Raw genomic sequence first — 57,324 nt, 5'->3', positions numbered from 1 at the left:
ATTCCAAGTTCGAATATCAACTGGTTGAACACCGTACTTTTGGAAGAAACTGTAAAACGTCTCTCCGTCTTGTGGCATATATCCAACCCATTGATAATCATCTTCATTTGGCAAATCAGGGTAATAGTAATACTCCTTAGGCGGAAGTAACCCTGATTCTTTAAATGCCTTAGAAGCCAAGATTTCAGCATGAACAGGCTTCACATAGTGCGACTGTGGAAACTGTTCTTCCGGAGTTGGTTCTGCTGGTTGAGAAAGTGAACTACCTGTTTCGGCTGTTCCATTTGTTCCAGTGGCTGAACTTGATCCGCTTGTTCCTTCTTGGCTTGATTGTGTGCTTGTTGCTTGGTTTGCTGTTGCACTTCCCGTTTGGGTTGCGCTTGTTGACCCGTTGGCAACGTTTCCTCCTGCGACTGTTTGGTCGTTTGCTTGGTTTTCTGAGCCATCAGCCATGACTTCTCCTTTCCTTAAATAAAACGCCCAACGTTTCCACCTAGTCCTAGGCGTTCCAAAAGTTGGTTATATTCTCGTTCATAACGATCACCATAACGTTCATCACCAGAGTAATGAGCATATGTTGTTTGAAGCGCACCAACTTTTTCACTGGAAACACCATCGACAGATGAATTGCGTGATTGGGCAATCATCGTTAATAAATGGCAAGCGTACAGACGAGACGCACGTTCTTTGTACACAGTAGGAACTTCATCAATGTCTACTTGTGCGCTTGCGTCAGCAATAACTGCATCAGTTTGGTTACTATCGATTTCGTTTTCTACAAAGAAATCGTCACCAATCATCAGCTTAATTGACTTAGTGTCTGCATATGTCATGATCTTATCCCAATACTGATGCCTGCAACAAAGTGTTCTTCTGTGCCAATGTTGGAACAGCAAGAGCAGTTGCCTTAATTCCGTTAATAATTGGATCAGAGCTTTCATGCCATGAAGTCAAGGCGATGTTCCCAACCTTTGAAAGGTCAACACCAGACTGTGAACCAAGTGCAGCTTCTTCTTCAGTAATTCCGAATGCTGTTTCACCAACAATTCCATCACCAAATAATGCCAAACGTCCATCTGAAATCATGTTTTTGGTTACACCATTGTCTTGGTACTTCTGTGAGTAAACTACCAATTCTGGCAAATCGTTGTTAGCCAAGAAATTGTTCAATTCTGATGACATTACTGACTTCAAGCCGAACTGTGAATTCAATCCGTTTACTCGCTTAACAGTGTTAGGGTTCGTGCGGATAGCATTGAACGCCTTCTTTGACAAGATTCCACGAGTCACGTCAAAGTTTGCATTGTCAACCCAGTCTTCAAGCACTTCAATTGGGTCAACGTTTGGATCAGCAAAGTTAACCGCGGACAATTGAGATGAATCAGGCAAACCATAATCGAACTTTTGTTCAGCAGTTGCTCCCGTCATTGCCGTTGGCATAGTGAACGTCTTTTCAGTCAAAGCACGAACACGCATCAATTCCAACGCAGCGTTAGTTGAGTTAACCAAATTAGTTGCGTCATTAAACACGTTGTTCTTCAAATAAGCCAATTCATCAGCAGAACGTGGCATTGACAACTTGCGCATTTCAGAACCCTTCAGCAACATCTTTCGCTTCAAGATGTAAGCTTCAACTGATGTTCGTTCTGCAGAACGTGAACCAATTTCACTTTCCGTATCTTCGCCATGAATGTGAGCAATTTCTGGGATGTTTGTTTGACCATTAATTACCCAAATATCGTCTGTTTCAAACTTGTGGGCTGGGAACAATTCCATCAATGGGAATTGCTTCAATCCTACTTCGCCTGCATAATTGACCAACTCATGTGTTGGGAATAAATCCAATACTGTTGTAGCCATTACTTATTACCTCCTTGATCTGATTGAGAAGTTGCTGCTGATGTTGGTGTTGCTTGCGTTGACGTGTCAACGTTAAAGTCTTCCACGAACTTAAATCCAGCATCGGCTAACTGCTTCTTGTATTCTGCTGTCAATCCGTTCACTCGGTTGCCGTATACGACCCCTCCGAACATGACAGAAACAGGGGCATTGTCACCAGCGGATACTTCACGACCGGTGAATACAATACCCTTTGCTTGACTTCCGACAACATAAACATCTCCTGGCTGTACTGTCTTATTAACAGACACAGTCATCAACAATGGTCGAACTGTTGAACTTGCCAAGAAATTTGGCTCTTTATAACTTTGCGAATTTGACTTCATCGTCAATCTCCTCCTTAACTTCGCTTGAACATGCTACTTTTATTTTTTGCAGCATCGTTCAGTTCCTTTTGGCGCTTTGCCAAACGTGTTGCTTCACTTTCACTTCCAGCGCCTCCGTTACCAACGTTGTGCCCAAGTGAATTTCCTTGGCGTGACTTCTTGAATAGGTTTTCAGCCGCACGATTGACTGCTTCAGAATAAGCTTCGATGTTCGCATTGGTCGTGTCAGCTTCGTCAGTGACAAGTAAGTCAAGAATATGGTCGTCTACTTCGACCCCCTTCTCTGTGATTTGCTTGCGAGCCTCTGCGGTCATCTCGTTACGAGCCATCTTCATCTTCAAAGCCCGGTTTTCTTCTTCCAGCTTCTTATTTAACTCGTTAGCCTTCTCTTCGGCTGACATCCCCTTCAAGCGTTTAGCCTCGTTTTCTTCTTCCTTCTGCTTCTCTTTGTAAGCATTAAGAGCTTCTTCGATGGCTTTCTTTTGATTACTCTTGGCAGCTCGATCAAGACGTGAGTTAAGTTCTGCCTTTGTCAGCGTTACTTTATCGTCTTGGGTGTTGTTCTGATTTTCATCTTCAACACCTTGTTCGCCTTGATTCTGGTTGTCTTGTCCACCTTGGATGTTCTGTTGGTCTTCCTGTTGGGTACCGTTTGCTTCGGTCATAAAAGTCTCCTCCCTATTTTTGAGCGTTTTGGTTCGCTTTTTTATTTAACACTTGCGCACTTATATACCGCTGGGCATGGTTTGCGGTTGTTTATCACACTTTTTCAAACAACTTTTTGAAATCTTTGTCTGTGTATCCGTGAAATCCATCCACGTCCTTTACGATCCACGAACCTGCGTTGAATGTTTGCCCGCTTGGTAGAATAACCACCAAATCTTTGTTTACTTCAACGTCATAGTTGAGTGGGTCTTTGATTGGGGGCAAAAACGTTTGAATATCATTTCCAACCACATCTTTAAACCAATCAGGTTGTTTCGCCCCAATCTTGAACGCTTCAATTTCACGCTCTTTTGGCTTGTACAGCGTTTTCACTTCTTCAACGTCCAAAGACACGTCTTCTGTCTTTTTAGTCGTTTTAGAGCTCCTAGCTACCATTTATTACCTCCATTTATTCGTCATCTGGGTCATCATCTGTAATTTCGCCATACTCGTTTACTAGCCGAACCTCACACCGACAGTTGTAGTGGCTCGGTACTCTTGAGGTCGCTTCATCAACCGTAAAGATACGTCCGATATTCTCAACGCAAAACTTGCATGGATCAATTTCGTTAATGATGGTTGCCTGTTTTATTTTGAGTACTTTGGCAATTTCTTTTTTGTATAGCGAGTGAGCCAAAGCGGTCATTGTCCGATACGTTCGAATGTTGTCGCTGTCTAATCTTGATAGCCAACCTGTTGGATTGTTTTCATTCTTAACTTTGTAATCCTTTGTTACTTTGTCATCTTTCGATACAATAGCCGGCTGTACATTTCCGCTATTCAAAAAAACAGCCATATCGTCACGATTAACGCCTGTTCTAATCTTTCCCTTTACTGCGTTAGCAATACCATTTGAAGCATTAACAGTGGCGTTGTAGTTAATTTCAGATACCGTGTTTCCGTTTGCATCTACTGTTTTGGAAAAATCAGGCGCAATACCTGCTATGAGCTTATTGCTTTCAAATTGACCACCTTTGTTAATTAGATGGGAAATAGCCATCTCACGGTCTGCTTTACCGCTTTTCTGCATGATTCTATTTGAATCTTTCATGTGTCCAAGCAAAACCAAAAAAACAGCGACTGTGATAGCAGCGCTGTTGCTTGATTTATAACTATTCAACGACGTATCAAGGCCTAACTGAACCTCATGACTGCCCATCATGTCTTTATCAGCCTCAATATCCTCATACAGCCGATTAATAACCTCTGCTTGCTTCTTTCCGGGTAGTTTATCCAGAAAGTAAACAGGAATCGTACCGCTTGAATTCCCTAGGTCGTCTTCTAGCAAGTCCGACAGCGCAATTCTTAGTTTGTCGAGTGTTGATTTGCTTAGCTTGTTGAGCGATTTCGACAGTTCAATGTCGTTATTCAGCACATCTTGGATATATTGTTGCTCGCTCTTCTTATCATCTGCACTAATCACATCAATTCCTCCGAACAAAAAAGCGACTACTTTTTGATCGTGGTCGCTTTCAAATTAGCTTTAATCATTATCATTGCGCTTCATGATTGGCTTGATTTCGGTATCAGTACCTTTCATGGTTTTTCGGTCTAACTCAATCTTTGTCATTTCTCCTTGCGCGTCCTTAACAATCTGAATGTTGGAAAGGATTGTTTCAAGTGATATACCACCCGCAGCACGCACGTTCATCATGTTGACTAGTGACTGTGAGATGTCTAGCAGGTCGATTGGTTCCGTGTAATTTGGCTTGATATCGACGTTGTCTACCATGTCTTCAATACCGTTAATATTGAACAAGCACCGATAAATTTCAATCATCGCCTTTTGGAAACTGCTTGCCTTTGTATTGGCCAACTGGCGCATACCTTGCAGACGTTGTTTAAGAGCTGTTCCACTGGCAGCGTTCGTAAACTCTCGATCGTTCAGGTTTACAACGCTACTAATGTCATACATGGTCTGTACTAGCCGATTTATCAAGTGTTCCTGTGTCTCATCTGCGTTAGGCTTCTCAACAAACCCGATATCACTTGTGCGACCATCCCCATCAGTTCGACCTTCAAAAATTCGTTTGTCACGCAGGTCAGCGGAATCTTCATCCTTCGGGTCGCTCATTTTGAAGTTGATAATCTTCATGAAAGCATCGCCGAAGTAATCAACGTCGTTTTTCTTTTCTGACATCGCACTGTCGATTGCGTCAATAATTGTCATAACGTCTTCGTACAGTCCCATTCGCTCACGGTCAACAAGAAACTCAACCATTGGCAAACGCCCATAATCAAGCACGCTGTCGCCAAACTCAATATAAGAGTCGTTAATATCAGAACCAATCTTGAAGTCAATTATTTGTTTGACTGAAGCATTTACTTCGTTTAGACCGGTCTTAGCATTTTTGGAAACATCAACTTCATACGAGTACAAGTTGGCCGTGTCATATAGGTCAGCACCGGTTCCGTTTGTCTTGCCGGTGTACAGAACAGCAAACACGGGTATCTTTTGCAGACCGTCATTGTAAATGATGAAACCGTCACGTGGATCAATTTCAGTCAATCGTGTTTGTCCTATTTCGTCTTGGAAGACAAATGCCATAGCACGACCAAAAATATCAACGTATTTGGACTCTTCAGAGTAAAACTTGTCAATTTGATTCAAACGATTAAAGTGCTTCAACACTGTGTTAGCATCTTCAATCTCTTTTTCCCTTCCACCATCATCATCATTGACGGTCACAGAAATATCAGGAGCTACTCCAGCGAAGTAACCGGAGAAAGCCTTAACCAGTTGTTTTGGATAGTTGATGATTAAACGATTATCAGGCTTGAAATCAGCCTTACCTCGTTGGCCAACAATGGCTGTATGTTGACCCTTGTAATATTTGAAGAGACGGTCATACTTGTTCTTCATTTCGTTCTTGTGGTAGCTAATGATTTGGTTTAAGTCGCTATACTTCAACCCTTGCCATGAGCTATCATCTCCAAACGCTTTAACATAAAACACACCGTTCTCGTCTACCCTTGCAGTCGATGAGAAAGTTTTGCCATCGTTTAGGAACATCACGCCATCATTTATGCTGTCCGTTTTCTTCGCCATATTGCTTCCTCCTAACTAAAGAGCATTTGAGTCACACTCTTTATATTCTTGTTGTTCATGATGTCCTTAATCACATATCTGATTGCATCAAGCGAATCATCGTGATCCTTGACAACTTTGCCAGTCTTGTCGTCCCAAACGTAACCGTGAATGTTGTCCTCGAAGATTGACACACTGTTACCGCTTTGATCACGACTGGTTAACACGTCACGAACGCACAAGAATTCACGTCGTTTAATCAGCGAAGCCATAATCTCGATGCCTTCATCAACTTTCTTGTCTGCATACTGGGCATTCAGTCCAGCATCAGAGAAAGCATCAATGTGTTCCGTTCTGGCCGTGTCACAGATGAACGGTATATTTCTACCAAACAATCGTTCGACTTCTTCGCCAACTTCTATCCAGTAACTAATCGGCTTCAATTGCTTGCTGTGTTCGTACACAAGATAGTAGCGACCGTCTACACCAACACCAATAACAACAATCGAACCATAGTGCTTATATCCCCAATCGACACCAGCTATATAACGCTTCATCTGGGGCAAATCTGCACGTTCAATGTAGTTTTCATCGTCATACCAGTCAACGTAAACAGCTCCTTCTGCAGAAGTCCACAGCCCTAATATGGCGCGGTCATATAATGCACCACTTCCATAACTTGCCTTTAATTGCTTGATGTAATCTTCAGAAAGAAACTTGCGATTGTCGTCAAGTTTGAAATTAATCACCCTGATACGAACATCTTCATCCCCGGCCTTGTCGATATACTTCTGCTTAAGCCAGTGACTAGGACTGTCTGGGTTCGTATCGCAGATGATTCGACCATTAGCCTTAGAAACACGCTGATTGATTTCGTTAAACACGTTCTCAACCGCAAGGCTCGCTTCGTTGACATAAGCACCATATGCCGTTAGACCTCGAATACTACCAACTCCTCGTTCAGTACCCGTATAAGCAAGAACGACCTTAACCCCAAACAATCTAAAAGAACCGTTCTTGTCGAAGTTAATCGGCAAATGCAAACGGTTCTCGATAGGGTTTAACACGTTGTTAGCAATCGTTTTCGATGAAACACCGCCAAGAATATAAATAGGTTCGTCAATGCGTTCCCTCTTTGCCTGATCAGATACACGCAACAGTTCCATCAGGAAGATATCATTATCAACGACCGTCTTACCAGTACGGACAGCACCAGAAAGAATCATGATTTTAAAGTCTTCATTTGTGTAAGCCTTGATAGCCTCAATCTGCTTATCAGTATAGATATTCGCAAGGTTACCCTTCATCATCATTCTCCTTAGCATCTCCGCTAATCTTATCCATCAATTCAGCAACAGCAGTAACAACCTTATCATCACTATCAGCCATCAACTTAGCACGACCTTCAGCAATATCAGCTTCGGCACGTTCTTTACGAAGCTTATTCGTTTCATGAATGATTGTTCCATCATCACGCAAATACTCCAGCAACTTGTCACGGGCTTTATTGCGGTCATGTAGCTCAACCATTGGACCATCTTTTCCAACTGTAACTTTTTTAACTGCCCAGCTATCAACCGAGTCACTGTCTTTCAGTGCAACCCATGACTTGTGGCGGGTATATTGTTTACCACTCTCTTCATCAATCGACTCAAATTCATTTGAACCCCAATCAGCGAAATCACGAACGTCAGCCTTTGCTTCCTTAGCCATATCATCAATCAAATCAAAAACGCCTATGCCGAGCTCTGCTAATCGAGCCTGACGTAGACGTTTGATTTCGGTTTGAATGTTAGCATTTGTTAGCAATCTAGAAGCATTTACTTTTGCCGTATCGTAGTCAACATCATAGGCATTTATATATGCTTGTGTTTGATTGGCAAGTCTCACAACCTCACTAGCAAAGGCTTTTTGCTTGTCAGTAAGGTCGCTATCTTCCAACTCTTGAATAGCTGGATGTAGCTCTTTTTTGGTTGCAACCTTTTGCGACTTGGTTGCAACTTTTTTATTAGAGGTTGCAACCTTGGTTTCATCTGACCAATAACGAGACTTCCAAGACTTAACTGTACTTAAGCTAACATCATACTTCTCAGCAATCTCCTTGTACTTCATACCAGCTAAGTAGTCTTGCTTAGCTTCATCACGTTTTGTCATGTCATTGTAGCTCCTCCTTTCACTTTGATTTATGTACTAAAAAAGACAGCCTAAGCTGTCTACCCTACAATTAACAATTAGCTGTCCATTTCTTCCGGATCCCAGTCAGTAATTCTAACATCTACCGCCTGATTTGTACGACTACTAATCTTTACCTTGCAATAATATGGTTTTACAGACAAGAACATCTCTTTCCATTTTTCTTCAGCATGTAAATCCTCATTCATACTAAATTTATATGTTTCGTCTGTTTTCAGGTATTGTGTTGCTGATTTTGAAATTAACAAAGTTCCTTTACTACTTGAGTAGTTGGCATTTAAAATTTTAGCTTCAATCTTAAATTCGTCAGCTAATTCAATGGTTCTATCTTCAAAGGTGTCCCTGTCTTTTGCATCTAATTCAATATTATCAACTCCATCTGAACTAATTGAAATAGAACTAACACCATCATTGTTAATAGACTTTGACATCTTATCAAACGTTGGTTGAAGCTGTTCTGGTACGCCTTCCAAATATTGGGGAATTTGTATGGTAACTGTATTATTATCCCCGCTGATTATTGGAGCAACTATTGTTCCTGTATTTTCAGTAATTTCTTGTTTCACTTCTTTACCCTCATCACTAGCTTTTTTTCTAGCTTTCAGAACATCGTAAGATCCTTTTATTGTATTCCACAAAACATTGCTATTATTTACAACTTCAGCCAGTACAGGAATTCCGACAGAAGTGTAGAAAGCCTGAAAATCTGTTATTAAAGAACCATCTTTAAATCCTTTAATAGAAACACTCAAATTTTCTTTATCGTTAGGTGTTAATCTTTCACGATTATTTAAGGCTAAATAAGTTTTATTAACTATACTTTTTGCATCATTTAATGCACTAATAACTCCGTCAATGTCGTATCCATCTGATGATGACATTGATTTACCAGCTACTCTTATTGAAAACGATTCAACATATTCTTTAGGCATACATCTCTCCCGTATATTTTTAAGTACAAATATACAGGATTATTGTTCGAACATGCGTTCCAAATAAAAAGTATCGGTAATGAATTATTTTTTCAACCATTTATAAACAAAATAAAACCAGATAAAAATAGGAATTGATATGATGAAAAAAGCCAATGAATATTGTGTAATGATTTCATTCATCCACCTCATATGCTTTCCGTAGTTAATCGCACCGTTTCGAAATCCATCCCGCATGTTAGCGTGTCGATAATCGTGTTTCTCTGGCCGTTCATCAGTCACAGTCGCAAACTGTTTATTAACAGCGGTCGCCTGTTCTTTATGACGTTTCATTCTGGTCTCTTTATCTTCATAAACCATTAGAACGTTGCTCCAAACCAGGCAATCTTAATGCCTAAAGTAATAATACCGATTGCTCCAGTAAATAAACCTACTGCTGTCATGTACAGCGCGCCTACGCACATCCATTCGAACGTGCGCTCTATATTCTTCATGATTTTATTTTTCATAGTTAACTCCAAAATAAAAACCACCGTTAGAATGAACTAACTAGTGGTTTATTATTTATTATTCAACTTTATTTATTAACGAACGGTAGCAACATGTACCAGCTTAACGATACCAACTACTAGTAGCATAATTCCGAAGAACTCCCACAAGAACAGCCCACCAAATAATGGACTAAACACCAACGTTACTCCGGCAAGCAAACTGATTAAGGCAGAAATGAATGTCCATACTCGGTTACTTCCCCAGCGATTGATGATTGTCATTTGAACAATACCTTCAATAGCCCATGTCAAACCAGTTAATATTCCTACTACAACAAGAAGTGATAAGGTCGCCGTTTCGATATCAAGGAAGATAAACAGACCAGCTACCATGTAAAGAATTGACATGATAATACCGATGATACGGTTTGACTTTCCTTGGTCAGTATCACGAAGAGAAACTAGTAACTTCGATACCCCAATTGCCAAAAAAGCAAATCCAATCATACCCGCTACAAAACTGGCACTCTTTTCAGGCCACACAGTAATAAAAGCGCCCATGATTGTAGAAATCAAGCCATCAATCCCAATTGTGCGTCGAACTCGTGATGTAAAAGCATCCATTTCAAATATCTCCTAAACAATAATTTTTATTCACAATTATTATATATCAAATAATAAATCATTGTTATTTAATATCAAAAATGACCATTGCATGATTTGCAACAGTCATTATGTACAGCAGCCACCTTCCGCCAGGAGATGACTACTACTCGCTACCAATTTCTTGGGTCTCGGCGAGCTATGGTTCTGGCTGGAGTCGAACCAACAACAGCGTCAGCATAATTGCTGATGTGCTCTACCAGTTGAGCTACAGAACCATCTGCCAACCATTCCAGGCTGACTATTTAAAGGAGCGTAGGTGTTTCCGCACCCCGCAAAAATTCTTTTACAAAATTTCTATACTACAAATATACCACCATTTTTAAGGCAAAATGCGAACTCAAAACGAACTCTTTTTAGGGGGTCAAGTTTTCCACAGGCTGAAAAAGAACGCTTTCAGTAAAATCTTTTTTAATGGCCTTCAAGTCCTTCTGACACTGCCTAACTGACTTATATAGTCGTCTAGCATCACTGATCCACGTATGACGTTCTCGGCCATAGCGTAGTTTTAATAATTTAACGTGGTATTCATCTAGTGAGAACTCATAATTTCTAACTGTTTCTATCTTGTGCCGGAGGCATCGAACAATTTCGTCATCTTCAACCTTGGCGATATTAGCGATAGTCGAGTCTAAAGTCGTATTAACGTTTTTAACTCTACCACCCCCAACGTTTTCATCTTGAAAGCTACTTGCATATTTCAAGTCACGTATTCGCCATGCTAAATCGTGCTGCCACTTGCCAGAGTAATAGCATTTAAAATATTGTTCCGCTGTATCCGCCAAATCTGTCACCCCCTACATGTTTAATTTAACTGCCCTTATTTCTACCCGTGGCCGTTCTTTATCAATTTCAAAGGACTCATAATATCCAGTTACATAATTCAGGCTGTCATTGGGCAAGAATGCTTTTCCTCGCACGTTCGCCTTCTGCATACCGTCTAGAATGAATTTCTTCATAAACGCCCAGTTATCTGAATCAGTGCGCTTATCAGGTACATACCACCGCAATTCCAACATACATGGCCACTCGAATCGTACACCGTTTACCATGGCCTGCTGTACTACTAACTGGCAATAATTGGTAGCCTGCTTCTTCATCTTTGAGCCAATGTAACGATTCTTTCGTTCAGCCTGAATGTATTTATTGAGCGTATATGATTTAAGAACGTTTAGATTGAACTCAATCATGGCCATTAAATTTAAAATCACGAAGACACTTAAACATCAAATAGATAAACGCCCATACTACGCTTCCTGCTAATACCGTTAGTACTGCTGCAAATAGCACCAACAAATAAATTCCAATCGTACTAATCATCTACATCACCCGTTTCATATCTACTGATTCCTAATACGACATAGCCATCTTTTTGTTCGTAATCAGTCATAAAGATGATTTCCCTTAAAATCGTTTCTGCTCGATGAATCGAACTAGTTTCAATCGTTGACCGTGACGAATAAGCTTTCCTTTTATAACTTTTGTTTTCTCTGTCATATCTTGAGAGAGCCAACAAATCTCCAACTTGATAGTCTCGGTCATTCTTACGAATTTCAAATGTTTTCACGCCGGTATCAACTAAATCGAAATATTTTTCGTCTAATTTAAGTTCATGTACTTTCATCATTTGCTCCAAACTGACACAAAACGTCCATACAGTGCTGTCATCAGATAGAATGCCATTGTCAACAACATTGGCAGTGAGCTAGCGGAATACCCAGCAGATAGAGCAATAACTGGTAGTATCATTAATCGCCCTCCTCTTCATAAATAAATTCAATCTCACATTTGTCTAAATCGTTACCAAAAATCTGATCGCCCTCTTTTGGGTTCATCGCTTTCTCAACGAATTCGTCAAAAAGTTGTTTGTTTTTAAAATCTGACCTATAAAGCGCATCGTTTTCAACCGAAATTCCACCTGTGAATGGGTCATATACCATATAACCAATCGAAACTGCCTTTATTTTTTTCATCAGTCAAATACCTCAATCAATTTCGGATTAGCAATTAATTTGAGTGCTTCAGTTGGGGAAATCGTTAATTCATATCCTTTTACAGATATTTCTTCATCAGGCGCAATCTCGATGTGATAACTAACCGTTATAGGAGCGTCTCCAAATATATTGGCTACATTGTTGAAATAACATTCATTCTCGAATAATATTTCACGTTGCTTGCTAGTCATTTTCATCACTCCACCTCTTCATAACCTAATACATATGCTTCGGCAATATCTTCAAAATCTACTTCTACTAAATCGTTGTCATTTAACTCATCGTACAAAGCACTTTGAACAGCTTTTCCAAGTCCGATTTCTTCCAAGATTTCAAGCAGTTCCGCTTCTCGCTTCGTTAATTTTGGTTGTGATTCAAATGTTACTTTTGCCATTTATTTCACCTCTTCCTTATCGTACATGTCGGGATTGTAACCCCATTCCCTAATTTCTGATTCTGTGAAAGGGTATTTTTTAAATATCCCAATTGGTAATGGCACGCTATCTTTAAGAACAAGATAACGTTCATTACCGTATTCATCCCTTTTCTTGTTCCTCCAGAAATGCTTCTTCTCTTTCTCAACAAATTGGTCATGCGCACAGTCACGAGTAGTTGGATTAGCAATCGCAAAAATCTCTTTCCATTCGTCGATAAAATCAAGTTCGCCAAATAGTTCATCCTGCATTTGAATCAATAAATTAGGATTCATCAAACCCATATTGTATTTTTCTTTTAACTCATCAAAACAATCAACAATCTTCTGATATTCTTCTTCAGTGAATTTTTTAGTCATGTGTTCTTCCTCTTTATTTTTTTAATAAATGCAGAAACTTGATTTCCTAATTCGCTATCAGGGTCTAATTTTCTAAACATTATTCCTATACCAATTCCTCTTTCACCAGTAATTCAAGTAGTAAATCTTGGCTATTTTTTCGTCCACAGGCACGCCCTGCAAATGGTAGTGCTTCATGAACTTCTTAATACCCCACTCGGTTGTGTGCTGCTGATTGATGTGATGGTCGTGGCATAGCGCCATACCTAGCCAGCCAAGATGGTTCATATCTTTGCGACTCATGGCGTAACCAATCGCCTTGCAGTGTGCAAACTCAATACCCCTGCTATTTCCGCATATAACGCATTTTTTGTTAATCAGGCACGAATACTCGAAACGTCTTCCAAAGTCGCTCTCGAGCTCTTTTATCGGCATTCTGGACAGTGCCACGTTGTGTGCCAGGCTAAAGTCTAATAACATGCTAATGAACTCGTTGGCGTCCGTTCGATTTCCTAACCGAGTCGACAGGCTGATATAGTCCAAATCGTTATCCAGACAATACTGAGCTTTGAAGTAGTTTTCTACCGCCTTGTTATCGCCTGCCCAGAAGCCACCAATGTCAGATTTAGCAATGTCGGCCATAATCGCATAGGCGAACTTGCGTTGCTGGGCTGTAATTGAACGCTCATCACGAAACACAACCCCTACCGAGTCAGTGTAGAAGTCGGTATCAACATCATCATCTAATTGAATTGTGAGTATATTGCCCCGCCTGCTAAGAACCTTACCTGGTGCTTCCATTCAGCCACCTCACAGCCTCTCAATCGTCAACTTGTAAATCTGGCCACCAACTTCAACGTGCTGATTAGCTGTAATTCCTGATCGTTCCGTGTATTCAAACGCTTCAACGGCCTTTGTTTCCACTCGTTCTTTATCAATTTTTATCACAGTTGAACCCCCAGCAAATAATCGGTTGTTACCCGGTACTTGTACGCCATTCGCTTTAGGATGAATAAACTAGGCTTAACGATTCCTTTTTCAATCCGTCCTAAATCTTTCTCATCAATTCCAATAATCTCGCTGGCATCTGCCAACTTTAATTTGGCACGCAAGCGTGCTTTTCTGTATGTCGTTGTCATTTTAAAAATTCCTATAAATGTGTATTCCGTCCATCTAGCATCGACATCAAATCTTCTTGTGGCTCTTGCTGTTGAACTTGTTCTTGCTGTTGAACATCGGCATTAGTAGTTATCTTTGGCTCTCGTTTGCCTTTGGTTGCTTTTTTAGGCCTTTTACCATCTCGGTAACCAAACTCACTAGCCTTGTCCGAATATTTATCAAATTTCTTAACTAGAGTTGAGCTTGAGAAGTTGGAGATAATGTCTTCCGTCCAGTTATCAACGATGTAATTCATTACGTCTTGAAATTCCTGAACTGAAATGTTCTTCATAACTAGCTGACCAAAGATTCCAGAATTTGTTAAAGTTCGATTCATCAAGTTGTTAAAGATATCCATCATTTCTTTTGCTGGATTTACAGATTCCACACCATTTCCCCCTTGGGGGATTAAGGGGGTATCTATCTCTATATCTTTCTCTAACTCTTTCTCTATCTCTGGTGTTCGTTTGTCGTACATTTGTACACCGTTAAACTTCTTTTGAGCTATCTTCTTCCTGTAAGCCTTGATCCTATCGGCTTCGGTAGATGATTTACCGATCATCGTTTGAATATCGAGCATATAAATTTCGCCAGATTCAAATACTTCAATTAATCCAAATTTCTTGAACAATTCAATAGCCCGTTCTACATCTCCAACACTGTGTCCAGTTACAACTGATAGCATTTCAGCATTGAATGGGATTCCATCGTTGAACATCAAGCGACCATCATATTTCAAACTCTTTAGATACATCTTTAGCAAGATGTTAGAAAACTTATAGCCGTCATTTGGAATACTCTCAAGCATTTTGATTTCATCAGAATCAAAGAACGATTCTTTCAATCTGATGTAGTAGTATTTCTTGTTGTCTGACACGTTAGTCTCCCTCCTGCATCAATACCTATACCAATTAGAACGGAAGGTCTGAATCACTAATCTCAATTCCACCATTATTAACTGGTGCTGATGATTGCTGTGCAGGTTGTGACGTTCCATTTTCTGCTCGTCGCTTATCAGCTTCCGCCTTTGATTCAAGCAGTGAGAAGTTATCGACTACTACTTCAGTCACATATACTCGCTGGCCTTGATTGTTTTCATAATTGCGTGTTTGCAACCGTCCTTCAATTGCAACCTGAGCCCCTTTGCCAGTAAAGTTTGCAAAGTTTTCGGCCGGCTTACGCCAGATAACAGCGTTGATGAAGTCTGCCTCACGTTCGCCATCATTATTCTTAAATGGTCGATTGACGGCCAACGTGAACGAGCCAACTGCAGTCCCTGATTGTGTGTAGCGAAGTTCTACATCTTTAGTCATTCGTCCAATCAATACCACTCGGTTAATCATGCTGATTCCTCATCTTTCTTATCTTCTTGTGCTACCTTTTCTTTGGCCTTATCAAGCAAGTTGTGAACCAGTGATTCAGCTCGTGGATATTCTTCTACAGTCAAATCTGATAACTTACCTAAATTCTTATTCGTCCATCCAATCAAGTTTGTACCTGTAAGCTTCTCGGCATTTTGAATCGTAATCTGTAAGATGTTGACTTGCTCTGCTGAAATCTTCTCAGGTTCAACGTCTGGTAAGTCCTCTCCTGCATAGATGTAAAGACCTAGACCAAACATAGCTAAGTTTTTTACGAGACACCGCATAACTGCTTTATTCTCATCTGTGGAAGTTGGCTTCATCAGCGACTTGTTCCGCATGTCCATAACGGGCAACCACATTCCAAGAGTTCGTCCTTGAATTGTGACAGAGGTCTTAACTGAATATCCTCGTTGGGGATTGCCAAATAAATATCCACCATCTTCGGCTTCTTTGACTTCATAAGTCGTATCAGGATAATTCTTCATAACTTCTGATATAGCCCATGGCCACGACAAATATTTGAAATTACCCTTTTTATCAACATGATCACTAACATCAATTTCACTGAGTGTTTTAAAAACTGACTTTTCTGTCATCATTTACTCCCTTCCTTTTCTAGGTGCTACTACTGTTTTATCTTGCTCAACGACCTGTAAATTATTGTCTTTTTCCATTTCTGGGAACAATTTGATTAGTTGTTTGTAAGTTGGTACTTTTAGACCTAACCACCCTTTCTCGTGATAGATGTAGTCAATGTTGGCTTTGTTGTTGACAAGAATTTTGTCTTTGTAATCTCGGTTGTAATAACCAGATAAATATTCGCCTGCATTTAGTCGATTTTTGCGTTCTTTTTTCCAAGCGGTCACAATCTTATCCATACGTTCAATAACATTTGTATAGATATAGTTGAATTGCTCTGCTGAAACTTCTCGTTGTGTATCAGGACTCATAAGACGGTTATAGGTATAAATCTCGCCATCTTCGGTCAGTGACGTTAAATCATGTACTTCTGGCATATAATCGCTCCCTACTTGTTAGAAATAAATCGTTTCGATTGAAAAACTAGTTAATTCATCAGAGTCCAAGAACTCGCCTAAATCAGCATCTAGTACATATTGGAATGGATACCCAGTTTTCTTGATCTTCTTCAAGAATGGCCCTAAGTTTGACTCTTCAATTTCAGCAAGGCTTAGTTCGCCGTGATGCCAAACGTTGAGATGAGTCTCTGACTGCTTATTGCTCGTCCATTCATCATATTCATGTAAGTGTTGGTCGAGACCGTCTGCAACCATGTTTCCCGTTGTTACCATGCTTAGTCCTCCTTCTCTATCTGAACTCGTCCAAACTAATTTCAAGAGCATCCGCTATTTTGACCATATAGCTGAAACTTGGTTGCTGATTCTTGTTTCGCTTGATAGAGTAAATGCTCTGATACGGCAAGCCTGTTTCTTTGGCTAGCCAATATGCTGTCTTATTTTTCTTGTTCAATTGCTTTTCAATTTTTTCCCACATAAAATGTCCTTTCCCTATTGCTTTTATTGTTAAATTTGATATTATTATTTATGCGAACACCTGTTCGATTATTCGCAAATTTGTTTTATCCAATTCCAAATAACTAGACATAGAAAGGAGTAATAATATGCCAAAAAGTTCTAGTCGTCGCACAACTTCATCTAGGGTTGCCTCAAAAGCTTCAAAAGCATTAAAAAGTCATTCAACAAGTCGCACCACCAAAACACTTGCCGGTAGCGCTCTTTCACAATCAAAGTCTCGAAAAAAGTAATAACTATTTTTTTGAGAAGCCTGACACAACCACATCTGTGGCTACTTTATCTGTTAAATCATGTGCCAATTCGCTAAGCGTATTAATTAACCCTGATTGATTGCTGATAACTTCTGCCTGTGATTTAATGATTTCGATATATTGTTCTTCGTTCATTATTTTCTCCGTGGTACAATAGAGGCATAATTTTTCTTGTCGGAAATTTATGCCTAAGCTCGCTCTGCTAAGCGGGCTTTTATTTTGTCTTCTTTTTGTCATCTCGTCCCAGTGTGTATCCAATTTCAAACGCCGTTAAACCAATAACTGCTATGGTGACAAGCGTTGATACAATCGACCATAATTGATTAAATACGATCATAAATTTCCTCCTAAATTTTTGGTTTGTACCTTGTAATACTGTCTAAGAATTCAGCCACCTTGTATTCAACGTATATTGGCTTTTTACGTCCAGGAACTGGCGTGTACGGAAATCCAGGCATGGCCATCAGCAAATTGACGTTGTCACGGGTAGTCCGCATTGCTTTAGCCAAATCACCGATAGTATCGAATATTCTTGAACCATTTATCGTCAATGGTTCAATTTCTTTTTCCATAACTTCAGCCTCCTTTCTTTCCCGTCTAGTACACCGTTACGCCGTCTGGTCTTGTTCAATAAGTGGCAACACTCCGTTATCTTTCAACAACTCATACAATCCGAGACGTCCCTTTTGAGTCCACTTAGTATTAGCGACTACCTCATTAGTTCCGTCAGCATGTTGAATCTTAGTTGTTTCTGATTGCGTCCAACCCTTTGTCTGATGTTTTGAATACAGAAGCCACGTTTTTCCTTGCTTGTATTGAACACCTAACTCATGAAGCAATTTATTCATCGCTGCACCACTCATTCCGTAGTCTTTAGCGATTAACGTGATAGTTACCAACGCCTTGTTCTGCAAAATTGAGTCAGTGTAATCAGCCTTTGGTTGCAATTCATTCACACGTTGTTTCAATAGCAATTTTTCTTGGCGCTCTTGCTTCAGCGTTGTAGCCAATCGAATAATCGTATCTGGATCAGTTAGAACTTCTTCAATCTTTGAATCCGTCATGTAAGCGCCGTGCTTGCGAATGCTTGGAAGGACTTCATCGGTTACCCAATCTTGGAACTTTTCTGCTTGAGGGCTGTCAGCTTTGTTAGCTAACCGGTAAAGCTGTTTTTCTGTGATGAAATCGCCTCGCTTGACTTGTTGTCCAGAAGTGGACAACTTTAGGTAAGCATTTACTCGTTCCCAGCGGACATATTCAATACCTTTCGATTTCTTGATAAGTCCAATTTGAAAAGCTGCACTTTCTGCATCGAAAAAAACCTGTCCGTTTTCCTCTTTGACTTTTAGGTTGTCAAACACCTTTACTTCGTTTGCCATGTTGGCCTCCTGTTTATATACATTTGCAATAGTTTACTGATAAAAAAAATCTTTAATATTTCCTCCGAGTAACTTCGAAATTTTCCGAGCGTTTTCAGGTCGCATCGCATCACCTTTTTTCCGATAACGCCAAATTGATTGGTATGTAACTCCAATTTCACGAGCCAACGATGACTCACTATAGCCATGATTACTTAAGAGCTGTTGCCAATTTTCAGTATCCTTAATTTTCCAACTCATAATTACTATGTCCTCCTTTCATTAACTTATGTATTTATTATAACCACGAATATATATTTTTGCAATAACTTTTTTATAACTTTATTATTATTTTTTGCAAATATTATATATACTATTGTTTGCAAAGGGGAATAATATGAAAGTTTCTAATCAAGAATTTGGATATAAGATACGAGAACTACGCCAACAAAAAGGTTTTAGTATTAGTCAAACAGCTTTACAGGCTGGAGTATCACAGCCTTATTTGTCTCAAGTAGAAAACGCGCGTCGTAGCATACCAAAGCCAAGTACCCTTGAAAAAATTGCTCATGGTTTAAGAGTTGACAAATCTGTGATATTTAAAATGGCTGGTATTGTTGACAATATTCCTGACAATATTTCTAACCAACTGCCCATTAGCTCCACTCCATCTACTGTCTCTATTCCTATCTATGGCCGTATCTCTGCTGGATACCCTGAAGGCGCTAAGGAAGATATTGAAGGCAACGTTAAAATAGACGACGAACTTATCGAACGGTACGGCAAGAATAATTTAATCGGTCTTCGTGTCAATGGAGAGAGTATGAACAAGGTTATACCAAATGGTGCTGTAGCTATTTTGGCTAAAGTCGATACCTGTGAAATTACTAATGGCGACATTTGTGGGGTTATTATTGATGGAGAATCTGCCACACTCAAACACGTTTACCAGTACCCTGACCGTATTCGATTCGAGCCAGATAGTTGGTTGGCTGAACAATACAAGCCGTTCGAGTACAGTTGTGAAGATATTGATAACGGACAACCACCAGTTCAAATCATCGGGAAGTTAGTCCAAATGCAAGCGAACTTTTAAACAGATATAAAGGAATGATCATGGGTTTATTTAGTAAAAAAGATGAGCAGCTTGAAAGAAAAATCGGTGCTCTAGAAGAAAAACTTCGTTCAAAACAGGAACAATTCGATGAAATCATGAATCGGAAGTATGAACGATTGGGAAATCTGAATGACCAAATAAATGATGCAAACAATGAGCTTAAAGCGTTGAATAATGATATTGAAATGGGCTTTTATGAACCTACCTACCAGTTCATGGATAGCATTCAACTAAAAGAAAAGTTGAAAACTATTGTTGCTCAAGAGAAGCAACTAGTTAAAGAAAAAAGAGCTTATGTAATATTGAATAACTACACTTTTAACGGTTCTGCTTCAATGGGTCGCTCAATGCAAGAAAAGAGCGGAGCTGCTTTAATCAGGGCTTTTAATGGTGAAGCGACTGGGATCATCAATAAAGTTACTGCAAGTAATTTTGATAAAAAGATTGACGCTCTTAGCAAGAGTTGTGAAAAATTAAATGATCTTTTTACAAAATCAACCTTCGTCATGATTTCACACGAGTATTTCGTATTAAAAACAGAAGAACTAAAACTATCTATTGAATATGCACTTAAAAAGCAAGACGAGAAAGATATTATTCGCGAACAGAGACTGCGTGAAAGAGAAGAACGCCAACTAGAAGCAGAAGTTGCTGTTCAACAAAAGAAGATTGAAAAAGAAATCTCTCAATACAAAAACGCTTTAGAAAAACTTGAAGCACAAGAGCAGACAGACGAACTTCTTGAACAGATTGCAAAACTAAAGGCCGAAATCGAACAACTTGAAAATGATCATGATGAACTAGATAACCGCTTATTCAACTCAAAAGCTGGATACGTGTACATTATTAGCAACGTTGGTTCGTTTGGTGAAAACGTTTATAAGATTGGTGTCACCCGACGTCTTACACCTATGGATCGTATTGACGAACTTGGTAGCGCTTCTGTTCCGTTCAAGTTTGACGTGCATGCGCTCATCTTCTCTGAGGACGCTTTCCAACTTGAAAGTGAACTACACCAAGAATTTACCAATCGGCGTGTTAACCATATCAACAAACGAAAAGAATACTTCAACGTTTCTCTATCTGAAATAAAAGATTTCATTATACAGAAGAAAAATATAACGATTGAATGGCATGATATTCCTGAAAATTCTGAATTTGAATTGTCGGAAAAGAGCTCTCAACAAGTAGACTGAAAAATTTTCAACATGATTTACATATTACGTGCAAGTCTGAATCACGTTAAAAGCTGGAGGAGAAGTAATTAATGAGTAAGAAAGTTTTCGACGAGAACGGTAATGAAATTAAAAAGCCATTCTACAAAAAAGCTATTTTTTGGATCGTAACAGTTATTGTGTTAGTTATTGCTTATGGTTCATTACCTAGTGATGACTCGGATGACTCATCGGATTCAAGTAGCTCATCAAAAACGTCTAAGACAGACAATTCTAATAAAAATAATGTTATTAAGACGACACCAGAAGAAATCATCGCTACTTATAGAAGCAAATCATCTTCACAAGCTGACGAAACTTATAAAGGTAAGTTGGTACAAGTTACTGGAAAGGTGTTTGACGTTAAAGGTGGCTCCCTTGGCGGATATGACGTAACGATTGATGCAGGAAACGCCGGCGACGATTCAGAAGACCAGACTTTAACATTTAACTTTAAAGATTCAAAGAAGGATGAAGCTTTATCAATTCACCCAGGTTCTACAATCACTGTTCAAGGTAAGTTTAGCAACGCTACAATTACTGATGGAGATGACAACAGTTCTAAATGGGTCAATGACGTTTCATTCGATTCAGCTTCTTTAGTTAAATAAAAAAGCCCTCTTGGGGCATACGTAAAAGGAGTGCACAACATGAAAAAGAAATTTGATAAAGCTACCCTGTCTGATATAAAAAATGATATCAAAAACAATGCACAAGATATCAAAACCGGTGTAAAAGACGTTAAGGAAAATGTTAAATCAAAAACCGAAGAATTATTCGATCACACCTCTTCAAACTTCGAACAGTTCAAACAGTTTATGTTCGCGCCCTTTTTGTTAACCTTTGTTATCTCAATCGTGATTGGATACAACTTTAGTGACGTAATAAAGAGCCTAACAAGCTTTTTAGCAAATCTTATCGGGTACATTTGGTTGTGGATTTTTGAATTTAATGGTGCCCATCCTACCCACACCTTAGTATCTTCATTTACATCATTACTTCAAAACTCATTAACACTATTCTTTATTTCATACATTGTTTTCTATCTCATTAAGACCATTAATAAGTACTTAAAGAAAAACAAGGAACAACAATGGGGATACGATCAGGCTCACGAAGATGCAATTAAAATCCAAAAACTTCAAGAAGAAAATATTAAGCTTCAAAAGCAGTTAATGGAAAAAATTGATAATTTGAAATAACTATAAGCCCTTTTGGGCATACATATTACGTGCAATAACTGAACCACGTTAAAAGCTGTTTTATTTTGGAACAATACCGCAGGTATATAAGGAAAGATCAAATGGCATTTAAAACACATGTTGGAAAAATCATAAGCGATAAGGCTATTATTATTTCTTCTGGACTTGATGATGGTATTAAGGTTGGCGACGAATTTAATATCGTTCAAGAAGGAAACGAAATATTTGATGATTTTACGAAAGAGTCTCTGGGAAAATATACTAGAACAAAAACTAAAGTTGAAATAACAGAAGTTCAAGAACAATTTTCAATTGCTAAAAAATTAGTAAGACAATCACTGCTTAAACCAGCAATTATTAGCAGCTCTTTTATGACTTCGACTAATACTGTTGATTTACCAATTAACAAACAAGAAATTTCAAAAGTAAACGATCTCAACTTCGATGAAAATATTCATGTTGGTGATGTTGCCGTTAAATTAAATTGACTATTTGAAAAAAAAACTATTTATTGTATACTTGAATCAGTGAATGGCTGCGGAAATCTTATTAAAGATAGCGGCTAGCGAAAAGGACAAGCTGATTTAATCAGTTTGTCCTTTTTTCTTTTGGAGAGAATATGGAAAAAAATACTCATCCCTTTGTTAGTTGGGAAGAACAATTACATATACTTAATAAAAAGCACAATATAAATATTGCAACTCATAAAACAGCCCTTGAAAGCCTGAAAACTTATTCTTATTACACGCTTGTCAATGGATATCAACAAGCATTAGAAAAAGAACAAGGAACGGAAGAATTTATTGATGGTATCGCTATTGAACAACTAGCATTGATACATATCATTGAAACGCGACTTGCATCTGAATTACTTCACGCCATAATATCCATCGAAAAAAAGATGAAGTCTATTTTCCAATATCAAATATCAAAAGATATAAGTTATTTACAGGATGTTTTTTTAAGTAAAGAACACTATATATCAAGACAAGCAGACAAAAGTAAGACCTTAAATAAATTAAGAAGAAAAGCAAACTTTTCTAATCAAGTATCAAGTTCACTTCTTAAATATCGTTCTGAAGGTAATGTCCCTCCATGGATATTGATAAATGATATTACTTTTGGAGAATTTAAACACTGGTATATAATAAGCCCCTCAAAAATTAAAGAAAACACTGTCAATGAATTTAATTTTGGATTTGATAGTGTTGATACTAATCTAGAATTTTTTAAACAAGCATTGGACTTTTTAGTAGAATATAGAAACGGTTTAGCACATGGAGATGTTATTAACAAAATAATCCCAAAACATCATTTGCCATTCGACAAATTGAAACACTTTTATAATGACAATGTTATAGCTAACGTTGAGTATACTAAACAAGGATATGGTAAAAATGATCTTTTTGGGTTAATAATGCTAATAAGTATTTTTACTCCAGAATATGAAAAAAAACTTTTTAAAGAACAAATAGTCAGTTTTATAGATGTATTTGACTCAATTCTTCCAATTTCAGAAGCCCCCATGCGAAGAATTTTGGGGAATATTCCACCAGATATTTTTAATAGAATTGACAATATATTCAAAATCGAGGCGTAAGCCTTTTTATTTGTACCTAAATGGAGGAATTATGGCTAATATTGTTAAGACAAATGCAGGAACTTGGCGCGCTAGGGCTTCTATTACTGTCAATGGTAAGAGGAAGCAACCTAGCAAGCAAGGATTCAAGACGAAACGTGAAGCACAGTTGTGGGTATCCCGTATTGAGTCTGAATCTGTTGAAACAGCTCAAAAAAAATACTCAGAAATGTTATTGTCTGAATATTTTGAGAATTGGGTTTCTGTGTATAAAGAAAATTTGGAACTGGCAACAGTCTATCAGTATCAGAATACATTGGATAATATCATTAAGTATTTGCCAAAAGCTCGATTGTTAGATTTCACTCGTTCTGATTTCCAAAATTTCATCAACGAATTTGGCGAAACTCATTCAAAAGAAACCGTTGCGAAGCGAAAGAATCACATTAGTCAGTGTCTGAAAGATGCTTATTCTGATGGAATCATTGACAAAGACCCCACTGTTAGAATCCAATTGACAGGTAACAGCGGGAAGTCTTCTTCTGACAAATTTTTAGAAGATGATGAATTAGCAAAATTAGATCATTATACAAAGAAGAAGTTAGAACAATATCCGCATGCTAGTTCATATTTAGCAATTTATATTGCCATACACACTGGCATGCGTGTAGGAGAAATTATGGCACTAACCGCTGATGATATTGATTTTGAAAACAAAACAATTTCAGTCAACAAAGCGTTAGACCAATTTCATAATGTTAAATCAACGAAGACTGAATCTAGTAATCGTGTTATTACCGTTGATGATTCGTTGCTAGATGAACTAAAGGGAATCACTGGCTCTGTCGCTGATGTCAGTAATTACGGAGTAAGCAAAACTCTTAAAAAGGCTATTAAATTTCTTGGCATCAAAGACATATCATTCCATGCTTTACGTCATTCACACGGTAGCTTACTGCTATCCAAAGGAGTTGACCTTAAATATGTGTCAAAACGTCTAGGACACAAGAATATATCAACCACAATCGACATCTATACTCACCTTTTAGATTCTCAAAGAAAGGCAGAAGATGAAAAAGCTCTAAATATTATGAGTTCGTTTTTTGACTAAAAAAAGTGTCACTGAACTGTCACTCAAAAATAAAAAAACGTCTGAAAACGTCCTAAAACGCCTGAAAAGTAAATATTAAAAAGCAAAGAAAAACCGCTCTACACCAACCGTTAAGGCTGATATAGAGCGGTTTAACAAATGTACCAATAAATGGCATAAATGCCGACTAGCGGACTCAAACCGCTGACCCCCTCATTACTAGTGAGGTGCTCTATCAACTGAGCTAAGTCGGCAAAATCAGTACCTAAATATTATATCAAAACATTTTGAATACTTCAACAATATTTTTTGAAATATTGTGATACGGATGACAGGAATCGAACCTGCACGGATTACTCCACTGGAACCTAAATCCAGCGCGTCTGCCAATTCCGCCACATCCGCAAATCTTGACGTACCAGGCTAACTTTCGATTTTAAACAACCGACAGACGCTTTGGCAACCATTTAATAATACTGGATTTCTTTCTCATCGTCAAGTAAAACTTTAGAAAAAATCATTATTTTTTCAACAGCACGTCCACAGAGAATAACCAAGAAGCTCCCCCATTCAAAAAGCACCACAGACAAAGCCTGTGGCGCTGATTTATCAATTGTTATTCATTATCAAGGGTCTTCTTCGTTAATTCCGAAACAGACTGCTCTTTTCGTTGCGCTAGATGCAGTTTATAGGCATATAGGATAATTGTTCGAGCAATCGCGTACACCGGCACAACAATGATCATGCCGACGATACCCCAAAGATTCCCAGCCCCAAGCAAGAGCAGCATCACCGTTAACGGATGAATCTTCAGGCTCTTACCAATCAAGGCTGGATAAATAATTGAACCGTTAACCTGCTGGACAATTGCCATCGTAATCACGATTCCGATGACCATCTTCCAGGAAATCGATAAAGCAACCAAGACGGCCGGCACAACCCCGATAAAGGGTCCCACATAAGGAACGATGTTAGCGACTCCGGCAATGAAGCCAAGGAGCCAAATATATGGTAATCCGGTCATCCAATAACCAATACTCATGGCAAAGCCGACAAAGACCATCTGAATGGCCTGACCCGAAATATAGCGCTCAATGGTCTTATCGAGTTGTCCCCCAAGTTCAAAGACGTCCTGCGCCTTGCTCTTTGGGAAGAAATTTTTGACCGTTGGCAAAAAGTGGTCCGCGTCGTTCAGCATATAAAAGAGAATGATTGGAACCATCAAAGCGTTGATGGTAAAAGAAGTCGCTCCCGCAATCACAGCTTGAAGAGTACCGGCAGTAATTGAGAGGACAGAAGTCCCATACTTGGTCACAGACGTCTTAATGTCAGTATCTGAAACCGAGATATTCATGCGCTTAAACCAGGGCTCCTTGACCATCTCATTAGCCAAATCCTGCACGTGTTTGATAAACGATGGGATGGCATTAATCATATTCGTGATTTCGTTTAAAATCAGTGGTACAAAAATCACCAAAGCCCCACCAACCACAATCAAGAACAAGGCAAAGGTAATCCAGACGGCCAAAAACCGAGGCATCTGCCAGTTTTTGATTCTGATTTTTTCAATTGCCTTTAAAATCGGCTTCAAAACGTAGTAGAAGAAGCCAGCAACCAATAGTGGCATAAAAACCGTGTTGGCAAAGACTGCAATCGGATGCATTAAAAAGTCAAAACGAAAGACTAAGAAAATTAAACAGGCTAGAGCCAGCGCCTCAATTGTCCAAAAGAATATGGTCCTTAATTTATCATTTGGAAACATCATCAATCTCCCTTAATTGATCTAATAGCTTATGTTGTACCTTCGGCAGGGCCAGTGCCTCTTGCTCCGCAGGCGACAGGAAGGCCATGTTGGTTGGCAAGTTCTGCTGATTTTTGACCGGTAAATCAACCAACCAAATTTCCCAGCGGCGGTGAGAAAAGACGTGCACAACCGGCTTTAAAGTCAGTTGTTTTCCGGCCAATTCTTCGATTGACTCCACTTGCTTCAATGGCAAGGTCCAAAAATTAGCTAGCAGACCTGTTTTTGGTCGTTGCTCATACAACAACCGACCCTGTTCATCATATGCCACTTGAGCTTGATAAATCTGTCGCACTGGCTTTTTCTTTTTTGTCTTCACCGGATACTGGTCCTCAACCCCATCTCGAAAGGCCGCGTTATATTTTTTAACGGGTGAATGCAGGGTATCCGGATTATCCGTCTTCATATAGGTTGTGCCCAAGTCCATAATTGCTTGGTTAAAGTCACCAGGCCTCTCTGGGTCAACGATTGGTTCAATTGCTTGATAAAAGACCTTACGGGTTTTTGGTTGCGCAATATCATCGTCAATCTTCAACAGGCGGGAAAAGACTCGAAAGAAATTACCGTCAATGGCTGGTACTACTTGACCAAAAGCAATCGAGGCAATCGCCGCTGCCGTATAGGGCCCAACCCCAGGCAAGTCCTGGAGGTCATCATATGATTCTGGCCAGTGACCCTGAAGGTCATTGACTACATACTTAGCCGCCTTATGTAGGTTTCTAGCCCGTGAATAATAACCGAGCCCTTCCCAAAGTTTTAAGACCAAATCTTCATCAGCAGCAGCCAAATCAGCCACCGTTGGCAAAGCTTCCATGAAGCGGTTAAAATAGGTGATGACCGTATCAACTCTGGTCTGCTGGAGCATTAACTCCGAGACTAGAATTCGATAAGGATCCGTGTTTTGTCGCCAAGGCAAAGCTGCTCGACCCTCTTGGTCGTACCAGGCAAGCAAGTCTTTGCGAAAGGCGTTGATTGTCGTTTGATTCCAATTCTCCATAACCACTATTATATCACTTGAAAACCAATCTCTTATCAGGTATAATTGTTTTCTGTACGATACATTTATTTTATCTAATATAAGGAGTTACACCATGGCAGTTAAGACACCATTGAATTCATTTGCCCGCGGCCGTAAGGTCGGACACGACTCTTCTAAGAAGAAGCGTCAAGCTGCTGTTGCTCAATTGCAACAATGGGCTAAGGGAAAGACAACAGAAATCCCTAACACAAGCACTAAGTAAGGAAAACTAGCGTTCAGCTAGTTTTTTTTCTTGATTTTTTCATAAATCTGAAGAAAACTGCTTGTCTTGCCTGGCGGCCATGCTTATACTAAATGTTGAGCAATCACTTATTTGGAGACCAAACCTATGATTATTTCCGTCGAAAATAAACAACGCCGCCGGGCAGTCTTTGCCACCCTGCTCTTTATCGTTCTGGCCGTTTTAATTGGCACCAATGCGTCTTTTTTGTATGAAATGAATGAGTCAGTTCGCTTCTTTATGACTGGAATTCAAACGAGTTACGGTAATGCTATTATGTCGGCAGCAACCTTCTTAGGTTCGCCACTCATGTGTCTAATTTATGCCGTCCTCTTAGCAAGCGTCCTACTTTTGGCAAACTTAAAAATCCCGGCATTTTGGGTAATCTTTACCGCCTTTGGTCAAATTATTTTGACCCAAATCATTAAGTTCTTTATTCATGCCTCGCGCCCCGTTGGTCACCTCTTAACGGACACCGGCTACTCATTCCCGTCACAACACGTCGTTGCTATTTGGTCAATCGTTTTTATCCTGTTCTTGTTGGTGACACCAAACATTAATTCGATGATCTTACGGATCTTGATTGACTGGATTTTAATTACCCTGGCGCTGATGGTTATGCTCTCGCGACTCTACTTTTCTTCGCAATTCGCCTCAGACGTCATTGCCGGCTACCTACTTGCCTACGCTTGGGTCGTCCTCTGCGCTAGCCTTTATCCGACAGTCGCAACCACATTGAAGAAAAATTTTTGGGCGTTCAAAGAACAAGAAATTTAATATTGATCAGACTCAGTCGCTAACGACCGAGTCTTTTTTATTTGTCATGCAAAAACATGATCCACTAAAAATCAGCCCACCCTTCAAACAAAAAAATGCCCACCGCTTTGAGCGGTGGGCATTCTGATTTGTTAGAAGTTTAGTCTTCCTTATAATCGTCATCAGACATGGCTTCAACTTGTCCCAACAAGTAACCATTACCAACTCCTGAGAAGAAGTCGTGGTTTGATGTGGAAGTTGAAATACCATTCATCACAACTGGGTTAACCTGGTCGGCGTTGTCTGGGAACAATGGTTCCTGTCCCAAGTTCATCAAGGCCTTGTTGGCGTTGTAGCGCAAGAAGACCAAGACGTCATCCGTCCAACCAATTTGATCATAAATTTCGTGGGTAAACTTTTCTTCGTTGTCGTACAAATCGTACAACAAGTCATACATCCAAGTCTTCATTTCTTCTTGTTCCGCTTCTGAAAGCTTGTTAAAGCCGATTTGGAACTTGTAACCGATGTAAGTACCGTGCACAGACTCATCACGCAAAATCAGCTTGATGATTTCGGCAACGTTCAGCATCCGGTTGTGGCCCAAGTAGTACAAAGGCGTGTAGAAACCTGAGTAGAACAAGAAAGTTTCCAAGAAGACCGAAGCAACCTTCTTTTGCAATGGTGTACCATTTTGGTAAACATCATTAATCTTGTTCGCCTTGTACTGCAAGAATTCATCATGATCGGCCCATTCGAAGGTCGCATCAATCTCTGACTTGTCGTTCAACGTTTCAAAGATTGAAGAATATGACTTGGCGTGAACAGATTCCATAAATTGGATGTTGTTCAAAACCGCTTCTTCCTTTTGGTTAACTGCATCGCGACGCAATGAAGCCATTCCGTCCTGTGACTGCAATGTATCCAAGGTCGTCAAACCACCGAAGACCAAGTTATAAACCCGGCGTTCCGTATCATTCAAATCACCACGCCAGTTGCGCAAGTCGTTTGAAATTGGGACACGGGTATCCAACCAGAATTGTTGGGTCAACTTTTCCCAGGTAGCCTTATCCAAGGCGTCCTCAATGTCGTTCCAGTTAATGGCAGTATATGAGCCGTTATTCACGTGTTCAACCATGTTATTCTCCTAATGTTTCCGTGATGCTTTGGTAAATTTTTTCTGCGTCGTAAGAAGTCCCACGTAACTCGTAGTCTCCAATCACCGGTACCTGATACTTTTTGGCGTAGCGCTTCGCAGTCAAAATATATTGATCGTTAAAGTTGCGGTTCCCCGATCCAACTACACCCCTTATTAGTGTAGCATTGTCTTCAAAATCAATATAGTCTGCGAGTGCGTTCGTAAAGATTTCGATTACTGCAGGGCCGGTACCGGTACCGCCCGTCAAGTAGGTTGGTACAATCGCCACAAAGGGTTGGTGTTCAGCTTCATAATCGGTTTCATCACCGACTACTTTAGCGTCAATCATGTCACCTTTTTCTTCAGCAACCGCTTGCAGCTTATTAATAAACGACTGTGTATTGCCCTCAATGCTGGCATATAAAAGTCGGTATGTTGCCATCGGACTTTCCTTTCTAAACAGCGTAGGCTGTTTGTCAGAACTTTGAATTAGAGTTATTTGATAATATTTGAACAAAGTTCATGCAACGTATTCAATTTAACAGCTAGGTTGACAGCCGTCAACCCCTAAAATATGTACGACTGAGCAGTGCTCAGTCATTTGTGAACCCGGTAAACAAGACCAGGCTAACGGTTGAACACTTATTCACAATCGCATTTTGTTAGAAAAATTTTCTAACTTAAATTCCTGTAAGCGTATCCAATTAGAATTAAATCGTCATTAAATTGAGCAAGACTCACATTCGTTGATACCAGCCTCTTGGTTATCATCCGTATATGTTCGAACATAGTACAGAGACTTGATGCCCTTCTTGTAAGCATAATTACGCAACTTAGACAAATCACGTGTGGTCATCTTCTCCGTCCGACCATTCTTCCAGTCATAAAGACCTTCCGGAATCGTTGAGCGCATGAAGAATGTCAAAGACATTCCCTGGTCAACGTGTGGCTGAGCGGCTGCATAAATATCAATGACCTTTTTCATGTTCGTGTCATAGGCAGAAACATAGTAAGGCAACGTCTCATTTGACAGACCAGGTGCTGGGTAGTAAACCTTCCCAATCATTCCTTCTTGACGTTCTTCAATCTTGTTAACGATTGGCAACAAAGAAGCCGTGGTGTTATTGACGTATGAGATTGAACCAGTTGGCGCTACCGCGTGACGGTAAGCGTTGTACAAACCGTTCTTTTGCACTTGATCGCGCAATTCTGCCCAGTCTTCCTTCGTTGGTACTGGCAGGTTAGCAAACAGTTCCTTCACCTTATCAGTCTCTGGGCCCCAATCTTGGCTGACATACTTTTCAAAGTATGTGCCGTCAGCGTAAGCTGATTTGTCAAAGTCCTTGAAAGTTTCTTGACGATCCAATGCGATGTTCATTGAAGCCTTCAATGAGTAGAAGTTCAATGTCATAAAGAAGACCTTGGTAAAGTCCAACGATTCTTTATCACCATACATCATCTTATTTTGAGCAAAGAAGGCCGCCAGACCCATGGCACCCAAACCAACGGCGTGGTTTTGTTGGTTACCATTTTGTACGGATGGAACCACGTTCAAATTAGATTGTTCAGAAACAAATGACAGAGCGCGGATCATCGCATCGACAGAGCCGGCGAAATCATCCGTCTTCATCATGTTAACGATGTTGATTGAACCCAAGTTACATGAGATATCCTCACCTAAGGTTGTATATTCCTGTTCATCGTCAATGGTTGAAGGTGTTTGCACCTGCAAAATTTCAGAACAAAGATTTGATGAAATGACCTTTCCAGCAACTGGGTTAGCACGGTTAACTGTATCGATGTTCACGATGTAAGGGTAACCGGATTCTTGCTGAAGCTTTGAAATTTCTTCTTCAATCGTTCGGGCAGGAATCATCTTCTTCGTGATTTTGTCGTTCTTCAACATGTTGTCATATTCGGCAGTGATATCAACATAGTTGAATGGCATGCCGTACTCGCGTTCAACATCAACTGGTGAGAACAAGGCCATTTCTTGGCCCTTTTCAATCAAGTCGTAGTACTTGTCGGGCACAATCAAGCCCAATGACAGGGTCTTCACGCGGACCTTTTCGTCGGCGTTTTCCTTCTTGGTAGCCAAGAAGGTCATCAAATCAGGATGGAAGATGTTCAAGTAAACAACACCGGCTCCCTGACGGGCTCCAACCTGTGAAGAAAAAGTAAAGGAATCTTCTAACAACTTCATCACTGGCACAATCCCACCAGCAGAATTGGCAATGCCCATCACCGGTGCGCCAGCTTCACGAAGGTTTGAGAGATTGATCCCAACTCCCCCACCCATCTTTGACAACTGCAAAGCTGAGTTGATTGTTCGGCCGATGGAGTTCATGTCATCGCTTGTTTGCAAAACGAAACAAGAAACCAATTCACCACGACGAGCACGACCAGCATTCAAAAATGATGGTGTTGCCGGTTGGTAGCGCTGGTGAATCATTTCATTGGCCAAGGCCATCGCTAAGTTCTCATCACCGTTAGCGTAGAACAAAGCATTCAAGGCAACGCGGTCCAAGTAAGATTCAACATAGTAAGCCTTGTCGTTCGTCTTTTGCGCATATTGGTTGTAGAACTTAAAGGCCGCCATAAAGGAACTAAAGTGGAAGTCTTGTTCCTCTAAGAAGTCATACATCTTGTTGATGAAGGCCATGTCATATTTTTTGACCAGGCCCTTATCCAAAAAGTCGTTTTCAATCAACCAATCGTAATGAGCTTCAACAGAGTCAAACCGCTTTAAGTTTGGTTCAACGTTTTCCTTCATGAAGGCTGCCAAAGCTTCCTGATCCTTGTTCAACTGAATCTGGTTGTCCTTTGGAATATTGATTTCGTTATTTAAATCAAAATAGGTAACCTGTGTAAGGTCAAGATCCAATAATGACATATAATTCTCCTCGTTTTTTATAATTTGTTCGTTTTCCCCTTAAGAAGAAAAATTCCGCATAGACCAATCAGGACTAGGCGGAAAAAATCGTGACACTAAAAAAACTTAGGCCGTCAAAGACTTCAAGGCGTCAGGTTGAAAACCAGAGAAGGCTTCCTGACCAGCAATTTGAACAACAGGTGTCTGCTTAAAACCAGCATCCTTCAATTGAGCAAGATACTCTGGTTGTTCTTCGATATTAATTTCTTCGTAGCCAACCCCCATGCTGTCGAGGTAGCGTTTTGTCATCTTGCACTGTACACAATTATTTTTGGTAAAGACCGTTACTTGAGCCATACTTTTGGTCCCACTTTCTTTTATATTTTTCAAGCAATTCCCTGTCGCACCCGCATTTACAAGCACTAACAAGCAATTGAGCTAATTACTAGTTTAGCCGATTTTTCTTAGAGTTCAAGGCCTAAAACTGTCCGCACAAACATTTGTTCGCCTAAAGGCCTTTCTAATAGGCTTTTGATTTTGCATATTTTTTAATTCACAATATTCACTGTATTTTTAAAAGCGCAATCTAATCCCTTTTGTTGAAACAAGTGCGCTTACTTTGCCCCTATATTAGCGCCTTTTTTTGTCAAACAAAAAGAATTTTGCTTGTGAAATCAGTCTGGCCAAGAATACTAGACCAATTCTAACGACAAACAAGATTATCTTTTCCGTTTCATAAGCTTTGCCAATAAAGATTATCTTTTTTGTTTCAGAAAGTTTGCTATAATAGAGGAAATATCTAAATTATATAAGTGAGGTAATAACTGTGGATTCTGGTCCCTCGTTCTTGTTGAATGCGTTCGTCATCATCTTTATTTTGTTGTTGGCGGTTTTGTTTACACTAACGGAATATTCTCTTGTTAAGGTGCGCTTGTCGGCCTTGGAGGCTCTTCAAGCTGATCGCGAAAAGCCATCAAAAAACATTGCGCACGCCATTCATATGGTGTCGCACCTAACGGAGTTCTTATCGACTGCTCAAGTCGGAATTACATTAACATCTTTGATTTTAGGTTGGATTGGTGAGGAAACCGTTGCTGATTTGATTTTGGCAACTAATATCCTTCCAGCTGACTATGCCAAGCCTGTCGCTTCTGTTGCGGCCATCGTTATCTTTACGATTATTCACGCCGTCTTTACCGACTTGGTGCCAAAGAACATTGCCATTCAAGAACCAATCAAGGTCTTGTTGTTAATTGTGCGTCCAGTCCGCTTCTTTCATATTGCCCTTTTCCCATTCATTTGGATCCTCGATCACTTATCAAATTGGTTAACCCGTTTGATTGGTTTCCAGGTCACTAATGATGATGATATCTATTCACAGACGGAAATCCTTTCCTTGTCGAAGAGTGCTGCTGAAGCCGGTGAATTGGATACCGAAGATTTGACCTTTATGCAACGTGCTTTTGAAATGAACGATAAGGTCGCCGCTGACGTCATGATTGATCGAACATCAATGGATGTGATCGATGTCCATGATACGATTGCCAAGGGGCTTGATGAGTACTTGCAAAAGCGTCACTCTCGTTTCCCGGTTGTCGCTGACAACGATAAAGATAAGGTTTTGGGTTATGTCTTTAACTACGACCTTGTTCGCCAAAATCGAATTTCTGGGAAAAACCCTGTTGCTCAAATTATGCGTGACATTCCTGCCGTCCCTGAAAACATGGACTTGCACGATGTCATGGATGAAATGACCATCAAGCGTTCTCCAATTGCGGTGGTCGTCGATGAATACGGTGGTACTGCCGGAATCATTACTGATAAAGATATCTACGAAGAACTTTTTGGTTCTGTTCGAGATGAAATCAATGATGAATCCGATGAATACATCGAAAAGCTTGGTAATCAACGCTATAAGGTTTCTGGTAAGACAACCCTGTATGATTTCCAACGCTACTTCCAGATTCATGTAAAAGAATTAGACGACGATGAGGCCGTGACCTTGACTGGTTACGTTTTGAAGCGCGATCCTGATTTCCGAACTGGCGACTCTTTACGAATTGCCAACTATCAAATCACGGCGCTTGATTACGAAAACGCCTTTATCCCTGAATTTGCTGTCAAAGAGCTTGAGACGAAACCAGAACCTGATAACACAGATTCTGACGATGCCGATAGCCAAGGCACTTCTGAAAGCAAGCCCTCCATGTCTGAAAAAGACCGTGAGCGCTTAAAGTTTCAGCTCAAGGGTCAGGATACCGACCCCGAATAATATTTAAAAAGTCGACGAATTTTCGCCGGCTTTTTTGATTAAAAAATCAGTCCGAAAGACCGGCAAAGCATTTGGCTCACCTGCCTTTCGTGGTACACTAGAAACAAGAAATCTTCTAACAAAAGAAGAAGAAAAACAGATTTGAAGGAGTCTTATTTCATGGCAGGAATTGATGTTTATATGGTCCGCCACGGCCAAACTTACTTTAACCTTTTACGCCGTTTCCAAGGATTTTCCGATGCACCGTTAACTGATGCCGGCATCCAAGATGGGCATAAGGCTGGTCAACGCCTCGCCAAGATTCACTTTGATGGTGCTTACTCTTCTGATTTAACACGGGCAATCCACACTGCTCGCTATGCCTTGAGTGAAAATCAGGCACAGTCACCAGTAGAACCAACTACTTTGCCCAACTTCCGTGAAGAAAATTTCGGTTCTTTTGAAGGCCGCGACTCCCAGGTTACATTAACAGACTTGAATGCTCGGGTACCAAAGACCTACAACGCATACGCCGACATGGTCGCAGACCTCGGTATGCCAGTTGTCATGGATATTTTCCACGATGCAGACCCCTATCACCTAGCTGAGTCCTACCAAGAATTCGTCAACCGCATCGAGGCTGGCTTTAAAGACCTGAAAAGTCGCCACCAAGACGGCGACAAGGTCCTGCTTGTCTCTCATGGGACAACCATTCGGGCAATCGCCGATTACTTCGGTCATCCCGAAATGGCCGCCCATCCGGTGCATAACGGTGCCGTCATGCACCTGCGCCTTAAAGACGACGGTGCCGATATCTTGGCCTTCAACGACATCACTACCGTTTTTGATTAAGAAAACATTTTTTATTCAATTGTTCCCAAACCGCTACTGAAATCAGGGCGGTTTTATTTCACAGAAAGGCCTGTGTATGCCAACAACCTTTAAAGAAACCTCACAAAAGCCTAGCCGACCCGTCCTTTTGGCCGGCTTACGAACGGACCAAAAGCAAAACCTAGAATATGAACTAACAGAGTTGGAAAACTTGGCCTTAGCCAATAACTTACAACCAGTTGAAACCTTCCTTCAATCATTGGAGCGCCCCAACCCGGCCACTTATTTCGGTAAGGGCAAGGTTGATGAACTCAAGATTGCCGTTGAAACCTACGATGCTGATTTAATCGTGACCAACGACGAATTATCCCCATCGCAAATCAGAAATTTAGAAGCCGAAACGGGTGCCACTGTTGTTGATCGGACCGGCTTAATCCTCGATATCTTTGCCGAACGGGCTCAGACCAAGGTTGCCAAACTCCAAGTTCAATTAGCCCGCCTGCAATATCAATTACCTCGATTGCGGACCTCGATGTCCGTCTCATTAGACCAGCAAACTGGAGCCGGTGGTGCCGGATTCACGAGCCGTGGTTCCGGTGAAACAAAGCTTGAGCAATCCCGCCGGCGCCTTACCAACGAAATGGTCGCCATCAAGAAGGAACTGGCAGAATTGCAAAAGGATGCCTCAACGCAAGCCAAGCAAAGGCAAGAATCTGAACTGCCAACCGTCGCCTTGGTTGGTTATACCAACGCTGGTAAGTCGACATTAATGAATCAACTCTTAGCTCGTTTTGGCCAAGGAGCCGGTAGTGACCAAAGCAAGCAAGTTTTCGAAAAGGACATGCTCTTTGCCACTTTGAACACTACTATCCGTCAGTTAACGTTGCCCGATAAGACGCAATTCCTCCTTTCGGATACGGTCGGCTTTGTTTCCAAGTTGCCCCATCACTTAGTCGCTGCCTTTGAGTCAACTCTGCAAGAGGCCGCCCAGGCTGATTTACTTTTGCAAGTAGTTGACATTTCTGACGCTCATTATCAAGAGATGATGACGACAACGAAGGAAACACTGGCCCGCTTAGGAATCACGGATAAGCCGATGATTACCATCTATAACAAGGCGGATATAGCAGAAATGGCCTTCCCACTGGTCGATGGTGATCAGTCAATTACCATTTCTGCCCGCGACCGGACTTCCCAGGATGAGGTTCTGACGCTGATTAAAAAGACACTCTTTGCCGACATGGCCGAAGTGAGTCTGCACGTACCCTTTGCAGACTCAAAGATTGTGGCTGAAATCTTAGACAAGCATGCCCTCTTGGCTCAAGACTTCAACGAATCTGGGACAACCATCCGCGTTTCCTTGAAGCCAAAAGAAATCGAACAGTACAAACAATACTTAGCCTAAAAAACGGCCTGACAGTGACGTCAGGCCGTTTTTATTTGCTTGTTGGTAAGTTGGTATAATTTGCCAACTTCTAACCACGTAAGCATCGAATAATGCTATTCTTTTTATCTCCCCGAGAATACAAAAAAAGACTAACAAGAAATTTCTTGTTAGTCTTTTTAATCATGATTGCCCCTGCTGGGATCGAACCAGCGCATGGAGGTACCAAAAACCTCTGCCTTACCACTTGGCCAAGGGGCAGTCGTAAAGCAGTGGCTGTCACAAGGGCAGCGATGGGAGCGGTAGGATTCGAACCTACGAACCCGAAGGAACGGAGTTACAGTCCGTCGCGTTTAGCCAGACTTCGCTACACTCCCGTATATCTTTACGACTATAATAGTATATCAAGATACGCCAGGCATTGCAAACTTTTTATGACTTTATTTCTGCTTTGATTAATTCCGCTCACCGCTGATTCTTCTTAAAATAACCAGAAGTTTTTTCGGCTGCTGACCACCCTAACTGCAAGAAAAGTGGCGTTGCCACAATATAAAACATAATTTTAAAGAACAGTTGATCAAGCCACAAGCTACCCACAAAGGCGATAAGACTAGCGAGCGCTAGTAACCACATTATCTTCCGATTTTTCATGCTGAACTCTCCCCGTCTCAAACAAAATTTCTTTATTCTAAACTAACAAATAAGGGCAATTCTGACAAGTCTTCACTCGGTTATGCAAACAAAAAAACCGCCCCCAACGGAGCCGGCTTCTTCAAGTTATCTTCTTATTTATTACGATAAACATCAGAGCGTTTATCAGTTTTCAGGACAACAACTACAAATTCATCATCAACAATATCAGCAATAATTCGATACTTCCCAACTCGATAACGCCACAATGTTTTGAATTCACCCTCTAAAGCTTTACCAAAAAGTCTAGGATTATTCGTACCACTGATATTTAGCTCCAGCCAGTTATAAAGGCGACGCTGTACCGGTTTATCTAGTTTTTCAAATTGCTTTTCAGCCTTCTTATCAAACTTCCACCGATATCTCATAGTCCAAATTTCGCTTTAATTTCACTAGGTGAGACGTATTCACGATTCTCTGAGTTAATCACTTTCATCGCATCGGCATAGTCTTCATCATCTTGACGCGCTTCATCAATCAAAGAAGCAATGAATGCAGTGACAGTCATCCCTTTAAATTCGGCATATTCTTTCGCCCATGCCATCGTATCATCTTTTAATCTTACAGTAGTCACACTCATCGCTGGTCCTCCTTTACTACATTTGTAGTATACCACCTTACTACAAATGTAGTAAGGCCTTTGAAGAATAATCTTAACAAAAAAACCGACCCTAACGGGGCCGGCTTCTTCAAGTTATATTAATTTTTAAGCAGAAAAATCAGAAGATGTTACTTGTGCTTGTTTCCTGGGAAAACCCAATTCCACTTACCAAAGATTTTCATCATGGCTGGAACAAAGAGCAAGCGGACAATAAAGGCATCGAAGAAGATACCAAATGACAAGGCCAAACCAACTGATTTGATTGTTGGGTCAGGATCCAAGGCAAATGATCCAAAGACCGCAATCATGATTAGGGCGGCCGTCACAACGATTGGACCAGATGACTGCATGGCAACCGTCACAGCACGGTCGTTATCACCAGTCTTAGCGTATTCTTCGCGGGCACGTGAGACCATAAAGACTTCATAATCCATTGCCAATCCGAAGATTAAGGCCGTTGCAATGATTGGCAAGAAGGAAATAATTGGGGCGCCCTTAGCAACACCGAAGATTCCCTTCATGAAGCCTTCTTGAATAACCAATGTGGTAAAGCCAAATGATGCTAACAATGACAAACCGAAGCCGACCATGGCCACCGCAGGCACGATGAATGAACGGAAGACAACCATCAACAAGATGAATGCCAAAACAATAATTGTCACTGCAAAGAGTGGTGTAGCGTGGTTCAATTTCTTCGTGATGTCCAAGTTAACGGCATTGACACCAGTCATCGTAATCTTAGCATCATACTTTGACTTCGTTGTGTCAGAGTAGCCCTTAATCTTGTTAACCAAGTCAGTCGTTTGCTTAGCAGCTGAACCCTTCGTTGGAATCACAACCATCATTGCGTACTTACCATCCGCACTGATTTGGTAAGGCTTTGAGGCTTGAGCAATAATTGCTTGTTTAATTTGAGCGGCTGCTTGATCTTGCTGAGCCTGAGTTGGTGCTTGACCAGTTGCTTGTGCTTGAGCCGCCATCTTTTGTTGTGCTTCTTGGGTCAATTGCGTCTGCAAAGTGGCTGCCTTTTGCTGGTCAACAGTCAATGGGCTCATCATCTTAACGCCCTTCATGTCAGCAATATGGCTGGCAATCTTGACCAAATTAGCTTCGTTTTCAGCTTGGCCCTTATCAGTGTCCATCTTAACGACAGCAATCAAAGGTGAGTTCACCCCTTCACCAAACTTATCAGAAATCATGTCATAAGCCTGACGCTCTGTTCGGTTATCAGGCAATGAACCGTTATATGGCATTCCCAAACGCATGTTTTGCGCTGGCAAGGCAATGCCGGCCAAGACCAAGATGGCCAGAATTGAAACTGTCCAAGGGTGACCAGTAATCAACTTAGTAATCTTTGATGGGTTCTTAGCCATGTGTTCAACAGTCTGATTGTTTGGCTTAATGAACTTAGCACAAGCCGCAATCAAAGCTGGCAAGAACGTCAACGCTGAAACGACAGCCACAGCAACGGCAACGGCTGTGGCCAATCCCATCGTTGTGACGAATTCGATACCCGCAAAGGCCAAACCACAGACGGCGATAATCACTGTTACACCGGCGAAGATGACTGAACTACCTGCCTCTGAAAGCGCCAAACCAAGCGCCGTCTTCTTATCTCCGTTCGTATCGGCCAAATCAGTCCGGTAACGGTTCAAGATAAAGAGTGAGTAGTCAATTCCAACGGCCAATGACAACATCACAGCCAATGTCTGACTAACACTAGCCAATGTGATGAAGTTGGTTCCAATGGTAATCAACAATACCCCCGAAACCAATCCCACAAGGGCTGAAATGATTGGCATTCCAGCCGTCACGAAGGAACGGAACAATACCAACAAGAGCACGAAGGCAATGGCAATTCCAATCAATTCAGACTTACCGCCCACCTCAATTGGTGTGACCTTCACTGATCCGGTAAAGGCAACCTTAGTATCGGAGCTCTTCACCTTATCGTTAAACGTGTTCTTAACGCCATCAATTGCGTCTTTTGAAACGTTTGTTGAATCATCCTTGAAGGTGATATCCACATAAGTCGTTGTCTTATCAGAGCTAATCACACCCGTTGTATAGGGGTTTGAAATCGACTTAATGTCAGAAGAATACTTCTTTTGTAGCTTATCGATAGCGGAGGCCACTTCGGCCTTCGTCTGATCGTCAGCGACACCATCCTTCTTATTTTGAATAACGGCCTTCATCGTTCCGCTATTCGGATTCATCTTAAACTCTTTTTCAAGAGTGCTTTGAATGTTAGTGGATGGAATGCCAGTAATTGTCAAATTAGTTGTGTAGTGAGAACCAAGTCCCACTGCCCCACCAATTAAGACAGCCACGGCAACCAACCAAACAAGAAAGGTTTTGAACTTATTTTCATAAATCCATTCCCCAAGACGCTTGAGCATGATTGCTCCTCCTTTTATTTAATCGTTGTGTACATTTTAATGGTGATATGTATATTATGAAAGGGATAAAATTGTTATACTGTTCCTTAGAGAGACAAATCTAAGAAAGTGTCCCATTTTTAATTCCGATGGCTAATAAAAATTACGAATTAATGCACAACCACATCATGGAAACAACGGCTGCGCTATTCGTGACCGTTCCATTTTCCAAATTAACGGTCAAGCAAATCTGCGAAGCCGCCAATATTAACCGCAATACCTTTTACCGGCATTTTGATGATAAGTTTGCGCTGTTGGAATTCATGCTAACAGAGGCTATCACCCGCCTCTTTGACCAGGTCGACTTAGCTGATTTTCGTAAGCACCCCTTTCAAATTATTGCCGCTATGGAGTTTTCAGCACCGATGTCAGCACTTGATTTTCAACTCGATGATTCCCTATTTCAGGATATCTTTGATAGTTTGATTTTTAAAGTGTTACGCCAGCTTACTGATGACCAGGATTTTTTGTGGAGTCTTGGGAATATGTATATTATCCGTCTCTGGAACCACAACTTAGAAAAGCCTTATACGCTTCATGAGGGTTACCCCATTTTCGATCAGATGTTTAATGAGGGAAAGTTCCCTGATGATGAGAGCAAGTAAATTTTTAAACAAAGAAAAAACCAGCTCAATTGAGCTGGCTTTTTCTTTATCTTCAATTTTATAAGCAGAAAAAATTTGAAAGATGTCGGTTTTCTTAGTTTTTATTACCCGGGAAAACCCAGTTGGCTTTCCCAAAAATCTTTAGCATTGCTGGCACAAAGAGCAAGCGGATAATAAAGGCATCAAAGAAGATACCAAAGGCTAAGGCCAAGGCCAAAGACTTGATGGTTGGGCTCGGATTCAAAGCAAATGAGCCAAAGACCGCAATCATAATCAAAGCGGCTGTCACTACGATTGGACCGGAGTCCTGCATGGCAACCGTCACTGCCCGGTCGTTATCACCTGTTTTCAGGTATTCTTCACGAGCACGGGAAACCATAAAGACTTCGTAATCCATCGCCAAACCAAAGAGAATGGCCGTGACGATAATTGGTAAGAAGGAAAGGACCGGTGCCGCCTTGGCAACACCAAAGAATTCCTTCAAGAAGCCTTCTTGAATCACCAATGTGGTAAAGCCAAAGGATGCCAAGAGCGACAAGCCAAAGCCAGCCATCGCTACCGCTGGCACAATGAAAGAGCGGAAGACGACCATCAACAAGATAAAGGCCAAAACAATAATCGTAAAGACAAAGATTGGTGTTGCGTTATTGAGCTTCTTCGTGATATCCAAGTTGACGGCGTTCACCCCAGTCAAAGTAATCTTAGCGTTGTACTTTGACTTCGTCGTGTTATCTGAGTAGTTCTGAATCTTGTGGACCAAATTAGTTGTCTCAACTGCTTCAGAACCCTTCTTTGGGATGACGACTAACATCGCGTACTTGCCATCAGCAGAAATTTGATAAGGCTTCGTTGCCTGCTCCATAATCACTTGCTTGATTTGAGCGGCTGCCTGATCCTTTTGTGCCTGGGTTGGCATCTGACCAGTCGTTTGGGCCTGTAAAGCCATCTTTTGTTGGGCTTCTTGTGTCAATTGCGTCTGCAAAGTCGCTGCCTTTTGCTGGTCAACTGACAATGGCGACAACGTCTTTGTGCCAGAGAGGCTGTTCAAATGGCTGGCAATCTTGGCCACATTGGCTTCGTTGACCGCAGCTGATTTGTCAGTGTCTAATTTCACAACAGCAATCAATGGTGAGTTAATTCCCTCACCAAACTTGTCAGAAATCATGTCATACGCCTGACGCTCCGTCTGCTTTTCTGGCAAAGAGCCGTTATAAGGCATTCCCAAGCGCATATTTTGCGCTGGCAAACCAATGCCAACCAAAACCAACACGGCGACAATGACCACTGTCCATGGGTGACCCGTCAAGAACTTCGTGAACTTTGATGGATTCTTGGCCATGTGATCGACCGTCTTCGTATTTGGTCGAATAAACTTGGCACAAGCCGCAATCAAAGCTGGCAAGAAGGTCAAGGCTGACAACACGGCGATGGCGACCGCTACTGCAGCGGCAAAGCCCATGGTTGTCACGAATTCAATACCGGCAAAGGACAAACCGCAAACGGCGATAATCACCGTCACACCGGCAAAGATAACCGACTTGCCGGCTTCGGACAAGGCACTTCCCAAGGCTACCTTTTGATTACCGTTTGTCTCGGCCAAATCAGTCCGATAACGGTTCAAGATAAAGAGCGCGTAATCGATTCCAACGGCCAAAGCTAACATGACAGACAAAGTCTCGGCAACGTTGGCAAGCGTTGCAAAGTTCGTCCCAATAATTACGAGGAACAAGCCAGTAATCAAGCCAACTAGGGCAGACACAATTGGCATTCCGGCAGTAATAAAGGAACGGAACAATACAAGCAACAAAACAAAGGCAATAACGACCCCAATAATTTCTGAAGGACCACCGATTTCAAATGGCTTTAACTGGACGGTTCCAGTATAAGCAACCTTCGTTCCACTTGTCTTCACTCGATCATCAAAGATGGAGCGGATACCGGTAATCGTACTGTGCGCCACCGATGTGGAGTTGGCCTTGAAGGTAATATCGACATAAGTGGTCGTATTATCAGAACTAATGGTGTTGTTGGTATAAGGATTGGCAATGGTCTTGATATCAGAACCATACTTATCCTGAGCCTTAGAGATGGCCTTGGCAACATCTGCCTTTGTTTGGTCATCAGTAATCCCCTTCTGATTTTGAACGACAACCTTTAACGTACCGCTGTTAGGATTTTGATGGAATTCCCGTTCCAGCGTACTTTGGATATTCGTTGATGGCACGCCACTAATCGTCAAATTTTGTGAGAAGTGCGAACCGAGTCCGATTGCACCGCCACCGACAACAATAATGGCTGCCAGCCAAATCAGGAAGGTCTTTACTTTATTTTCATAAATCCATTCCCCGAGTTTCTTGAGCATTTCTACCCCTCCTTTTTAAATCATCATGAATATTTTAGTGACTAATTTAGAAGATTTGAAGAGTCAAAAAATGTTACACTGTTTTAAAATGAAACAAAAATTAAAAAATGTTGCTTTTAAACGAGGTGGAGAATATTTATGGAAAATAAACGCTATGATTTGATGCACCGCCACCTACTAATGACTGCCGGAGAATTGCTCCATGACATCCCCTTTTCCAAAATAAAAGTGAAGGAAATTTGTGATGCTGCCGAGGTTAATCGCAACACCTTTTACCGTCACTTTGTGGATAAGTATGAACTCTTAGATGAATTGTTAAACACAAGTGTCCAATCAATCTATGCGACACTTGACATTGATAAGTTTAAAAAATACCCCTTTGAAACGATTAAAGCCTTTCACTTTGATGGCACCATTGAGGTTTTAGAATTTCAATTACAGGACCGAGCTTTTGAAGACCTGTTCTACAAGTCAATTTTTAAGGCGCTTTCCACCGTCACAACCGATCAAGAACTGCTTTGGTTAATTGGTAACCTTTACGTTGTCCAGTTATGGAATACCAACCGCGATGTTCCTTATGATTTGCGCCAAGACTACCAAATTCTTGACCAAATTGTCACCGATAAGCAGTTTCCAACGAGCTGATACGAACAATGCTATCAATTAAAAAAACGCCCAACCGAAGACATTCGATTGAAAGCTAACTTAGCTTTCAGCCAGATGGCAAGGCAGTTGGGCGCTTTTTTTTAATACCAATAGGTGGCAAGGGTCAGTGCAAAGAATACAGCACCGATAAGCATAATGGCCACCACAATCATGAGCTCGATTAAAAATCGACTATCATTTTTATCATCCTCTGACATCTTTTCCCCTTTCTCTTGTCTAGTTGAACATATTTATTTTTTCAGCAAATGCTGACAAAAAGTCAGAAATAACTCTAGTAGTATTTTACCGATTTCTATCAAATATAACAACAAAGTTACACAGTTAATTATGTTTCGCAATAAAAGAAAGACTTATTCGCGAAAAATTTTTTTGAATCAAAAAAGGCAGCCCAAATTGGACTGCCTTCCTCTTTATCACCTTTAATTTACTTGATTAACGCTTCCGGCGCTTACCTGCAATAAACTTTCGGTGAAAATCAAGTGCGAAATAAGTCTTCGTCATCGCCAACAGCGACGAAATTGACAAAAGGCCGAAAATAACGCCTTTAATAATTGACTGGTTATTCTGATGGAATCCAAACTTTGGATATGCAAACAAAGTAACACGAGTCGTTGGTTGAGCATGGTTCTTCGTTTTCGAACTATTTAGGTCCATTTTTCCTGTTAGTGGTAATACCACTTGTAACTGAGGACTGATTGTGACCCTCTCAGTTTCACGATCATCTTGTTGCACGGTCATAACTGATTGTGTAGCGACCCCAGCTGATTTTTCAGCAACTGACTGCTTTGGATGAGCACTTTCCTGACTTGTTAACTTTGTCAGGCTATCTTGCAACTTTTGCAGCTGCTGGTCATAAGTAGCCAAATTAGTTTGAATACCATCAGCATCCGTTGCGGCATTGATAGCTGCTTGCGCCTTAGCCAACGCCTGATCAACCTGGTTTTCTTCTGCCTGCTTTTGGGCAGTTGTCAAAGAGTTGTCGGCCTCAATCGCCGCCTTGGCAGCTGCAGCCTTTGCTGCTACTGCCTGATCTGCTGCGGACTTCTGATCAGTAATGCTTGTTCCCGGCTGGTGGTCATTGACCACAACTTGATTGCCAGCATCGCGAGCCGTATTCATTGCATCGGCATCCGTCGCAGCGTTGATGGCCGCTTGCGCCTTCGTTACCGCCTGGTCGACTCGGTTCTCCTCCGCCTGCTTTTGAGCAGTCGTCAAAGACTTATCGGCTTCGATGGCTGCCTTGATGGCGGCTGCCTTATTCGCCACCGCCTGGTTAGCAGCTGCCTTTTGGTCAGCGATGCTTGCACCTGGCTGGTGGTCGTTAACAACTGTTTGGTTGCCAGCTTCACGAGCCGCATTCGTCTCATCGGCATCGGTGGCCGCGTTGATGGCTGCTTGTGCCTTGGCTTCATCTTGGTCAATTTGTTGGTCTTGCGCCTGCTTTTGCGCAGTCGTCAAGGTCTTGTCGGCTTCGATGGCTGCCTTAGCTGCTGTGGCCTTTGTTGCCACTGCTTGATTAGCAGCTGCCTTTTGGTCGGCAATGCTTGCACCTGGCTGGTGATCACTGGTCATCGCCTGCGTTCCGGTGTTTCGGGCCGCATTCGTTTCATCGGCATCGGTGGCCGCATTGATAGCCTCCTGTGCCTTGGCTGCATCTTGGTCAACCTGACTCTCTTGGACCTGCTTTTGCGCAGTCGTCAAGGTCTTGTCGGCTTTGATGGCAGCCTTAGCTGCAGCTGCATTCGTCGCCACGGCTTGGTTAGCGGTAGCCTGTTGATCCGCCACGCTTGCGCCTGGCTGGTGGTCATTAGTCATTGTTTGGTTACCAGCATCGCGAGCTGTATTGATAGCATCGGCATCGGTGGCCGCGTTGATAGCCGCCTGTGCCTTGGCTTGATCCTGGTCGACCTGACTTTCTTGGGCCTGCTTTTGCGTAGTCGTCAAGGTTTTGTCGGCCTCGATGGCCGCCTTCGCTGCAGCTGCATTCGCTGCCACAGCTTGGTTAGCGGCAGCCTGTTGGTCCGCCACACTTGCACCTGGCTGATGATCATTAGCCATCGTTTGGGCACCAGCATCGCGAGCTGTATCGGTAGCGTCGGCATCGGTGGCCGCGTTGATAGCCGCCTGTGCCTTGGCTTGATCTTGATCGACTTGGATCTCTTGGGCCTGCTTTTGCGCAGTCGTCAAGGTCTTGTCGGCCACGATGGCCGCCCTAGCTGATGTGGCGGCGGTGGCAATCGCCTGACCAGCCGCTGCCTTTTGACTATCAAGACTGACGCCAGCATGGTAGTCGCCATTCAGCGTTTGCGTCCAGGTTGAAACGGCACTGTTGACACTATCGGCATTCGTTGCTGCATTCACAGCACTGTTTGCCTTGGACAAATCAGTATCCACCTGGCCAGACTGAGACTGCTTCTCAACACTGGTCAAACCGGTGTCAGTAGCAATCTTAGCCTTCACTTGGTTAGCCACGGCTGCTAAGTTAGCATCAGCATCCTGCTGTTGCTGGGCTAGTGCCTTTCCGGCCTGGTAGTCAGCATTCAAAGCCTGCGTCCCAATCGTGACGGCATTGTTGACACCATCATCATCCTTAGCCTGGTTAACAGCACTTTGTGCTTTGGCCAAATCAAGATTTACCTGATTTTCCTGAGCCTGCTGCTGAGCAGTTGTTAAGCCGGTATCGGCCAAAATCTTGGCCTTTACCTGACCCGCCAACGTAGCCAAACTCGTATTGGCTGCCGTTTGCTCACTACTCAAAGGGGCGCCTTCTTGGTAATCATGGTTCAAGGTTTGCTGCCAAATTGAGGCCGCACTGTTAATACCGTCAGCATTCGTTGCTGCATTCACAGCAGTTTCTGCCTTGGTCAAATCAGCCTCGACATGGCTTGATTGAGCCTGCTTCTCAGCGTTAGTCAAACCGGTATCAGCTGCAATCTTAGCTTGGACCTGACTGGCAAGTACTGCCAGGTTGTCATTAGCTGTTGCTTGTTGTGCTGCTACAGCTTGACCAGCCGTGTAATCGCCATTCAGAGTCTTTGTCCAAGTATTGACCGCATTATCAAGACCATCGGCATTTGTTGCTGCAGTCACAACAGCCTCCGCCTTGGTCAAATCGTTCTCAACTTGAGCTGACTGAGCCTGATGGTCCGCACTCGTTAAGCCAGCGTCCCCAGCAATCTTGGCCTTAACCTGGTTAGCAAGGTCTGCCAATTGGTTAGTAGCAGTGACCTGCTGGTTGGACAAAGCCTGACCAGCCTTGTAATCACCGGTCAAAGTCTGCGTCCAAGTGGCCACCGCGCTGTTGACACCATCGGCATTCGTTGCCGCGGAGACAGTATTTTGGGCTTTAGCCAAATCCTGATTTACCTGTGTAACTTGAGCCTGCTGAGCAGTACTGGTTAAGCCAGTATCAGCCAAAATCTTGGCCCTGACTTGGCCAGCCAATCCGTTCAGATTGCTATTAGCCGTTGCTTGCTGGGTTGAAAGAGCCTGGCCGGCATGATAATCACCGGTCAAAGTCTGTGTCCAGGTGGCCACCGCGCTATTAACACCATCGGCATTGGTTGCTGCGGTCACAGCTGCTTGAGCCTTGGCCAAATCAGCCTCGACTTGACCCGACTGAACCTGCTGTTCTGCACTCGTCAAACCGGTATCGGCTGCAACTTTAGCTGCTTCCTGATCGGCCAAAGTAGCCAAATTGCTCTTAGCTGATTCCTGCTGGGCTGACAATGACTCCCCAGCGTGATAATCGCCGGTCAAAGTTGGTGTCCAAACCGCAATAGCATTCTTGAGACCGTCGGCGTTGGTTGCTGCACTCACAACGGCTTCTGCCTTGGCCAAATCAGTATCAACTTGAGCCGACTGGGTGTGCTGTTCTACCCCAGTTAAGCCAGTATCAGCAGCAATCTTAGCCTTCATCTGGTAAGCCAAAATTTCCAAATTACTCGTGGCCGTCGACTGTTGGGCCGACAAGACTTCGCCAGGCTTGTAATCATCGTTTAGAGTCTTGATCCAAGTGGCCACAGCACCATTAACAGCGTCAGCATTTTGTGCCGCATTCACGACACCCTGAGCTTGTGCCAAATCAGCATTCACTTGACCTGACTGAACCCGTTGCTCCGCTGTCGTTAAGCCAGTATCCGCTGCAATCTTGGCCTGCACTTGACTAGCAAGTGTTGCCAAGTTGGAGTTAGCTGTTGATTGTTGAGCTGATAAGGTTTCACCAGCCTGGTAATCAGCGGACAAAATCTGCGTCCAAGTTGCAATCGCATTCTTGACACCATCGGCATTAGTGGTCGTGTTGATAGCACCCTGGGACTGAGCCAAATCGCGGTCAACCTGGGCCGACTGATTTTGTTGCTCAGCACTCGTCAAACCGGTGTCCGCCTCAACCTTGGCCTTCACCTGGTTAGCCAACGTGGTCATTTGACCATTAGCCGTCGACTGTTGCGTTGGCAAAGGCTCACCAGCCTGATAGTCAGCGTTTAGCGTCTTGGTCCATGTTGAAACTTCATTATCCACGCCATCCGCATTCGTTGTCGCGTTCACGGCAGACTGTGCACGATCAAGGTCTGCATCAACCCGCTCTGACTGAGCTTGTTTCTGATCACTCGTCAAACCAGCATCAGCTTCAATCTTGACCTTGACCTGGTTAGCCAGCGTTGCCAAGTTTGCATTAGCAATTGTCTGTTGGACAGCCAAAGCCTCACCAGCCTGGTAATCACCATTCAGAGTCTTTGTCCAAGTGGCCACGGCACTGTTGACACCGTCGGCATTTGTTGCTGCAGTCACAGCAGCTTGGGCCTGAGTCAAGTCACGGTCAACTTGGTTCGACTGATTTTGTTGCTGAACAGTTGTTAAACCAGTGTCAGCTAAAATCTTGGCCTTCATCTGCCCAGCTAAGGTCAATAATTGACCATTAGCGCTAGCTTGTTGGGTAGCCAAAGCCTCGCCGGCCTGGTAGTCGCCGTTCAAGGTTGCAGTCCAAATTGTCACAGCACTGTTGACACCGTCGGCATTCGTTGCTGCATTCACTGCTGCTTGCGCCTGAGTGCTGTCTTTTGCAACTTGGTTCGCTTGACTTTGTTGGTCAACACTGGTTAAGCCGGTATCGGCCAAAATCTTGGCCTTCACCTGACCTGCCAAAGTTGTCAAGGCGGCCGTGGCTGTTTCCTGTTGGTTAGGTAAGGCTTCACCAGCCTTGTAGTCACCGTTCAACGTTTGCGTCCAGGCTGAAACAACAGTGTTGACTTCATCGTCATCCTTGCTGGTACCGATTGCAGCGAGAGCCTGGCCCAAGTCATGATCAACCTGATTTAACTGAATCTGCTGGGTCGCACTGGTCAACCCAGTATCGGTCAAAATCTCATTTTTAACCTGAACTGACAAGGCCGAAAGTTTGGTATTCGCATCCTTTTGTTCAGCTGTCAGCGCCTCACCGGCCTGGTAGTCGGCATTCAAGCTTTGTGTCCAAGTCGAAACGGCACTGTTGACACCATCTGCGTTTGTTGCAGCATTCACTGCATCCTGAGCTTTGGCCAAATCAGCATTAACCTGACTGGCTTCGGACTGTTGTGACGCACTGGTCAAACCAGTATCGGCTTGAATCTTGCCCTTCACCTGGTTAGCCAACGTGGTCAAATTGGTATTGGCTGTTGCCTGTTGGGTGGCTAAGGCCTCACCGGCCTTGTAGTCAGCATTCAACGTTTGCATCCACGTCGAAACGGCACTGTTAACACCATCGGCATTTGTGGCCGCAGTCACGGCACCTTGTGCTTGAGCCAAATCCGTCTCAACTTGGTTCGACTGAGCCTGCCGTGATGCGCCAGTCAAACCAGTGTCAGCCGCAATCTTGGCCTTCACTTGACCTGCTAATGTTGCCAGGTTCGAGTTAGCTGTCAATTGCTGGGCCGACAAAGTTTTACCAGTCTTATAGTCGCCATCTAGGATCTCGGTCCAGCTAGCCACTGCATGATTCACGCCGTCCGCATTGGTCGTCAAACCAACGGCCGATTGGGCCTTGGCCAAATCTGATGCAACTTGACTGGACTGAGTCTGTTGCTCCGCACTGGTCAAGCCAGTATCGGCTTGAATCTTAGCCTGGACCTGATTAGCCAACGTCGACAAGGCGTTGTTGGCCGTTTGCTGTTGGTTAACCAGAGCCTCTCCAGCCCGGTAATCACCATTCAACGTTTGCGTCCAAGTGGAGACAGCACTATTAACACCATCCGAGTTCGTCGTGGCGTTCACAGATGCTTGTGCCTTGGCCAAATCAGTCTCAACCTGGCTTGATTCAGCCTGTTGGGCAACACTGGTCAAACCGGTGTCGGCTGTAATTTTAGCCTTGATTTGGTCTGCCAACGTGGCTAGGTTGCCACCAGCCGTTTTCTGCTGGTTGGACAAAGCTTCGCCAGCCTGGTAGTCGCCATTCAACGTCTGCGTCCAAGTGGCCACAGCGCTGTTGACACCATCAGCATTGCTTGTAGCCGTTACGGCTGCCTGTGCCTTGGCCAAATCAGCATCAACCTGATTGGACTGAGCTTGTTGGGCTGCACCGGTTAAGCCGGTATCAGCCTTAATCGCTGCCTTGAGTTGGCCAGCCAAAATGGCCAAAGAACCATTGGCTGTCGACTGCTGGGTGGCTAAGGCCTCGCCCGCCCGGTAGTCAGCGTTCAACGTCTGCGTCCAAGCAGCCACCACACTATTGACGCCATCGGCATTTGTCGTGGCATTCACAGCCGCTTGGGCCTTAGTCAAATCGTCCTCAACCTGATTTGACTGAGTCTGTTGGGTGACAGCGGTTAAGCCGGTGTCCGCTACAATCTTGGCCTTGACCTGGCCAGCCAAAATTACCAAATTATTGCCGGCATTTGTCTGTTGGGTCGACAGGGCCGTACCAGCCTGGTAATCAGCTTTCAAAGTTTTTGTCCAAGTCGAAACGGCACTGTTAACACCATCGGCATTCGTTGCCGCACTGATAACTGCTTGGGCTTGAACCAAATCAGTGTCCACTTGGCTCGCTTGAGTTGCTTGAGCCGCACTCGTTAGGCCGGTATCGCTCTTGATTTGAGCTTTCACCTGACCTGCCAAGGCTGCCAAACTTGAGTTAGCCGTCAGCTGTTGGGCTGACAAAGCTTGACCAACCTGATTGACGCCATCCGCATTCGTTGCGGCATTGACGGCAGCCTGCGCCTTGCCAAGGTCAGTCTCAACTTGGTTGGACTGTGCCTGTTGGGCGGCACCGGTCAAACCGGTATCCGCTGCAATCTTGGCCTTGACCTGACTAGCCAACGTCGACAGATTGTTAGTAGCCGCCGACTGTTGCATCGACAAGGCCTCACCCGCCTGATAATCACTATTCAAAGTCTGGGTCCAAGCAGTTACTGCGCTATTCACGCCGTCCGCATTGGTGGCCACGGTCACAGCAGCCTGAGCCTTCGTCAAATCGTTTTCAACCTGGGCGGACTGAGCCTGCTGGGCAGCAGCCGTCAAACCGGTATCGGTTGCAATCTTGGCCTTGACCTGACTGGCTAACGTAGCCAAAGAGCCAGTGGCCGCTGACTGCTGGGCCGACAAAGCTTCACCGGCCTTGTAATCACCATTCAGTGTCTGTGTCCAAGTGGCCACAACGCTGTTCACATCGTCGTCATCTTTGGTTGCGATCACCGCCGTTAAGGCGTTACCCAAATCAGTATCGACCTGATTTAACTAAGCCTTCTGAGCTGCGACCGTCAGACCAGTATCGGACAAAATCTTATTTTTAATTTGGACTACCAGCGTTGAAAGCTTAGTACCGGCATCCTTTTGTTCATCGCTTAATGCTTCACCGGTTCGGTAGTCACCATTGAGGGTTTGGGTCCAAGTCGTTACCACAGCATTAACACCATCGGCATTACTTGCAGCGTTGACTGCACCTTGGGCCTTGGCCAAATCTTGATCAACCTGACCAGATTCGGTTTGCTGCTGGGTACCGGTCAAACCGTTATCAGCTTGAATCTTGGCCTTCACTTGACCAGCCAAAGTTGCCAAATTGTTAGCAGCAGTTGACTGCTGAGCGGATAAGGCCTCACCAGCCTGGTAATCACCGTTCAAGGTCTGCGTCCATGCTGAAACGGTGCTATTCACACCGTCCGCATTGGTGGCAGCGTTCACAGCTGCTTGCGCCTTGGCCAAATCAATGGCAAGCTGGTTCGATTGCGTACTTTGGGCAGCACTGGTTAAGCCAGTATCCGCTGTAATCTTCGCCTTGACTTGACCGGCTAAGGTGGCCAAAGTATTGCCAGCTGCTGTCTGCTGAGTCGACAAAGCTTGACCGACATGGTAATCAGCATTTAACGTCTGCGTCCATGTCGAAACAACAGTATTAACACCGTCAGCATTGGTGGTAGCATTCACAGCTGCTTGGGCCTTCGTCAAGTCGTTTTCAACCTGGTTGACCTGAGCTTGTTGAGCAACACCAGTCAAACCGGTGTCAGCTGTAATCTTCGCCTTGACCTGATCAGCCAAGGTTGCCAAAGAGGCGGTAGCAGCTGACTGCTGGGCTGATAGTGCTTCACCAGCTTGGTAGTCAGCATTCAACGTCTGCGTCCAAGCTGACTCGGCGCTATTAACACCGTCGGCGTTAGTTGCTGATTTGACAGCTGCTTGAGCCTTCGTCAAATCGTTTTCAACCTGAGCAGACTGAGTCTGTTGAGCCACACCGGTTAAGCCGGTGTCGGCTGTAATCTTCGCCTTGACCTGACCAGCCAAAGTGGTCAAAGAAGCACTGGCAGTCGACTGTTGCGTCGACAAAGCCTCACCGAGCTTGTAGTCGCCATTGAGTGTCTGCGTCCAAGTTGCCAAAGCACTATTCACATCGTCGTCATCTTTGGCGGTGCCCACTGCTGTTAGTGCCTTGCTTAAATCACTATCGATCTGATTTGACTGTGCCTGTTGTTGTGCACTTGTCAGACCGGTATCGGACAAGATTTCATTTTTTGTTTGAAGTGCCAATGTCGACAGCTTGGTACCAGCATCTTTTTGCTCATCGCTCAAAGCTTCGCCAGCTCGATAATCACCATTAAGGGTCTGGGTCCAAGTCGAAACAGCTGCATTAACGCCATCAGCGTTTGTCGCCGCATTGATGGCACTCTGTGCCTTCGCCAAATCAGCATCGACCTGATTGGACTCGGTTTGCTGTTGGGTACCAGTTAAGCCAGTATCCGCCGTAATCTTCGCCTTCACTTGACCGGCCAAAGTTGCCAAAGTATTGCCAGCAGTTGCCTGCTGGGTCGACAAGGCTTCCCCGGCCTGGTAATCAGCATTCAACGTCTGCGTCCAAGTGGTGACATCACTATTAACGCCATCGGCATTGGTTGCTGCATTCACAGCAGCCTGGGCCTTCGTCAAATCTTGATCAACCTGGTTAGTCTGATTCTGTTGGGCAACACCGGTTAAGCCAGCATCCCCTGCAATCTTAGCCTTCATCTGACCGGCTAAGGTTACCAGACCTGAGTTCGCCGTCACTTGTTGGGCAGACAAAGCCTCACCGGCCTTATAGTCAGCATTTAACGTCTGAGTCCAGGAAGTTACGGCGCTATTGACACCATCCGCATTGGAGGCGGCATTGACGGCTGCCTGTGCCTTACCAAGGTCTGTAGCAACTTGGTTGGACTGAGCCTGTTGAGCCGCACCAGTCAAACCAGTATCCGCTTCAATCTTGCCCTTCACTTGGCCAGCCAACGTAGCCAGATTGTTAGTGGCAGTTGCTTGCTGGCTCGACAAAGCTTCACCAGCTTTATAATCGCCATTCAAGGTTTGCGTCCAAATGGCCGCTATGCTATTGACACCATCGGCATTGGTTGCACCATTGATACCATTTTGTGCCTGAGACAAATCACGGGCAACTTGGTCTTCCTGTGCCTGCTGGGCGGCAACCGTCAAGCCGGTATCCGCTTCAACCTTGGCCTTGACCTGAATAGCCAAGGTGGCCAAATTATTAGCGGCAGTTGACTGCTGAGCGGACAAAGCTTCACCAGCCTTGTAGTCCCCACTCAATGTCTGCGTCCAGGAAGCAACAACGCTATTCACACCATCGTCATCTTTGGCTGCGCTCACGGCCGTCAAAGCCTTGCCCAAATCAGTATCCACCTGATTTGACTGGGACTTTTGGGTCGCACTGGTCAAGCCAGTATCAGCCAAAATTTCGTTCTTAATTTGCACTGCCAGCGTTGATAACTTGGAGCTGGCATCTTTTTGTTCATCGCTTAATGCTTCGCCAACCCGGTAATCGCCATTGATTGTCTGGGTCCAAGTAGCTACCACAGCATTAACGCCATCGGCGTTGGTTGCAGCGTTGACTGCACTTTGTGCCTTGGCCAAATCTTGATCAACCTGACCAGATTCGGCTTGCTGCTGGGTACCGGTCAAACCAGTATCCGCCTCAATCTTGGCCTTCACTTGGCCAGCCAATGTCGCCAAGTTGTTAGTGGCAGTTGCTTGCTGGCTCGACAAAGCTTCGCCGGCCTGGTAGTCGGCATTCAAAGTCTTTGTCCAGGTCGAAACGACACTATTAACATTGTCAGCATTACCTGCAGCGTTCACAGCTGCTTGCGCCTTGGCCAAATCAATGGCAACCTGTTTCGATTGTGCTTGTTGGGTAGCACCGGTTAAGCCAGTGTCGGCTGTAATCTTGGCCTTGACCTGATTAGTCAATGTTGCCAAATTCGTATTGGCCGTTGACTGCTGACTTGATAAGGCTTCTCCAGCCTGGTAATCAGCATTCAGAGTCTTTGTCCAAGTCGAAACAGCGCTATTGACGCCGTCTGCGTTCGTGGCCGCATTGACGGCAGCCTGAGCTTTCGCCAAATCGTTATCAACCTGAGCAGTCTGAGCCTGTTGGGCCACACCGGTCAAACCGGTGTCGGCCGTAATCTTCGCCTTTACCTGACCAGCCAACGTTGCCAAATTCGTATTAGCCGCTGACTGTTGGTCTGCCAAGTCCTCACCGGCCTGGTAATCGCCGTTCAAGGTCTTTGTCCAAGACGAAACAGTGCCGTTAACGCCGTCCGCATTCGTGGCCGCATTGACCGCGGTCTGGGCCTTGGTCAAATCTTGGTCAACCTGGGCAGACTGGGCCTGTTGGGCGGCACCGGTCAAACCGGTGTCCGCTTCAATCTTCGCCTTGACCTGGCCAGCCAATGTCGCCAAAGAACCAGTAGCGGCTGACTGCTGGTCTGCCAGAGACTCACCGGCCTGGTAATCACCATTCAGTGTTTTCATCCAAGTGGCCACAGCAGTGTTAACACCGTCGGCATTGGTTGCCGTATCGATAGCCGCTTGAGCCTTGGTCAAATCACCATCAACCTGACTGGACTGAGCCTGTTGGGCAGCACTCGTCAAACCGGTATCCGCTGCAACCTTGGCCTTGACCTGACCGGCCAAAGTGGTCAAAGAACCACTGGCAGTCAACTGTTGAGCCGCTAAGGCTTGACCGGCCTTGTAGTCACCGTTCAGCGTTTGCATCCAAGTCGAGACGGCACTATTCACAACATCTGCATTGCTTGCTGCATCCACAGCCGCTTGGGCCTTGGCCAAATCGGCCTCAACCTGGCTAGACTGAGACTGTTGAGCAGCAGCCGTTAAGCCAGTATCGTCTTCGACTTTAGCCTTGACCTGACCGGCCAAAGTAGCCAAAGAATCGCTCGCATTCGACTGCTGAGTCGACAAGGCTTGGCCGGCCTGATAATCATTATTCAGAGTCTGTGTCCAAGTAGCTACCGTGCCATTGACGCCATCCGCGTTGGTGGCCGCATCCACGGCTGCCTGGGCCTTCGTCAAATCGCTTGCAACTTGGCCAGACTGATTTGTCTGCTGAGCACTGGTCAAACCAGTGTCAGCCATCACCTTGCCCTTGATCTGACCAGCTAAGGTGGCCAGATTCGTGTTGGCCGCTGACTGCTGAGCTGACAAGGCTTGACCAGCCTTGTAATCACCGTTCAACGTCTGCGTCCATGTGGCCGTCGTGCTATTGACACCATCGGCATTTGTCGCAGCATTGACGGCTGCTTGAGCCTTGGCCAAATCTTGATCCAACTGACTGGACTGGGACTGTTGGTCGGCAGTTGTCAAACCGGTATCGGCTTGAATCTTGCCCTTGATCTGGCCGGCTAACGTTGCCAAAGAAGTATTAGCCGCTGACTGTTGCGTTAATAGCGCCTCGCCAGCCTTGTAGTCGTCCGTCAATGTTTGCGTCCAACTAGCCACAACGCTATTAAGGCCATCGGCATTCTTGGCAGCCGTTACAGCCGCTTGGGCCTGGGTCAAATCAGTACCAACCTGGTTGACCTGGGCCTGTTGAGCGACAGCCGTTAAGCCAGTATCGGCTTGAATCTTGGCCTTAACTTGACCAGCTAAGGTGGCCAAATTATCGCTGGCCGTTGTCTCCTGGGCTGACAAGGCCTCACCAGCCTTGTAATCACCGTTGATGGTCTGTGTCCAGGTCGAAACGACACTATTCAAGCCATCTGCATTCGTGGCCGCAGTTACAGCTGCTTTGGCTTGCGTCAAATCAGTATCAACCTGACCAGACTGAGCCACTTGTTGCGCATTGGTCAAACCGGTATCCGCTTGAATCTTGGTCTTGACTTGGTCAGCCAAGGTTGCCAAGTTACCACTTGCAGTTGCCTGCTGAGCAGTCAATGCCTCACCAGCCTTGTAATCACCATTTAAGGTCTTTGTCCAAGACGTCACGACGCTGTTGACATCGTCATCATCTGTACTTGCCCGAACCGCTGTCAACGCATTG

The 57,324-nt window shown here is 43.3% G+C and carries 61 protein-coding genes, 4 tRNA genes and 3 pseudogenes (2 of these 68 running past the window's edge); 14 read left to right on the top strand and 54 right to left on the bottom strand.

Going from position 1 to position 57,324, the window contains the following annotated elements:
• From FT12353_RS06470 to FT12353_RS06300, 37 genes and pseudogenes are all read right to left on the bottom strand, one after another.
• A protein-coding gene (locus tag FT12353_RS06470) for a hypothetical protein (RefSeq protein WP_203619195.1) crosses the window boundary here: on the bottom strand, positions 1-453 show its 5' portion. Its footprint begins 87 nt before the window's first position; only the first 453 of its 540 coding nucleotides appear in the window; the start codon lies at positions 451-453; its stop codon lies beyond the left edge, outside the window.
• Between the two features lie 14 nt (positions 454-467).
• Positions 468-833: a DUF4054 domain-containing protein gene (locus FT12353_RS06465; RefSeq protein WP_203619194.1), complete on the bottom strand. Its 366-nt coding sequence runs from the start codon at positions 831-833 to the stop codon at positions 468-470.
• 4 nt (positions 834-837) lie between these two features.
• The gene (locus FT12353_RS06460; RefSeq protein ID WP_203619193.1) at positions 838-1,860 is read right to left on the bottom strand and encodes a major capsid protein; all 1,023 of its coding nucleotides are present in this window, start codon (positions 1,858-1,860) and stop codon (positions 838-840) included.
• Positions 1,860-2,225 (bottom strand): hypothetical protein, encoded by a 366-nt coding sequence (locus FT12353_RS06455; protein WP_203619192.1) that lies wholly within the window; start codon positions 2,223-2,225, stop codon positions 1,860-1,862. Before FT12353_RS06455 ends, FT12353_RS06460 begins: the two co-directional genes overlap by 1 nt.
• A 14-nt stretch (positions 2,226-2,239) precedes the next feature.
• Positions 2,240-2,890: a DUF4355 domain-containing protein gene (locus tag FT12353_RS06450; protein ID WP_203619191.1), complete on the bottom strand. Its 651-nt coding sequence runs from the start codon at positions 2,888-2,890 to the stop codon at positions 2,240-2,242.
• A 94-nt stretch (positions 2,891-2,984) separates the two neighbouring features.
• Positions 2,985-3,278: a hypothetical protein gene (locus tag FT12353_RS06445; RefSeq protein WP_203619190.1), complete on the bottom strand. Its 294-nt coding sequence runs from the start codon at positions 3,276-3,278 to the stop codon at positions 2,985-2,987.
• Between the two features lie 61 nt (positions 3,279-3,339).
• Positions 3,340-4,353 carry a hypothetical protein gene (locus FT12353_RS06440; protein ID WP_203619189.1) on the bottom strand — a complete coding sequence of 338 codons (1,014 nt, stop codon included), beginning with the start codon at positions 4,351-4,353 and terminating at the stop codon, positions 3,340-3,342.
• A gap of 60 nt (positions 4,354-4,413) precedes the next feature.
• Positions 4,414-5,979 (bottom strand): phage portal protein, encoded by a 1,566-nt coding sequence (locus FT12353_RS06435; RefSeq protein ID WP_203619188.1) that lies wholly within the window; start codon positions 5,977-5,979, stop codon positions 4,414-4,416.
• Between the two features lie 11 nt (positions 5,980-5,990).
• Complete coding sequence (locus FT12353_RS06430; RefSeq protein WP_239061194.1) at positions 5,991-7,271, bottom strand: PBSX family phage terminase large subunit; 1,281 nt, start codon at positions 7,269-7,271, stop codon at positions 5,991-5,993.
• Positions 7,255-8,112 (bottom strand): terminase small subunit, encoded by an 858-nt coding sequence (locus tag FT12353_RS06425; protein WP_203619187.1) that lies wholly within the window; start codon positions 8,110-8,112, stop codon positions 7,255-7,257. The genes FT12353_RS06430 and FT12353_RS06425 overlap by 17 nt, the downstream gene beginning before the upstream one ends.
• A gap of 77 nt (positions 8,113-8,189) precedes the next feature.
• Entirely contained in the window at positions 8,190-9,083 is an 894-nt protein-coding gene (locus FT12353_RS06420) for a hypothetical protein (protein WP_203619186.1), read from the bottom strand.
• Positions 9,084-9,167: 84 nt separating this feature from the next.
• Positions 9,168-9,416 carry a hypothetical protein gene (locus FT12353_RS06415; RefSeq protein ID WP_203619185.1) on the bottom strand — a complete coding sequence of 83 codons (249 nt, stop codon included), beginning with the start codon at positions 9,414-9,416 and terminating at the stop codon, positions 9,168-9,170.
• Positions 9,417-9,442: 26 nt separating this feature from the next.
• A complete protein-coding gene (locus FT12353_RS06410) occupies positions 9,443-9,592 on the bottom strand; it encodes a hypothetical protein (RefSeq protein WP_203619184.1) in 150 nt (49 codons plus the stop codon).
• Between the two features lie 75 nt (positions 9,593-9,667).
• Positions 9,668-10,198, bottom strand: coding sequence for an HdeD family acid-resistance protein (locus FT12353_RS06405; protein WP_203619183.1), 531 nt, complete (start codon positions 10,196-10,198; stop codon positions 9,668-9,670).
• Between the two features lie 181 nt (positions 10,199-10,379).
• Positions 10,380-10,455, bottom strand: a pseudogene (locus FT12353_RS06400).
• A 138-nt stretch (positions 10,456-10,593) separates the two neighbouring features.
• Positions 10,594-11,031 carry a DUF722 domain-containing protein gene (locus tag FT12353_RS06395; protein ID WP_239061193.1) on the bottom strand — a complete coding sequence of 146 codons (438 nt, stop codon included), beginning with the start codon at positions 11,029-11,031 and terminating at the stop codon, positions 10,594-10,596.
• 3 nt (positions 11,032-11,034) lie between these two features.
• The gene (locus FT12353_RS06390; RefSeq protein ID WP_239061192.1) at positions 11,035-11,433 is read right to left on the bottom strand and encodes a RusA family crossover junction endodeoxyribonuclease; all 399 of its coding nucleotides are present in this window, start codon (positions 11,431-11,433) and stop codon (positions 11,035-11,037) included.
• Positions 11,434-11,549: 116 nt separating this feature from the next.
• Positions 11,550-11,861, bottom strand: a complete 312-nt coding sequence (locus tag FT12353_RS06385; protein WP_203619181.1) for a DUF3850 domain-containing protein — start codon at positions 11,859-11,861, stop codon at positions 11,550-11,552.
• Positions 11,861-11,962, bottom strand: a pseudogene (locus tag FT12353_RS08660) (nicotinamide riboside transporter PnuC); the annotation flags it as partial. The gene FT12353_RS06385 and the pseudogene FT12353_RS08660, both read right to left, overlap by 1 nt.
• 23 nt (positions 11,963-11,985) lie before the next feature.
• The gene (locus FT12353_RS06380) at positions 11,986-12,210 is read right to left on the bottom strand and encodes a hypothetical protein (RefSeq protein ID WP_203619180.1); all 225 of its coding nucleotides are present in this window, start codon (positions 12,208-12,210) and stop codon (positions 11,986-11,988) included.
• Positions 12,210-12,422, bottom strand: coding sequence for a hypothetical protein (locus FT12353_RS06375; RefSeq protein WP_203619179.1), 213 nt, complete (start codon positions 12,420-12,422; stop codon positions 12,210-12,212). The genes FT12353_RS06380 and FT12353_RS06375 overlap by 1 nt, the downstream gene beginning before the upstream one ends.
• Positions 12,423-12,427: 5 nt before the next feature.
• Complete coding sequence (locus tag FT12353_RS06370) at positions 12,428-12,625, bottom strand: hypothetical protein (protein WP_203619178.1); 198 nt, start codon at positions 12,623-12,625, stop codon at positions 12,428-12,430.
• A complete protein-coding gene (locus FT12353_RS06365; RefSeq protein ID WP_203619177.1) occupies positions 12,626-13,024 on the bottom strand; it encodes a hypothetical protein in 399 nt (132 codons plus the stop codon).
• Between the two features lie 102 nt (positions 13,025-13,126).
• Positions 13,127-13,804, bottom strand: coding sequence for a putative HNHc nuclease (locus FT12353_RS06360; RefSeq protein WP_203619176.1), 678 nt, complete (start codon positions 13,802-13,804; stop codon positions 13,127-13,129).
• A 9-nt stretch (positions 13,805-13,813) separates the two neighbouring features.
• A complete protein-coding gene (locus tag FT12353_RS06355) occupies positions 13,814-13,951 on the bottom strand; it encodes a hypothetical protein (protein WP_203619175.1) in 138 nt (45 codons plus the stop codon).
• Positions 13,948-14,142, bottom strand: a complete 195-nt coding sequence (locus FT12353_RS06350; protein WP_203619174.1) for a helix-turn-helix domain-containing protein — start codon at positions 14,140-14,142, stop codon at positions 13,948-13,950. Before FT12353_RS06350 ends, FT12353_RS06355 begins: the two co-directional genes overlap by 4 nt.
• An 11-nt stretch (positions 14,143-14,153) precedes the next feature.
• Positions 14,154-15,038, bottom strand: coding sequence for a phage replisome organizer N-terminal domain-containing protein (locus FT12353_RS08545; RefSeq protein WP_239061191.1), 885 nt, complete (start codon positions 15,036-15,038; stop codon positions 14,154-14,156).
• Between the two features lie 37 nt (positions 15,039-15,075).
• Positions 15,076-15,504 (bottom strand): annotated as a pseudogene (gene ssb, locus FT12353_RS06340) (single-stranded DNA-binding protein); the annotation flags it as partial.
• Positions 15,501-16,124 (bottom strand): Sak single strand annealing protein, encoded by a 624-nt coding sequence (locus FT12353_RS06335; RefSeq protein WP_239061190.1) that lies wholly within the window; start codon positions 16,122-16,124, stop codon positions 15,501-15,503. The pseudogene ssb and the gene FT12353_RS06335, both read right to left, overlap by 4 nt.
• Positions 16,125-16,541, bottom strand: a complete 417-nt coding sequence (locus tag FT12353_RS06330) for a hypothetical protein (protein WP_203619172.1) — start codon at positions 16,539-16,541, stop codon at positions 16,125-16,127.
• 18 nt (positions 16,542-16,559) lie between these two features.
• Positions 16,560-16,835 (bottom strand): hypothetical protein, encoded by a 276-nt coding sequence (locus FT12353_RS06325; RefSeq protein ID WP_203619171.1) that lies wholly within the window; start codon positions 16,833-16,835, stop codon positions 16,560-16,562.
• Between the two features lie 16 nt (positions 16,836-16,851).
• The gene (locus FT12353_RS06320) at positions 16,852-17,037 is read right to left on the bottom strand and encodes a helix-turn-helix domain-containing protein (RefSeq protein ID WP_203619170.1); all 186 of its coding nucleotides are present in this window, start codon (positions 17,035-17,037) and stop codon (positions 16,852-16,854) included.
• Between the two features lie 274 nt (positions 17,038-17,311).
• Entirely contained in the window at positions 17,312-17,464 is a 153-nt protein-coding gene (locus FT12353_RS06315) for a hypothetical protein (RefSeq protein WP_203619169.1), read from the bottom strand.
• A gap of 79 nt (positions 17,465-17,543) precedes the next feature.
• Positions 17,544-17,666 carry a hypothetical protein gene (locus tag FT12353_RS08595; RefSeq protein ID WP_275403538.1) on the bottom strand — a complete coding sequence of 41 codons (123 nt, stop codon included), beginning with the start codon at positions 17,664-17,666 and terminating at the stop codon, positions 17,544-17,546.
• A 10-nt stretch (positions 17,667-17,676) separates the two neighbouring features.
• Entirely contained in the window at positions 17,677-17,901 is a 225-nt protein-coding gene (locus tag FT12353_RS06310; protein ID WP_203619168.1) for a hypothetical protein, read from the bottom strand.
• A 36-nt stretch (positions 17,902-17,937) separates the two neighbouring features.
• Positions 17,938-18,708: a phage antirepressor KilAC domain-containing protein gene (locus FT12353_RS06305; RefSeq protein ID WP_203619167.1), complete on the bottom strand. Its 771-nt coding sequence runs from the start codon at positions 18,706-18,708 to the stop codon at positions 17,938-17,940.
• 33 nt (positions 18,709-18,741) lie between these two features.
• A complete protein-coding gene (locus FT12353_RS06300) occupies positions 18,742-18,948 on the bottom strand; it encodes a helix-turn-helix domain-containing protein (protein ID WP_203619166.1) in 207 nt (68 codons plus the stop codon).
• Between the two features lie 136 nt (positions 18,949-19,084).
• Between FT12353_RS06300 and FT12353_RS06295 the strand changes: the two genes are divergently transcribed.
• The 7 genes from FT12353_RS06295 to FT12353_RS06265 all read left to right on the top strand — a co-directional run bounded on the left by FT12353_RS06295 (position 19,085) and on the right by FT12353_RS06265 (position 24,910).
• On the top strand, positions 19,085-19,783 hold the full coding sequence (locus FT12353_RS06295) for a LexA family protein (RefSeq protein WP_203619165.1): 699 nt from the start codon (positions 19,085-19,087) through the stop codon (positions 19,781-19,783).
• Positions 19,784-19,803: 20 nt separating this feature from the next.
• Entirely contained in the window at positions 19,804-21,000 is a 1,197-nt protein-coding gene (locus FT12353_RS06290) for an SNIPE associated domain-containing protein (protein WP_203619164.1), read from the top strand.
• A 71-nt stretch (positions 21,001-21,071) separates the two neighbouring features.
• Positions 21,072-21,629 (top strand): OB-fold protein, encoded by a 558-nt coding sequence (locus FT12353_RS06285; RefSeq protein WP_203619163.1) that lies wholly within the window; start codon positions 21,072-21,074, stop codon positions 21,627-21,629.
• A 39-nt stretch (positions 21,630-21,668) separates the two neighbouring features.
• The gene (locus FT12353_RS06280) at positions 21,669-22,220 is read left to right on the top strand and encodes an MscL family protein (protein ID WP_203619162.1); all 552 of its coding nucleotides are present in this window, start codon (positions 21,669-21,671) and stop codon (positions 22,218-22,220) included.
• Between the two features lie 101 nt (positions 22,221-22,321).
• Positions 22,322-22,708: a FlgT C-terminal domain-containing protein gene (locus tag FT12353_RS06275; RefSeq protein WP_203619161.1), complete on the top strand. Its 387-nt coding sequence runs from the start codon at positions 22,322-22,324 to the stop codon at positions 22,706-22,708.
• A 131-nt stretch (positions 22,709-22,839) separates the two neighbouring features.
• Entirely contained in the window at positions 22,840-23,820 is a 981-nt protein-coding gene (locus FT12353_RS06270; RefSeq protein WP_203619160.1) for an Abi family protein, read from the top strand.
• Positions 23,821-23,851: 31 nt separating this feature from the next.
• Positions 23,852-24,910 carry a tyrosine-type recombinase/integrase gene (locus tag FT12353_RS06265; RefSeq protein ID WP_203619159.1) on the top strand — a complete coding sequence of 353 codons (1,059 nt, stop codon included), beginning with the start codon at positions 23,852-23,854 and terminating at the stop codon, positions 24,908-24,910.
• A gap of 160 nt (positions 24,911-25,070) precedes the next feature.
• Here FT12353_RS06265 and FT12353_RS06260 read toward each other — a convergent pair.
• From FT12353_RS06260 to mutY, 4 genes are all read right to left on the bottom strand, one after another.
• A tRNA-Thr gene (locus tag FT12353_RS06260) sits at positions 25,071-25,143 on the bottom strand.
• A gap of 69 nt (positions 25,144-25,212) precedes the next feature.
• Positions 25,213-25,294 (bottom strand) — tRNA-Leu (locus FT12353_RS06255).
• Between the two features lie 211 nt (positions 25,295-25,505).
• Positions 25,506-26,651 carry an AI-2E family transporter gene (locus FT12353_RS06250; protein ID WP_059393995.1) on the bottom strand — a complete coding sequence of 382 codons (1,146 nt, stop codon included), beginning with the start codon at positions 26,649-26,651 and terminating at the stop codon, positions 25,506-25,508.
• Positions 26,638-27,687, bottom strand: a complete 1,050-nt coding sequence (gene mutY, locus FT12353_RS06245) for an A/G-specific adenine glycosylase (RefSeq protein ID WP_059393996.1) — start codon at positions 27,685-27,687, stop codon at positions 26,638-26,640. Before mutY ends, FT12353_RS06250 begins: the two co-directional genes overlap by 14 nt.
• A 94-nt stretch (positions 27,688-27,781) precedes the next feature.
• Here mutY and FT12353_RS06240 point away from each other — a divergent pair, with 94 nt between their 5' ends.
• Positions 27,782-27,931, top strand: a complete 150-nt coding sequence (locus FT12353_RS06240) for a hypothetical protein (protein ID WP_168779053.1) — start codon at positions 27,782-27,784, stop codon at positions 27,929-27,931.
• A gap of 126 nt (positions 27,932-28,057) precedes the next feature.
• Positions 28,058-28,726, top strand: coding sequence for a phosphatase PAP2 family protein (locus FT12353_RS06235; RefSeq protein WP_059393997.1), 669 nt, complete (start codon positions 28,058-28,060; stop codon positions 28,724-28,726).
• Between the two features lie 139 nt (positions 28,727-28,865).
• Here FT12353_RS06235 and nrdF read toward each other — a convergent pair whose 3' ends face one another.
• The 4 genes from nrdF to nrdH all read right to left on the bottom strand — a co-directional run bounded on the left by nrdF (position 28,866) and on the right by nrdH (position 33,069).
• Entirely contained in the window at positions 28,866-29,840 is a 975-nt protein-coding gene (nrdF, locus tag FT12353_RS06230; RefSeq protein ID WP_047975091.1) for a class 1b ribonucleoside-diphosphate reductase subunit beta, read from the bottom strand.
• A gap of 1 nt (position 29,841) precedes the next feature.
• Complete coding sequence (gene nrdI, locus FT12353_RS06225; protein WP_059393998.1) at positions 29,842-30,282, bottom strand: class Ib ribonucleoside-diphosphate reductase assembly flavoprotein NrdI; 441 nt, start codon at positions 30,280-30,282, stop codon at positions 29,842-29,844.
• 279 nt (positions 30,283-30,561) lie between these two features.
• Positions 30,562-32,733, bottom strand: a complete 2,172-nt coding sequence (gene nrdE, locus FT12353_RS06220) for a class 1b ribonucleoside-diphosphate reductase subunit alpha (protein ID WP_059393999.1) — start codon at positions 32,731-32,733, stop codon at positions 30,562-30,564.
• 105 nt (positions 32,734-32,838) lie between these two features.
• Complete coding sequence (gene nrdH, locus FT12353_RS06215) at positions 32,839-33,069, bottom strand: glutaredoxin-like protein NrdH (RefSeq protein WP_059394000.1); 231 nt, start codon at positions 33,067-33,069, stop codon at positions 32,839-32,841.
• 469 nt (positions 33,070-33,538) lie between these two features.
• On the opposite strand from nrdH, the gene FT12353_RS06210 reads away from it, so the two are divergent.
• The 3 genes from FT12353_RS06210 (at position 33,539) to hflX (ending at position 37,199) form a co-directional block, all read left to right on the top strand.
• Complete coding sequence (locus tag FT12353_RS06210; protein ID WP_059394001.1) at positions 33,539-34,984, top strand: hemolysin family protein; 1,446 nt, start codon at positions 33,539-33,541, stop codon at positions 34,982-34,984.
• A gap of 159 nt (positions 34,985-35,143) precedes the next feature.
• Entirely contained in the window at positions 35,144-35,815 is a 672-nt protein-coding gene (locus FT12353_RS06205) for a histidine phosphatase family protein (RefSeq protein WP_059394002.1), read from the top strand.
• A gap of 76 nt (positions 35,816-35,891) precedes the next feature.
• Entirely contained in the window at positions 35,892-37,199 is a 1,308-nt protein-coding gene (gene hflX / locus FT12353_RS06200; RefSeq protein WP_059394003.1) for a GTPase HflX, read from the top strand.
• Positions 37,200-37,367: 168 nt separating this feature from the next.
• On the opposite strand, the gene FT12353_RS06195 is transcribed toward hflX, so the two are convergent.
• The 6 genes from FT12353_RS06195 to FT12353_RS06170 all read right to left on the bottom strand — a co-directional run bounded on the left by FT12353_RS06195 (position 37,368) and on the right by FT12353_RS06170 (position 40,868).
• Positions 37,368-37,439, bottom strand: a tRNA-Gln gene (locus tag FT12353_RS06195).
• A gap of 33 nt (positions 37,440-37,472) precedes the next feature.
• Positions 37,473-37,555, bottom strand: a tRNA-Tyr gene (locus FT12353_RS06190).
• Between the two features lie 88 nt (positions 37,556-37,643).
• Complete coding sequence (locus FT12353_RS06185) at positions 37,644-37,829, bottom strand: hypothetical protein (RefSeq protein ID WP_059394004.1); 186 nt, start codon at positions 37,827-37,829, stop codon at positions 37,644-37,646.
• 134 nt (positions 37,830-37,963) lie between these two features.
• Positions 37,964-38,236, bottom strand: coding sequence for a type II toxin-antitoxin system RelE family toxin (locus tag FT12353_RS06180; protein WP_059394005.1), 273 nt, complete (start codon positions 38,234-38,236; stop codon positions 37,964-37,966).
• Positions 38,233-38,448, bottom strand: a complete 216-nt coding sequence (locus FT12353_RS06175) for a DUF6290 family protein (protein WP_059394006.1) — start codon at positions 38,446-38,448, stop codon at positions 38,233-38,235. The genes FT12353_RS06180 and FT12353_RS06175 overlap by 4 nt, the downstream gene beginning before the upstream one ends.
• A 149-nt stretch (positions 38,449-38,597) precedes the next feature.
• Positions 38,598-40,868, bottom strand: a complete 2,271-nt coding sequence (locus tag FT12353_RS06170; protein WP_203619158.1) for an MMPL family transporter — start codon at positions 40,866-40,868, stop codon at positions 38,598-38,600.
• A gap of 128 nt (positions 40,869-40,996) precedes the next feature.
• On the opposite strand from FT12353_RS06170, the gene FT12353_RS06165 reads away from it, so the two are divergent.
• The gene (locus FT12353_RS06165; protein WP_203619157.1) at positions 40,997-41,512 is read left to right on the top strand and encodes a TetR/AcrR family transcriptional regulator; all 516 of its coding nucleotides are present in this window, start codon (positions 40,997-40,999) and stop codon (positions 41,510-41,512) included.
• Positions 41,513-41,606: 94 nt separating this feature from the next.
• Here FT12353_RS06165 and FT12353_RS06160 read toward each other — a convergent pair whose 3' ends face one another.
• Positions 41,607-43,874, bottom strand: a complete 2,268-nt coding sequence (locus tag FT12353_RS06160) for an MMPL family transporter (protein WP_203619156.1) — start codon at positions 43,872-43,874, stop codon at positions 41,607-41,609.
• A gap of 138 nt (positions 43,875-44,012) precedes the next feature.
• Here FT12353_RS06160 and FT12353_RS08590 point away from each other — a divergent pair, with 138 nt between their 5' ends.
• Positions 44,013-44,519, top strand: a complete 507-nt coding sequence (locus FT12353_RS08590) for a TetR/AcrR family transcriptional regulator (protein WP_059393866.1) — start codon at positions 44,013-44,015, stop codon at positions 44,517-44,519.
• A 453-nt stretch (positions 44,520-44,972) separates the two neighbouring features.
• Here FT12353_RS08590 and FT12353_RS06150 read toward each other — a convergent pair whose 3' ends face one another.
• Complete coding sequence (locus FT12353_RS06150) at positions 44,973-52,226, bottom strand: beta strand repeat-containing protein (protein ID WP_203619155.1); 7,254 nt, start codon at positions 52,224-52,226, stop codon at positions 44,973-44,975.
• A gap of 21 nt (positions 52,227-52,247) precedes the next feature.
• A protein-coding gene (locus FT12353_RS06145; RefSeq protein WP_203619154.1) for a DUF1542 domain-containing protein crosses the window boundary here: on the bottom strand, positions 52,248-57,324 show its 3' end. Its footprint extends 7,829 nt past the window's final position; 5,077 of the gene's 12,906 nt are visible here — the last part of the coding sequence; the start codon falls outside the window, past its right edge; the stop codon is at positions 52,248-52,250.

Source organism: Fructobacillus tropaeoli, assembly GCF_016860625.1.
In the GTDB taxonomy this organism is placed as follows: domain Bacteria; phylum Bacillota; class Bacilli; order Lactobacillales; family Lactobacillaceae; genus Fructobacillus; species Fructobacillus tropaeoli.
Note: the sequence above shows the minus strand (reverse complement) of the source record. Positions and strands in the feature narration are given on the sequence as shown.

Coding starts and splice junctions, on each gene's coding strand:
- FT12353_RS06465 (WP_203619194.1), bottom strand. CDS start 833: ATGACATATGCAGACACTAAGTCAATTAAGCTGATGATTGGTGACGAT.
- FT12353_RS06460 (WP_203619193.1), bottom strand. CDS start 1,860: ATGGCTACAACAGTATTGGATTTATTCCCAACACATGAGTTGGTCAAT.
- FT12353_RS06455 (WP_203619192.1), bottom strand. CDS start 2,225: ATGAAGTCAAATTCGCAAAGTTATAAAGAGCCAAATTTCTTGGCAAGT.
- FT12353_RS06450 (WP_203619191.1), bottom strand. CDS start 2,890: ATGACCGAAGCAAACGGTACCCAACAGGAAGACCAACAGAACATCCAA.
- FT12353_RS06435 (WP_203619188.1), bottom strand. CDS start 5,979: ATGGCGAAGAAAACGGACAGCATAAATGATGGCGTGATGTTCCTAAAC.
- FT12353_RS06430 (WP_239061194.1), bottom strand. CDS start 7,271: ATGATGATGAAGGGTAACCTTGCGAATATCTATACTGATAAGCAGATT.
- FT12353_RS06425 (WP_203619187.1), bottom strand. CDS start 8,112: ATGACAAAACGTGATGAAGCTAAGCAAGACTACTTAGCTGGTATGAAG.
- FT12353_RS06420 (WP_203619186.1), bottom strand. CDS start 9,083: ATGCCTAAAGAATATGTTGAATCGTTTTCAATAAGAGTAGCTGGTAAA.
- FT12353_RS06415 (WP_203619185.1), bottom strand. CDS start 9,416: ATGAAACGTCATAAAGAACAGGCGACCGCTGTTAATAAACAGTTTGCG.
- FT12353_RS06410 (WP_203619184.1), bottom strand. CDS start 9,592: ATGAAAAATAAAATCATGAAGAATATAGAGCGCACGTTCGAATGGATG.
- FT12353_RS06405 (WP_203619183.1), bottom strand. CDS start 10,198: ATGGATGCTTTTACATCACGAGTTCGACGCACAATTGGGATTGATGGC.
- FT12353_RS06390 (WP_239061192.1), bottom strand. CDS start 11,433: ATGGCCATGATTGAGTTCAATCTAAACGTTCTTAAATCATATACGCTC.
- FT12353_RS06385 (WP_203619181.1), bottom strand. CDS start 11,861: ATGAAAGTACATGAACTTAAATTAGACGAAAAATATTTCGATTTAGTT.
- FT12353_RS06380 (WP_203619180.1), bottom strand. CDS start 12,210: ATGAAAAAAATAAAGGCAGTTTCGATTGGTTATATGGTATATGACCCA.
- FT12353_RS06375 (WP_203619179.1), bottom strand. CDS start 12,422: ATGACTAGCAAGCAACGTGAAATATTATTCGAGAATGAATGTTATTTC.
- FT12353_RS06370 (WP_203619178.1), bottom strand. CDS start 12,625: ATGGCAAAAGTAACATTTGAATCACAACCAAAATTAACGAAGCGAGAA.
- FT12353_RS06365 (WP_203619177.1), bottom strand. CDS start 13,024: ATGACTAAAAAATTCACTGAAGAAGAATATCAGAAGATTGTTGATTGT.
- FT12353_RS06360 (WP_203619176.1), bottom strand. CDS start 13,804: ATGGAAGCACCAGGTAAGGTTCTTAGCAGGCGGGGCAATATACTCACA.
- FT12353_RS06350 (WP_203619174.1), bottom strand. CDS start 14,142: ATGACAACGACATACAGAAAAGCACGCTTGCGTGCCAAATTAAAGTTG.
- FT12353_RS06335 (WP_239061190.1), bottom strand. CDS start 16,124: ATGATGACAGAAAAGTCAGTTTTTAAAACACTCAGTGAAATTGATGTT.
- FT12353_RS06330 (WP_203619172.1), bottom strand. CDS start 16,541: ATGCCAGAAGTACATGATTTAACGTCACTGACCGAAGATGGCGAGATT.
- FT12353_RS06325 (WP_203619171.1), bottom strand. CDS start 16,835: ATGGTAACAACGGGAAACATGGTTGCAGACGGTCTCGACCAACACTTA.
- FT12353_RS06320 (WP_203619170.1), bottom strand. CDS start 17,037: ATGTGGGAAAAAATTGAAAAGCAATTGAACAAGAAAAATAAGACAGCA.
- FT12353_RS06315 (WP_203619169.1), bottom strand. CDS start 17,464: ATGAACGAAGAACAATATATCGAAATCATTAAATCACAGGCAGAAGTT.
- FT12353_RS08595 (WP_275403538.1), bottom strand. CDS start 17,666: ATGATCGTATTTAATCAATTATGGTCGATTGTATCAACGCTTGTCACC.
- FT12353_RS06310 (WP_203619168.1), bottom strand. CDS start 17,901: ATGGAAAAAGAAATTGAACCATTGACGATAAATGGTTCAAGAATATTC.
- FT12353_RS06305 (WP_203619167.1), bottom strand. CDS start 18,708: ATGGCAAACGAAGTAAAGGTGTTTGACAACCTAAAAGTCAAAGAGGAA.
- FT12353_RS06300 (WP_203619166.1), bottom strand. CDS start 18,948: ATGAGTTGGAAAATTAAGGATACTGAAAATTGGCAACAGCTCTTAAGT.
- FT12353_RS06295 (WP_203619165.1), top strand. CDS start 19,085: ATGAAAGTTTCTAATCAAGAATTTGGATATAAGATACGAGAACTACGC.
- FT12353_RS06290 (WP_203619164.1), top strand. CDS start 19,804: ATGGGTTTATTTAGTAAAAAAGATGAGCAGCTTGAAAGAAAAATCGGT.
- FT12353_RS06285 (WP_203619163.1), top strand. CDS start 21,072: ATGAGTAAGAAAGTTTTCGACGAGAACGGTAATGAAATTAAAAAGCCA.
- FT12353_RS06280 (WP_203619162.1), top strand. CDS start 21,669: ATGAAAAAGAAATTTGATAAAGCTACCCTGTCTGATATAAAAAATGAT.
- FT12353_RS06275 (WP_203619161.1), top strand. CDS start 22,322: ATGGCATTTAAAACACATGTTGGAAAAATCATAAGCGATAAGGCTATT.
- FT12353_RS06270 (WP_203619160.1), top strand. CDS start 22,840: ATGGAAAAAAATACTCATCCCTTTGTTAGTTGGGAAGAACAATTACAT.
- FT12353_RS06265 (WP_203619159.1), top strand. CDS start 23,852: ATGGCTAATATTGTTAAGACAAATGCAGGAACTTGGCGCGCTAGGGCT.
- FT12353_RS06250 (WP_059393995.1), bottom strand. CDS start 26,651: ATGTTTCCAAATGATAAATTAAGGACCATATTCTTTTGGACAATTGAG.
- mutY (WP_059393996.1), bottom strand. CDS start 27,687: ATGGAGAATTGGAATCAAACGACAATCAACGCCTTTCGCAAAGACTTG.
- FT12353_RS06240 (WP_168779053.1), top strand. CDS start 27,782: ATGGCAGTTAAGACACCATTGAATTCATTTGCCCGCGGCCGTAAGGTC.
- FT12353_RS06235 (WP_059393997.1), top strand. CDS start 28,058: ATGATTATTTCCGTCGAAAATAAACAACGCCGCCGGGCAGTCTTTGCC.
- nrdF (WP_047975091.1), bottom strand. CDS start 29,840: ATGGTTGAACACGTGAATAACGGCTCATATACTGCCATTAACTGGAAC.
- nrdI (WP_059393998.1), bottom strand. CDS start 30,282: ATGGCAACATACCGACTTTTATATGCCAGCATTGAGGGCAATACACAG.
- nrdE (WP_059393999.1), bottom strand. CDS start 32,733: ATGTCATTATTGGATCTTGACCTTACACAGGTTACCTATTTTGATTTA.
- nrdH (WP_059394000.1), bottom strand. CDS start 33,069: ATGGCTCAAGTAACGGTCTTTACCAAAAATAATTGTGTACAGTGCAAG.
- FT12353_RS06205 (WP_059394002.1), top strand. CDS start 35,144: ATGGCAGGAATTGATGTTTATATGGTCCGCCACGGCCAAACTTACTTT.
- hflX (WP_059394003.1), top strand. CDS start 35,892: ATGCCAACAACCTTTAAAGAAACCTCACAAAAGCCTAGCCGACCCGTC.
- FT12353_RS06185 (WP_059394004.1), bottom strand. CDS start 37,829: ATGAAAAATCGGAAGATAATGTGGTTACTAGCGCTCGCTAGTCTTATC.
- FT12353_RS06180 (WP_059394005.1), bottom strand. CDS start 38,236: ATGAGATATCGGTGGAAGTTTGATAAGAAGGCTGAAAAGCAATTTGAA.
- FT12353_RS06175 (WP_059394006.1), bottom strand. CDS start 38,448: ATGAGTGTGACTACTGTAAGATTAAAAGATGATACGATGGCATGGGCG.
- FT12353_RS06170 (WP_203619158.1), bottom strand. CDS start 40,868: ATGCTCAAGCGTCTTGGGGAATGGATTTATGAAAATAAGTTCAAAACC.
- FT12353_RS06165 (WP_203619157.1), top strand. CDS start 40,997: ATGGCTAATAAAAATTACGAATTAATGCACAACCACATCATGGAAACA.
- FT12353_RS06160 (WP_203619156.1), bottom strand. CDS start 43,874: ATGCTCAAGAAACTCGGGGAATGGATTTATGAAAATAAAGTAAAGACC.
- FT12353_RS08590 (WP_059393866.1), top strand. CDS start 44,013: ATGGAAAATAAACGCTATGATTTGATGCACCGCCACCTACTAATGACT.